At 52.3% G+C, this 56,124-nt stretch carries 58 protein-coding genes and 1 riboswitch (1 of these 59 only partly in view); of the genes, 12 read left to right on the plus strand and 46 right to left on the minus strand.

What is annotated here, in order from left to right:
• Positions 1-400: 400 nt before the first annotated feature.
• Positions 401-1,282, minus strand: coding sequence for a nucleotidyltransferase-like protein (locus tag ACTHPM_RS24610; RefSeq protein ID WP_440397815.1), 882 nt, complete (start codon positions 1,280-1,282; stop codon positions 401-403).
• A 120-nt stretch (positions 1,283-1,402) separates the two neighbouring features.
• Here ACTHPM_RS24610 and ACTHPM_RS24615 point away from each other — a divergent pair, with 120 nt between their 5' ends.
• Positions 1,403-1,807: a YgzB family protein gene (locus ACTHPM_RS24615; RefSeq protein ID WP_440397816.1), complete on the plus strand. Its 405-nt coding sequence runs from the start codon at positions 1,403-1,405 to the stop codon at positions 1,805-1,807.
• A 77-nt stretch (positions 1,808-1,884) separates the two neighbouring features.
• Here the strand turns inward: ACTHPM_RS24615 and ACTHPM_RS24620 are convergent, their stop codons facing one another.
• The 13 genes from ACTHPM_RS24620 to ACTHPM_RS24680 form a co-directional block, all read right to left on the minus strand.
• The gene (locus ACTHPM_RS24620; protein ID WP_440397817.1) at positions 1,885-3,606 is read right to left on the minus strand and encodes a glycosyl hydrolase family 18 protein; all 1,722 of its coding nucleotides are present in this window, start codon (positions 3,604-3,606) and stop codon (positions 1,885-1,887) included.
• A gap of 176 nt (positions 3,607-3,782) precedes the next feature.
• The gene (locus tag ACTHPM_RS24625) at positions 3,783-4,208 is read right to left on the minus strand and encodes a Fur family transcriptional regulator (protein ID WP_440397818.1); all 426 of its coding nucleotides are present in this window, start codon (positions 4,206-4,208) and stop codon (positions 3,783-3,785) included.
• Positions 4,209-4,328: 120 nt separating this feature from the next.
• Entirely contained in the window at positions 4,329-5,597 is a 1,269-nt protein-coding gene (locus tag ACTHPM_RS24630; protein ID WP_440397819.1) for a DUF4097 family beta strand repeat-containing protein, read from the minus strand.
• Between the two features lie 30 nt (positions 5,598-5,627).
• Positions 5,628-6,266 carry a hypothetical protein gene (locus tag ACTHPM_RS24635; RefSeq protein WP_440397820.1) on the minus strand — a complete coding sequence of 213 codons (639 nt, stop codon included), beginning with the start codon at positions 6,264-6,266 and terminating at the stop codon, positions 5,628-5,630.
• 246 nt (positions 6,267-6,512) lie between these two features.
• Entirely contained in the window at positions 6,513-7,226 is a 714-nt protein-coding gene (locus ACTHPM_RS24640; protein WP_440397821.1) for an MgtC/SapB family protein, read from the minus strand.
• 57 nt (positions 7,227-7,283) lie between these two features.
• Positions 7,284-7,754 carry a GNAT family N-acetyltransferase gene (locus ACTHPM_RS24645; RefSeq protein WP_440397822.1) on the minus strand — a complete coding sequence of 157 codons (471 nt, stop codon included), beginning with the start codon at positions 7,752-7,754 and terminating at the stop codon, positions 7,284-7,286.
• 139 nt (positions 7,755-7,893) lie between these two features.
• Positions 7,894-9,333, minus strand: coding sequence for an Asp-tRNA(Asn)/Glu-tRNA(Gln) amidotransferase subunit GatB (gene gatB, locus ACTHPM_RS24650; RefSeq protein WP_440397823.1), 1,440 nt, complete (start codon positions 9,331-9,333; stop codon positions 7,894-7,896).
• Between the two features lie 30 nt (positions 9,334-9,363).
• Positions 9,364-10,821, minus strand: coding sequence for an Asp-tRNA(Asn)/Glu-tRNA(Gln) amidotransferase subunit GatA (gatA, locus tag ACTHPM_RS24655; RefSeq protein WP_440397824.1), 1,458 nt, complete (start codon positions 10,819-10,821; stop codon positions 9,364-9,366).
• A gap of 30 nt (positions 10,822-10,851) precedes the next feature.
• On the minus strand, positions 10,852-11,139 hold the full coding sequence (gene gatC / locus ACTHPM_RS24660; protein ID WP_440397825.1) for an Asp-tRNA(Asn)/Glu-tRNA(Gln) amidotransferase subunit GatC: 288 nt from the start codon (positions 11,137-11,139) through the stop codon (positions 10,852-10,854).
• A gap of 147 nt (positions 11,140-11,286) precedes the next feature.
• Positions 11,287-11,667: an ATPase gene (locus ACTHPM_RS24665; protein ID WP_440397826.1), complete on the minus strand. Its 381-nt coding sequence runs from the start codon at positions 11,665-11,667 to the stop codon at positions 11,287-11,289.
• 304 nt (positions 11,668-11,971) lie between these two features.
• A complete protein-coding gene (locus tag ACTHPM_RS24670; protein WP_440397827.1) occupies positions 11,972-12,598 on the minus strand; it encodes an MBL fold metallo-hydrolase in 627 nt (208 codons plus the stop codon).
• Between the two features lie 4 nt (positions 12,599-12,602).
• Positions 12,603-13,169 (minus strand): thioredoxin family protein, encoded by a 567-nt coding sequence (locus tag ACTHPM_RS24675; protein WP_440397828.1) that lies wholly within the window; start codon positions 13,167-13,169, stop codon positions 12,603-12,605.
• Positions 13,170-13,784 (minus strand): DedA family protein, encoded by a 615-nt coding sequence (locus ACTHPM_RS24680; protein ID WP_440397829.1) that lies wholly within the window; start codon positions 13,782-13,784, stop codon positions 13,170-13,172. It abuts the gene before it with no gap.
• Positions 13,785-13,953: 169 nt separating this feature from the next.
• On the opposite strand from ACTHPM_RS24680, the gene ACTHPM_RS24685 reads away from it, so the two are divergent.
• Positions 13,954-14,265, plus strand: a complete 312-nt coding sequence (locus tag ACTHPM_RS24685) for a dehydrogenase (protein WP_440397830.1) — start codon at positions 13,954-13,956, stop codon at positions 14,263-14,265.
• 49 nt (positions 14,266-14,314) lie between these two features.
• On the opposite strand, the gene ACTHPM_RS24690 is transcribed toward ACTHPM_RS24685, so the two are convergent.
• The 5 genes from ACTHPM_RS24690 to yyaC form a co-directional block, all read right to left on the minus strand.
• Entirely contained in the window at positions 14,315-16,450 is a 2,136-nt protein-coding gene (locus ACTHPM_RS24690; RefSeq protein WP_440397831.1) for an O-antigen ligase family protein, read from the minus strand.
• Between the two features lie 21 nt (positions 16,451-16,471).
• The gene (locus tag ACTHPM_RS24695) at positions 16,472-17,656 is read right to left on the minus strand and encodes a class I SAM-dependent methyltransferase (RefSeq protein WP_440397832.1); all 1,185 of its coding nucleotides are present in this window, start codon (positions 17,654-17,656) and stop codon (positions 16,472-16,474) included.
• A 37-nt stretch (positions 17,657-17,693) separates the two neighbouring features.
• A complete protein-coding gene (locus tag ACTHPM_RS24700; protein ID WP_440397833.1) occupies positions 17,694-18,347 on the minus strand; it encodes a DUF6483 family protein in 654 nt (217 codons plus the stop codon).
• A gap of 244 nt (positions 18,348-18,591) precedes the next feature.
• Positions 18,592-19,377: an alpha/beta fold hydrolase gene (locus ACTHPM_RS24705; protein ID WP_440397834.1), complete on the minus strand. Its 786-nt coding sequence runs from the start codon at positions 19,375-19,377 to the stop codon at positions 18,592-18,594.
• Positions 19,378-19,473: 96 nt separating this feature from the next.
• The gene (gene yyaC, locus ACTHPM_RS24710; protein ID WP_440397835.1) at positions 19,474-20,055 is read right to left on the minus strand and encodes a spore protease YyaC; all 582 of its coding nucleotides are present in this window, start codon (positions 20,053-20,055) and stop codon (positions 19,474-19,476) included.
• A gap of 169 nt (positions 20,056-20,224) precedes the next feature.
• Here yyaC and ACTHPM_RS24715 point away from each other — a divergent pair, with 169 nt between their 5' ends.
• Complete coding sequence (locus ACTHPM_RS24715; protein WP_440397836.1) at positions 20,225-20,449, plus strand: DUF1128 domain-containing protein; 225 nt, start codon at positions 20,225-20,227, stop codon at positions 20,447-20,449.
• Between the two features lie 100 nt (positions 20,450-20,549).
• On the opposite strand, the gene ACTHPM_RS24720 is transcribed toward ACTHPM_RS24715, so the two are convergent.
• Both ACTHPM_RS24720 and ACTHPM_RS24725 read right to left on the minus strand, forming a co-directional pair.
• Positions 20,550-21,284, minus strand: a complete 735-nt coding sequence (locus ACTHPM_RS24720; protein WP_440397837.1) for a pirin family protein — start codon at positions 21,282-21,284, stop codon at positions 20,550-20,552.
• 231 nt (positions 21,285-21,515) lie between these two features.
• Complete coding sequence (locus ACTHPM_RS24725; RefSeq protein WP_440397838.1) at positions 21,516-22,532, minus strand: asparaginase; 1,017 nt, start codon at positions 22,530-22,532, stop codon at positions 21,516-21,518.
• 306 nt (positions 22,533-22,838) lie between these two features.
• Here ACTHPM_RS24725 and ACTHPM_RS24730 point away from each other — a divergent pair, with 306 nt between their 5' ends.
• The 3 genes from ACTHPM_RS24730 to ACTHPM_RS24740 all read left to right on the plus strand — a co-directional run bounded on the left by ACTHPM_RS24730 (position 22,839) and on the right by ACTHPM_RS24740 (position 24,014).
• Positions 22,839-23,096 (plus strand): GlsB/YeaQ/YmgE family stress response membrane protein, encoded by a 258-nt coding sequence (locus tag ACTHPM_RS24730; protein ID WP_440397839.1) that lies wholly within the window; start codon positions 22,839-22,841, stop codon positions 23,094-23,096.
• A gap of 36 nt (positions 23,097-23,132) precedes the next feature.
• Positions 23,133-23,540: a YtxH domain-containing protein gene (locus ACTHPM_RS24735; RefSeq protein ID WP_440397840.1), complete on the plus strand. Its 408-nt coding sequence runs from the start codon at positions 23,133-23,135 to the stop codon at positions 23,538-23,540.
• A 150-nt stretch (positions 23,541-23,690) separates the two neighbouring features.
• A complete protein-coding gene (locus ACTHPM_RS24740) occupies positions 23,691-24,014 on the plus strand; it encodes a DUF5665 domain-containing protein (protein WP_440397841.1) in 324 nt (107 codons plus the stop codon).
• A gap of 103 nt (positions 24,015-24,117) precedes the next feature.
• Here ACTHPM_RS24740 and ACTHPM_RS24745 read toward each other — a convergent pair whose 3' ends face one another.
• From ACTHPM_RS24745 to ACTHPM_RS24795, 11 genes are all read right to left on the minus strand, one after another.
• Positions 24,118-25,101: a magnesium transporter CorA family protein gene (locus ACTHPM_RS24745; RefSeq protein ID WP_440397842.1), complete on the minus strand. Its 984-nt coding sequence runs from the start codon at positions 25,099-25,101 to the stop codon at positions 24,118-24,120.
• A gap of 130 nt (positions 25,102-25,231) precedes the next feature.
• A complete protein-coding gene (locus tag ACTHPM_RS24750; protein ID WP_440397843.1) occupies positions 25,232-26,002 on the minus strand; it encodes a sigma-70 family RNA polymerase sigma factor in 771 nt (256 codons plus the stop codon).
• Positions 25,999-26,451, minus strand: coding sequence for an anti-sigma B factor RsbW (rsbW, locus tag ACTHPM_RS24755; protein ID WP_440397844.1), 453 nt, complete (start codon positions 26,449-26,451; stop codon positions 25,999-26,001). The genes ACTHPM_RS24750 and rsbW overlap by 4 nt, the downstream gene beginning before the upstream one ends.
• Before the next feature lie 18 nt (positions 26,452-26,469).
• Positions 26,470-26,808 carry an STAS domain-containing protein gene (locus tag ACTHPM_RS24760; protein WP_440421716.1) on the minus strand — a complete coding sequence of 113 codons (339 nt, stop codon included), beginning with the start codon at positions 26,806-26,808 and terminating at the stop codon, positions 26,470-26,472.
• A 112-nt stretch (positions 26,809-26,920) separates the two neighbouring features.
• Positions 26,921-28,618: a response regulator gene (locus ACTHPM_RS24765; protein ID WP_440397846.1), complete on the minus strand. Its 1,698-nt coding sequence runs from the start codon at positions 28,616-28,618 to the stop codon at positions 26,921-26,923.
• A 17-nt stretch (positions 28,619-28,635) separates the two neighbouring features.
• Positions 28,636-29,505 carry a CheR family methyltransferase gene (locus tag ACTHPM_RS24770; protein ID WP_440397847.1) on the minus strand — a complete coding sequence of 290 codons (870 nt, stop codon included), beginning with the start codon at positions 29,503-29,505 and terminating at the stop codon, positions 28,636-28,638.
• A gap of 144 nt (positions 29,506-29,649) precedes the next feature.
• The gene (locus ACTHPM_RS24775) at positions 29,650-33,309 is read right to left on the minus strand and encodes a response regulator (RefSeq protein ID WP_440397848.1); all 3,660 of its coding nucleotides are present in this window, start codon (positions 33,307-33,309) and stop codon (positions 29,650-29,652) included.
• Positions 33,306-34,478, minus strand: coding sequence for a PP2C family protein-serine/threonine phosphatase (locus ACTHPM_RS24780; protein ID WP_440397849.1), 1,173 nt, complete (start codon positions 34,476-34,478; stop codon positions 33,306-33,308). The genes ACTHPM_RS24775 and ACTHPM_RS24780 overlap by 4 nt, the downstream gene beginning before the upstream one ends.
• Positions 34,479-34,701: 223 nt before the next feature.
• Positions 34,702-35,046 carry a general stress protein gene (locus ACTHPM_RS24785; RefSeq protein WP_440397850.1) on the minus strand — a complete coding sequence of 115 codons (345 nt, stop codon included), beginning with the start codon at positions 35,044-35,046 and terminating at the stop codon, positions 34,702-34,704.
• A 91-nt stretch (positions 35,047-35,137) separates the two neighbouring features.
• Positions 35,138-35,671 carry a hypothetical protein gene (locus ACTHPM_RS24790; protein WP_440397851.1) on the minus strand — a complete coding sequence of 178 codons (534 nt, stop codon included), beginning with the start codon at positions 35,669-35,671 and terminating at the stop codon, positions 35,138-35,140.
• A gap of 50 nt (positions 35,672-35,721) precedes the next feature.
• Positions 35,722-36,231 (minus strand): DUF948 domain-containing protein, encoded by a 510-nt coding sequence (locus ACTHPM_RS24795; protein WP_440397852.1) that lies wholly within the window; start codon positions 36,229-36,231, stop codon positions 35,722-35,724.
• A gap of 300 nt (positions 36,232-36,531) precedes the next feature.
• Here ACTHPM_RS24795 and ACTHPM_RS24800 point away from each other — a divergent pair, with 300 nt between their 5' ends.
• Complete coding sequence (locus ACTHPM_RS24800) at positions 36,532-36,696, plus strand: DUF1328 domain-containing protein (protein WP_440397853.1); 165 nt, start codon at positions 36,532-36,534, stop codon at positions 36,694-36,696.
• Between the two features lie 118 nt (positions 36,697-36,814).
• Here the strand turns inward: ACTHPM_RS24800 and ACTHPM_RS24805 are convergent, their stop codons facing one another.
• Positions 36,815-37,387 (minus strand): hypothetical protein, encoded by a 573-nt coding sequence (locus ACTHPM_RS24805; protein ID WP_440397854.1) that lies wholly within the window; start codon positions 37,385-37,387, stop codon positions 36,815-36,817.
• 199 nt (positions 37,388-37,586) lie between these two features.
• Positions 37,587-38,231, minus strand: a complete 645-nt coding sequence (locus ACTHPM_RS24810; RefSeq protein WP_440397855.1) for an SGNH/GDSL hydrolase family protein — start codon at positions 38,229-38,231, stop codon at positions 37,587-37,589.
• Between the two features lie 253 nt (positions 38,232-38,484).
• On the opposite strand from ACTHPM_RS24810, the gene ACTHPM_RS24815 reads away from it, so the two are divergent.
• Entirely contained in the window at positions 38,485-38,868 is a 384-nt protein-coding gene (locus ACTHPM_RS24815; protein ID WP_440397856.1) for a hypothetical protein, read from the plus strand.
• Positions 38,869-39,033: 165 nt separating this feature from the next.
• Here ACTHPM_RS24815 and ACTHPM_RS24820 read toward each other — a convergent pair whose 3' ends face one another.
• Positions 39,034-39,939: a C40 family peptidase gene (locus tag ACTHPM_RS24820; RefSeq protein ID WP_440397857.1), complete on the minus strand. Its 906-nt coding sequence runs from the start codon at positions 39,937-39,939 to the stop codon at positions 39,034-39,036.
• Between the two features lie 196 nt (positions 39,940-40,135).
• Entirely contained in the window at positions 40,136-41,050 is a 915-nt protein-coding gene (locus ACTHPM_RS24825) for a cation diffusion facilitator family transporter (RefSeq protein WP_440397952.1), read from the minus strand.
• Between the two features lie 178 nt (positions 41,051-41,228).
• Here ACTHPM_RS24825 and ACTHPM_RS24830 point away from each other — a divergent pair, with 178 nt between their 5' ends.
• Positions 41,229-41,414 (plus strand): hypothetical protein, encoded by a 186-nt coding sequence (locus tag ACTHPM_RS24830; RefSeq protein ID WP_440397859.1) that lies wholly within the window; start codon positions 41,229-41,231, stop codon positions 41,412-41,414.
• Positions 41,415-41,482: 68 nt separating this feature from the next.
• Here ACTHPM_RS24830 and ACTHPM_RS24835 read toward each other — a convergent pair whose 3' ends face one another.
• From ACTHPM_RS24835 to ACTHPM_RS24855, 5 genes are all read right to left on the minus strand, one after another.
• Positions 41,483-43,108, minus strand: a complete 1,626-nt coding sequence (locus ACTHPM_RS24835) for an ABC-F family ATP-binding cassette domain-containing protein (RefSeq protein WP_440397860.1) — start codon at positions 43,106-43,108, stop codon at positions 41,483-41,485.
• Positions 43,109-43,326: 218 nt separating this feature from the next.
• Positions 43,327-44,322 carry an MBL fold metallo-hydrolase gene (locus ACTHPM_RS24840; RefSeq protein ID WP_440397861.1) on the minus strand — a complete coding sequence of 332 codons (996 nt, stop codon included), beginning with the start codon at positions 44,320-44,322 and terminating at the stop codon, positions 43,327-43,329.
• A gap of 109 nt (positions 44,323-44,431) precedes the next feature.
• Positions 44,432-44,536: a cytochrome bd oxidase small subunit CydS gene (locus ACTHPM_RS24845; RefSeq protein WP_411830538.1), complete on the minus strand. Its 105-nt coding sequence runs from the start codon at positions 44,534-44,536 to the stop codon at positions 44,432-44,434.
• A 6-nt stretch (positions 44,537-44,542) separates the two neighbouring features.
• Positions 44,543-45,574 (minus strand): cytochrome d ubiquinol oxidase subunit II, encoded by a 1,032-nt coding sequence (locus ACTHPM_RS24850; protein WP_440397862.1) that lies wholly within the window; start codon positions 45,572-45,574, stop codon positions 44,543-44,545.
• Positions 45,571-46,917 (minus strand): cytochrome ubiquinol oxidase subunit I, encoded by a 1,347-nt coding sequence (locus tag ACTHPM_RS24855; RefSeq protein WP_440397863.1) that lies wholly within the window; start codon positions 46,915-46,917, stop codon positions 45,571-45,573. Before ACTHPM_RS24855 ends, ACTHPM_RS24850 begins: the two co-directional genes overlap by 4 nt.
• A gap of 354 nt (positions 46,918-47,271) precedes the next feature.
• Here ACTHPM_RS24855 and ACTHPM_RS24860 point away from each other — a divergent pair, with 354 nt between their 5' ends.
• Together ACTHPM_RS24860 and ACTHPM_RS24865 are read left to right on the plus strand one after the other, a co-directional pair.
• On the plus strand, positions 47,272-48,408 hold the full coding sequence (locus ACTHPM_RS24860) for a virulence factor (RefSeq protein ID WP_440397864.1): 1,137 nt from the start codon (positions 47,272-47,274) through the stop codon (positions 48,406-48,408).
• Between the two features lie 116 nt (positions 48,409-48,524).
• Positions 48,525-48,721: riboswitch (Lysine riboswitch) on the plus strand.
• Between the two features lie 133 nt (positions 48,722-48,854).
• On the plus strand, positions 48,855-50,318 hold the full coding sequence (locus ACTHPM_RS24865; protein WP_440397865.1) for an amino acid permease: 1,464 nt from the start codon (positions 48,855-48,857) through the stop codon (positions 50,316-50,318).
• 111 nt (positions 50,319-50,429) lie between these two features.
• Here the strand turns inward: ACTHPM_RS24865 and ACTHPM_RS24870 are convergent, their stop codons facing one another.
• Positions 50,430-51,572, minus strand: coding sequence for a transglutaminase domain-containing protein (locus ACTHPM_RS24870; protein WP_440397866.1), 1,143 nt, complete (start codon positions 51,570-51,572; stop codon positions 50,430-50,432).
• Positions 51,573-51,681: 109 nt separating this feature from the next.
• Entirely contained in the window at positions 51,682-52,335 is a 654-nt protein-coding gene (locus ACTHPM_RS24875) for a bifunctional 4-hydroxy-2-oxoglutarate aldolase/2-dehydro-3-deoxy-phosphogluconate aldolase (protein WP_440397867.1), read from the minus strand.
• Positions 52,336-52,544: 209 nt separating this feature from the next.
• Between ACTHPM_RS24875 and ACTHPM_RS24880 the strand changes: the two genes are divergently transcribed.
• A complete protein-coding gene (locus tag ACTHPM_RS24880) occupies positions 52,545-52,745 on the plus strand; it encodes a hypothetical protein (protein WP_440397953.1) in 201 nt (66 codons plus the stop codon).
• 95 nt (positions 52,746-52,840) lie between these two features.
• Here ACTHPM_RS24880 and ACTHPM_RS24885 read toward each other — a convergent pair whose 3' ends face one another.
• The 3 genes from ACTHPM_RS24885 to ACTHPM_RS24895 form a co-directional block, all read right to left on the minus strand.
• A complete protein-coding gene (locus tag ACTHPM_RS24885; protein WP_127605030.1) occupies positions 52,841-53,077 on the minus strand; it encodes a glutaredoxin family protein in 237 nt (78 codons plus the stop codon).
• Between the two features lie 58 nt (positions 53,078-53,135).
• A complete protein-coding gene (gene trxB, locus ACTHPM_RS24890; protein ID WP_440397868.1) occupies positions 53,136-54,077 on the minus strand; it encodes a thioredoxin-disulfide reductase in 942 nt (313 codons plus the stop codon).
• A 309-nt stretch (positions 54,078-54,386) separates the two neighbouring features.
• Positions 54,387-56,124, minus strand: the 3' portion of a protein-coding gene (locus ACTHPM_RS24895) for a heavy metal translocating P-type ATPase (RefSeq protein ID WP_440397869.1). It continues 230 nt past the right edge of the window; the window shows 1,738 of its 1,968 coding nt (coding positions 231-1,968); its start codon lies beyond the right edge, outside the window; the stop codon is at positions 54,387-54,389.

Below are 56,124 nucleotides of genomic sequence, written 5' to 3' on the forward strand. Positions count from 1 at the left end.
GGATGATCTCGCGGTCGGTTTCGTTACCGAAACCTGTATCTCACTCGTTGTTCAGTTTTCAAAGATCAAATTCTTTCGATTCAAGCCTCTTTCGAAGCTCTCTTTCGTTCACCACCGCATCTCAGCGGCGACTTTTATAATATATCATGTTAGCCACCAATTCGTCAAGCACTTTTTTTCGATCTTTTTTTCAACTCGACTTGCGAGCTTGTCGAATCCTCAGTTTTGAAAGCCTCTGAGGTTTAATGGGGCGAGTTATAATTTAACACAGATAACATTCGACAGTCAACCTTATTTTAAAAAGTTTGCGCAGCCCCATTACGGTTCCCCGAAATGCGGCATCTATGCACCGTAAAGGAAGCCCCCTTCCCTCCCGGCGCATAATGCGCATAACAGTTCGTTACTCAGCACAATAACGGATGCCCTGGCTGCCATACCTTGAAAACTCCGACCAAACCACCGTTTCCTTCACCAGAGACCTGTTGACCAGTTTGCGTATGACTTGCGGCAACTCGTTCTTCAGCATCCTCAGCTCGGGATGCATAATAAGCTCTTCAATGCTCCATGGTTGGGGTCTGCTCTTCAGGATCTGGAGCAGCAGGACCGAGCACTCGGCCATTTTCGACATGACTGAAAATTCGCAAGCAAGCAGAACCAGCTCCACGCGCTGACGGATTGTCTCCGTGCTCTGCGTTAATTCCTCGTATAGCTTGTGAATCGCCGTGTTCAGCTCTTTTACCTGTTCCCATACCGCTTTGTCAGGCAGGACACCCCGCTCGATGAGTTCAATCCGTGCCCAGTGCTTAAGCGAATCCAGCACGCATTGATAGGCATCGATGACATAACCTTCCTGCATGTAACGCTTCGCATCGACATAAATGCACAGAAACCGCGAGAACTCGTACAGCATTTTACGGTCTCGAAGAGGCTTATCAAATTCTATATAATCCCGACGCAGCGCAAAGAGTCTATCGCCTTGATCCTGGACAAGTTCACCTTCCATAAAACAACTGACCAAATCCCCTTTCTCGCCCGCAATCAGCAAGCGTTCAAGCGATTCAATCGAAACATGCAGCACTTGGCAGGGCTGGTCACCAATACGCGTATGCTCAACGGCCAGTTCGGTATCCTGCTCTTCATGCACAATGAGAACGATGAGATCGAAGTCATGAAGCAGGGTTCCATCAAATTTATGGGCTTCCAGACGACGATAAATAAGGGTACCGATGGCATCGACATCAACCGACTCTCCATAAAAAAAAGACAAATTGGACAAATCCATGTCTCCCTCCATGCATTCCTTGGCGAAAAGCGGCCAATTCAGTTATAATATACTTCTACATGTCCATGTAAGTTCCTTCTTTTTCAAATACAACTAATTGATGATAGGAGCTAGTGATCCATGATCTTTAAAACAGCAAAAATCAATGCTTTCCGCACGTGGGGCCTGATGCTGACAATGATTGGCATGGGACTCATGGTCCTCGGAACAGCCGGGATCGTCTTCTGGGGACAAGCCGGGAAAATCGTGGCAGCCATCGGGCTCGTCATCGGACTGATCTCCATGATGGGCAGCCTCGGTATTTATTTTTGGGCCGGTATGCTCTCCACGAGCGTGAAGTCGATCGAATGCCCGGAATGTCATAAACCGACGAAAATGCTCGGTAAAACGGACCGCTGCATGTTCTGTCGAACGATTTTGACGACGGACATTCAGCAGGCGAACATCACGGACGATGAACTCGAAGAACGCCAAAAGCTTCAGGAATCGCAAGCCACGCCGCAGTCGGCAACCCATCATCACTAGGTAAATAAAAAAAGGAACCGGCCCTCCTATACATAGGAAGACCGGTTTTTTAATATCCCATATGAGTGCCTTCGTAATTAGCTGGTAATATCCTTTAGCACATTCCAAGCTTCCTGCGTGCCAAAACTCCGCGTCCAAGCGGCCACTCCGCCTAGCTTCAGCTCTTTGGCCAGCTTCACTCTTTCCTTCAGCGAAGCCTGATCTTCAATCCATATCTTTTTCAATACGCCATCTTCCTTGTACTCGACGTAATTTTGCTTCACGTCTTCCAGATACTTCGGCTTTAGCTTCTTCTCTGTCAAAATTTCATTGACAGTTTTCATCCCTACCGCCTTCGAAGAAACCTTCGTCTTGCCGTCCTTCACTTCCTCGGACCAGATACGGGTATATAAAGGCACCGCCAGAATAAGCTTTTCAGACGGGACTGCGTCCTCCTCCAATATTTTGCGGACAGCCGCCTCCGTCCACGGCAGTGACGATACGGATCCCGCTTTCGGACTGGATGCCCAATGTTCATCATAGGCCATCAGCACGATAAAGTCCGCCGTCTCGCCCAGGGAGCGACGATCCAGGAAACGGGACCACATTTCACTTCCCGATTTTGGCGTCACGTCTACCGACACGATCAGCCCCATCGCCCTGGCAAGCGGCTTCAGTTCACGGACAAACTGCGATACATTCTCCCCGTCCTTCGTCTTCACGTTCTCGAAATCCAGGTTGATGCCGTCCAAATGATACAACTTCGCAAATTGCAGCGTCTGGTCAATCGTGTTCAGTCTCGTTTCGTATGTCGCCATTGCGCTTGATGTAATCTCCGGATCGAAACTGTTGTTTAAGAGCCCCCATACTTCCATGCCGCGGGCATGCGCCTTCGTGACATAGGCTGTATCCGCATTGCTCCGCACATTGCCTTGCCCGTCGATGATGCTGAACCATGTCGGGCTGACCACGTTAACTCCCGTGAGCTGATCGATGACGGAAGGGTCCGGTTTTTTCTGATATACGGCCTCCCATGCCAGATTGACCGGCTTGCCCTTCCAGCTTCTTTCTGCCTGAGTAGGCTCTTCGGGGATGGCGTCTACCGTTTTCTTCTCCCCTAGAGTCAACTTGGACTTCGGTACGTACCCCGCATATCCGTTATCCATTTGTACGAAATACCATGTATCTTCCGCAGCCCAGACCCTTAGGGAGGTCCCGCCAGGCATATCCGCTAAAATAGGCTCGTGCTTGGATGGCCCCTTCCGCAAAGATGTCTTGTCGTCCGCCGTCCCGTTCACCGTGGCCATCTGGACCGTGTCGCCTGCCTTCATGAGCAATACCGCCCCCGTGTCCGGGTCTTCGTGAACGGCAATGCCGTAAAGCTCCTTCAGCGGCTGAACCGGCATGTAGAGCAGGCTGTTCTTTTCTTCCGGGGCAAACCGGAGTTGAATGGGCTTATTATTCAATTGAGCTTTCTTTTCACCGGTCTGCAAGTGCATGACCTGAACCGGAGTCGTAAGAATCAGAGACTGCGTTCCCTTCTCATAGCGAATATTCGGATCGATGGACTCCTGAAGCACCGGAAGAGGCAGTTTAAGTTTTTCTCCGGAGCCGTCTGCCGGTTCCTCCAGCAGTTTCCCTTTTACAAATATAGGCTTGTCCAGCCCTCTCCAATCCGGCTTCTCATGCAGGGGATTCGGAAGAAGCTCCGTTACCGTCACGTAAGCACCGGCTGCAATCAGGCATAATCCCAGGACAATGGCAAAGCGCCGTTTCGCGCTTGAGCGTCTCCTGAATCGTCTACTTCTAGTCAAAGGCAAATCCTCCGTTAATCGTTCGAATTTTATTCTTTCTGAATATTAAAATAAAAAAACGCGAGGAATCCATTGCAGGAATCCGCACGTTTTAGCTAAACAGACTGAATGAAACGAATGTTTTCCACTGGATCAGGAAAAACTTCCTCAAGCTCACCATTTTGAGTTGTGCAAGTACAGGTTTAATTCGATTTGCAGCCGCTGCAAATACCGTATAGCTCCATGCGCAGCCCCTGAATTTGGAACCCCGTGCTCTTCTCAGCAGTATGCTCCACATCCTCCAGGGATGGATAACTGAAATCCTCGATCTTGCCGCACTTTTGGCAAATGACATGGAAGTGATCCGACACATTCGCGTCAAAGCGGCTTGAATTATCTCCATATGTCAGCTCATGAACCATACCGGCTTCAATCAGCATCTTCAAATTATTGTATACCGTTGCTACACTCATGCTCGGAAACTTAGGCTCGAGCGCACGATAAATCTCATCCGCAGTCGGATGGCTCATGGAATCCATGAGGTAAGCCAATATCGCATGACGCTGGGGCGTAATCCGAACACCATTCGTTTTCAGTTGTTCCAATGCATGCTCGACTCGCGTAGCCATCTTACCCACCGCCTTATTTAGAGAAAAATCTTGTATACTTTATTTTACGTTCATCATTTCTACTTTGTCAACGAAAGGACGCGGGATGAAAAAACTTGGAATTCGCAAAACGGCCCAGTTTCAATATTTGTTCACACTGAGATCGCTGTTTCCTTCGATATGGATGGTGTAATCTCCCAGACCTATCGTACCAATGATATTCTTTTTGTCCACCGTAAATTCAGGGAATTGGTTGCGGATATCGCCGTAACTGATCGTGCCGTCCATTTCGTAGCTTCCCGTTTCCGGCAGACTGACGATTAATTCTCCGACCGCGCTATAGATATCCCAATTGCCGCCTACAACGCTTGAGCGGGCAGTAATTCCCCCATTCAAGGATTCCGCCTTGAAATCCGAACGGATCTCGTCGACGTAAACATTTCCGTTCTTGGTGCTTGCATCAATGGTCCCTAAAGCTCGGATGACGGACAAATTCCCGACCTGCGTCGTGAGCTTGACGGCGTCCGAAACATCGACCGCCTGCATGTTCCCCTGATTGGTGTTTAAGTCAATCGAACCGTTTATGTTAAACGCGCTGACCTTTCCGTTCAGCGTGCTGCCTTTAATATCCCCGGAAACGTGATCCAGCCTCAGCTCCCCGCTCGCGGTTTCCATGGATATCTGTTTGATGGCATCCACATGCTGCAGGATGATGCTGCCGTTCATAGTGCGAAGCGACAAGTCGAAACGGCGGTCCTCCGGCAGCGTAACCGTCAAATTCATCCGCGGCTGCCTTTTGCCGGATTGGCCGTAGCCTTTGCCCTTGGTTTGAATCGTAATGGTGCTGTCCCCGCTGATTTCCAAGGCCGATTCCCGTCCCACCACCTCAGCCTCAGGTCCGGTAATCTGGTCAACCCAAATCTCCGCCTGAACGCCGATGTCGTTCACGGGCCCGCGCTGCACGACGATGTCCCCGTTTATGTTGTCCACGTTAATGTTCTTCGTATCCATCGTGACCGGGTAGGCGAGCATGTCTTTCCCGACGCTTTCGCCTTCCTGCTCGCTGTAATCCACGCCAGCTGCCGTCAAATTCAAGCTTACCTTATTCCATAAATGCAGATAATGCTTCTGCTCCGTCACGATGAACACGGAAGCCGCCAGCACGACGGCCAGGGAAACTCCGCGCAGATCCAATTGAAACCGGCGGCCCTTCCCCCCAGATTTGCGTGACAGCAAGAACAGCAGCAAATACTCAAGGCCCCAAAGCACGGCGATGAGCGGCCACCATTGCAGCAGGAGCAGCAGATGTTCGGTACCATGCAGCGCATCGTCAAGAAGCAGCACGCCTGTCGTGATCAGCAGCAGGACGGCCGTGAATCTTCCTACCCGCATTCTCCGTTTGCGATTCATGATATCCCCCCGTTCATCATGCGAATACGATCATCTCACGTTACCCTTTTCGGAACGGCGCTGGCTCCAAAGGATCCATATTTCACGGGAGCCAGCCCAAAGACCTGCCGCAACCAGCAAAACGGCAACCGTAATTTTACCGTAATGCTCCATATAAAACTGCAGCCAGCGCGGCTTTTGATAAAAAGCAAACATCAGCACGCCGCCGGCTATCAGCATAATGCCAAAAAAGGCGCTGCGCTCCACCGTGAAAGGATTCCGGTATGCACCCGGTTCAAGCGCTTCAACCTGACCGGACGTTCTGACCCGGCGATAAATAACGAAGTCCGCTGCTTGAAGCACATCGTAAACGTTGTAAAAGTAGGCTACCGGTATTACCAACGCCAGCAAAATCAATAAAGGCACATTGATCTGAATGCCGATAGACGAAAAGTAAAGAAGGGCCGAGGCGTCCAGAAGAAGCGTGAAAATAAACGCAATGCCTTTCCGGTACAAGCCAAGATATATGTGGCCAAGTCCAGGGCATATCGCCGCCAGAAGTCCGGCCGTAAATTTCCGTTTGCGGGAAAATAGGCGCCGGGTGCGGACTCCAGCCTTCGTCTTCCCGCGTTTGACATGAACCTTGCCCTCTGCCGTTTTCTCCAATCCGCCCGTTTCCGTGCTGTGCATCCTTCCAGCTCCTTTCCGCTTGTATATGACTATCACTGTTGAATGAGCGATGGAACTTCATGCGTTTAAGATCGTCGCTTAATCGTTTTCTATCACACGTGCTACCGATACCTATTACCGAGGTTAAGCAGTTTCGTTTTATTTGATAGTACCCTATATGGCAGGGTCAATAACAGGTAAATATCTGGATGATCCTCGTGCAAGCATTAAAAAACTCCCGGTTTCCGGGAGTTTTCAATGAGTGCTTTAATCAATGGAAACCATCGAAATCCCCTCGAGATTCCGGATGCGGGAAGCGAGCGCCAGCGGGTCGAAGGCCCTTTTGCTTAGCACGTTCAATGAGATTTCCAATGTGGTTGAAGGCGGCTGCAGCTCGCCATAGGGTACACTGCTGCGCTCGTTGACGACTGCTTTTTTGACAGCGATCCCTTCTCCCTCCAGTAAACTGGATATCGATTCCAGCAGCAAAGGGGCAGAGATGGCGTAAACCGTTACCAGGTGTAGCTTGCTGCCGCGGATATACCGCTGTTCCAGCTTGTTAAATACGACGAGCGTCAGCAAAATCAGCAGCGTCGCGGCAATCGAAGCAAAATAAAAGCCAGCGCCGATGGAGAGCCCGACAGCCGCGATGACCCATACGGAAGCTGCCGTGGTCAGGCCGGTGATCGATTTGCCCGTAAAAAGGATCGTACCGGCACCCAAAAAACCGACGCCCGTAATGACAGCCGATGCCAGCCTTGCGGGGTCAATTCGAATATTAACCTCATGAACAAACTCCGAAAAACCATAGATGGACAGCATGATAATCAGCGTCGAGCCCATGCAGACCAGAATATGCGTCCGAAGACCGGCTGCATGATTGGAACGTTCCCGCTCCAATCCGACGAGTCCACCCAAAAGAACGGACAACAGCAAGCGCAGCAATATATGCGTATTATCTATATACCATGGATCCGCCAAAAGCATATCTCTCCCTATTATGCAATCCGCAGCTTTAAGGCTGGGTTATGATCGTGATCAAACCTCTTTATTCTTGCGTCTGTGAAATGTCGTCAGTTCCACTCCCGGTGCGACTTCGAACGTATCGAAGGGCTCAAACCCGAATTTACGGTACAAGGCCACGGCCGGTTCATTCTTGGCGCCTGTAGACACGATAAACAGCGGAGTACCCGCATGGGCATCCAGCACATACCGGATGAGATTCCCGGCGATGCCTTTGCGGAAATGATCCGGATGAACCATCATGCGCATCAGCGTCAACGATCCTGGCGCTTCGGCTTTCGTCGCGACCGCTCCGAGCAGTTCGCCATCGTCTCCCAGGCATCCGTAAAACACCTCGCCGCAGTTTTTGAGCGTTTCGTGCGTATCCAGCAGCGGAGGAATATCATAAAAACCGATTTTTTCGGCCTCCAGCCGGTAGGCGATATGCTGCAGCCGCCAGATTTGATCCACCATGTCGTCATCCTGCAAGGAAAGCTTGGTGATCATAGGTCTCCCCCTTTTCAGGCTATACGCCTAAAATCCAAAAAAGAACAATAAAAGAAAAATGCCAATCGGACTAGGCCTGCATATCTTCATGAAAAAGGGGCCTGTCCTGTGGACAAGCCCCATGACCCGTTCCTATCGTTTACTTCATCAGTACTTCTTCGAGCAGCTTGTTCACGATCGCCGGATTGGCCTTGCCGCGGCTTTCCTTCATGACCTGGCCGACCAGGAAGCCGATCGCCTTCTGCTTGCCCGCTTTGTAATCCTCTACGGACTGCGGATTGGCCGCCACGACCTGCTCGACGATGGATTTGATTGCTCCTTCGTCGCTGATCTGAACCAGTCCCTTTTCCTCGACGATCTGCTGCGGAAGCTTGCCGCTCTCGAGCATCTCTTTGAAGACGGTTTTGGCGATCTTCGTGCTGATCGTCCCTTTCTCGATCAGGCCGATCATTTCACCGAGCCCTTGACCCGTAAGCTTCACCTCGGAAAACTCCAGGTTGCTGCTGTTCAGGTAGCCGAGAAGCTCGCCCATAATCCAGTTGGATACGGATTTGGCATCCTTCGTATACTTCAGGCTATCCTCGAACAGATCCGCCACGGGCTTGGAGGAAGTAATGACTTCCGCATCATAGCTTGGCAGGCCGTACTCGGAGGTATAGCGCTGTTTGCGCGCGTCCGGCAGTTCGGGAATCGTTGCTTGGATGCGGTCCTTCCACTCTTGGTCGATATACACTTTCACGAGGTCCGGGTCCGGGAAGTAGCGGTAATCATGCGCCTCTTCCTTGCCGCGCATCGACAAGGTCTTGCCCTGGGCTTCATCCCAGCGGCGGGTTTCCTGCACGACGACGCCGCCGTCATCCAGAATCTCGGCCTGACGGAATTCCTCGTACTCAAGCCCCTTCTGCACGCCGCGGAAGGAGTTCATGTTCTTCAGCTCGGCACGGATGCCGAATTCCTGCTGTCCGAAAGGACGGATGCTGATGTTCGCGTCGCAGCGCATCGAGCCTTCTTCCATTTTCACATCGGATACTTCGCAGTACTGCATAATCGCACGCAGCTTCTCCAGGTAAGCACGAGCTTCCTCCGGTGACGAAATATCCGGTTCCGAGACGATTTCCACGAGCGGCGTTCCGACGCGGTTAAAGTCCACGAGCGATGCATATCCACCGTCAACATGCGTCAGCTTGCCCGCATCTTCCTCCAGGTGCAGACGCGTGATGCCGATGCGCTTGGTTTTGCCGTCTACTTCGATGTCGATCCAGCCGTTCTGACCGATCGGCTGATCGAATTGGGAAATTTGATACGCTTTGGGCGAATCGGGATAGAAATAGTTTTTGCGGTCGAATTTGCTTACATCCGCGATTTCGCAGTTGATCGCCATCGCCGCCTTGACCGCGTATTCCACCGCCTGTTTGTTGAGCACCGGCAGAACACCGGGATGACCCAGGCAGATCGGACAGGTATGTGTATTGGGCGGAGCGCCGAACTCCGTCGAACAGCCGCAAAAGATTTTGGAATGGGTGCGCAGCTCAACGTGGACTTCGAGTCCGATGACTGTTTCGTATTTTGAAGATGACATGTCTTGCATTCCCTCCTTTTCCAGCCGATCCTACAGGTTTGGCCGCTGCTTATGGTATTCGGTATTCTGCTCGAAGGCTCCCGCCACCCGCAGCACCGTCGATTCGTCAAAAGCTTTCCCGATAATTTGCAGACCGACAGGCAGACCGTCCGCGAAGCCGCAAGGCACGCTGATGGCCGGCACGCCGGCAAGGCTCACCGGAATCGTCAAAATATCGTTCAAATACATCGTAAGCGGATCATCCACCTGGGCGCCCAGCTTAAACGCCGTCGTCGGAGCCGTTGGTCCGATAATGACGTCATAGCTCTCGAACACCTGATCAAAATCACGCTTGATCAATGTGCGGGCCTTTTGGGCTTTCAGGTAAAATGCATCGTAATAACCGGAGCTCAGGGCATACGTACCCAGCATAATCCGGCGCTTCACTTCAGGCCCGAAGCCTTGGCTGCGGGACTCATGGTACAGGTCCAGCAGATTGCCGGATTGTCCCGCACGCACGCCATACCGTACTCCATCGAAACGGGCAAGGTTCGAAGATGCTTCCGAGGAAGCCAGCAAATAGTAAGCGGCCACCGCATATTCGGTATTCGGCAGCGACACTTCTTCGACGACCGCCCCCATGCCCTCCAGCACCTTGAGGGCTGCCTGCACCTTCTCTTTGACGGCAGCATCGACGCCTTCTCCCATATACTCCATAGGTACTGCCACGCGCAGTCCCTTAATATCCCCGGTCAGCGCGCTTAAGTAGTCTGGAATCTCAACATTGGCAGAAGTCGAATCCATGGAATCATAACCGGCAATGGCCTGCAGGACATACGCGGAATCCTCCACGTTTTTCGTGACCGGTCCGATTTGGTCGAGTGAAGAGGCAAAGGCGACCAGACCGAAACGGGATACGAGGCCGTAGGTTGGTTTCAGGCCGACCACTCCGCAGTACGAAGCAGGCTGGCGAATGGAACCGCCGGTGTCCGAACCAAGGGCAAAATAAGCCTCGCCCGCTGCCACGGAAGCCGCGGAGCCGCCGCTTGAGCCGCCGGGAACGCGCTCAAGATCCCACGGATTATGCACCGGATGGAAGCTCGAATTCTCGTTCGAGCCGCCCATTGCGAACTCGTCCATGTTCAGCTTGCCGAGGGTCAACGCATCCGCTTCGCGGAGTTTGCGCATTACGGTCGCATCATACACGGGTTCGAAATTGGACAGGAACTGGCTGGCGCAGGTCGTGCGGATGCCCTCCGTCACGATGTTATCTTTAATTCCTGCCGGCAGGCCGAACAATAGTCCGCGCTGCTCGCCCGCAGCCAGCTTGTCGTCCAGGCGTCTGGCGGCGTTCTTGGCGCCCTCTTCATTCAACGTCAGGTAAGCGCCGATGCGTTCATCACGCTCAGAAATGACGCGAAACGCGTCTTCAACAAGCTCCAGGACGGACAGCTCCTTGCCGTGAAGCTTGCTATGTATTTCTTTCAGGTTTTGATTTAACAGGCTCAATTGCCGTTCCTCCTTTCAAATGGAAACTACCTATTCCAGCACCGCCGGAACCTTGAATTGTCCGTCTTCTTCTTCCGGAGCGTTCAGCATCACTTTCTCGATCGGAAGACTTTCACGCTCCACATCTTCGCGCATCACGTTGCTCACAGGCAGGACATGGGTCGTCGGTTCAACGCCCTCGGTGTCCAGTTCATTCAACTTTTCGGCATATTGTAAAATAGCGTTCAGCTGCTCCGTGAACATCTGCTCTTCATCCGCGCTCAAATTGAGCCGGGCAAGCTTGGCCACATGCTGAACGTCTTTATTGGTAATGCTCATCATTCATTTCCTCCTTATTCCTTCTTATGTTTAAAGGATTAAAGCCTCAGGATAACGTTTCTAATTATATTGTAGAACCTGTGACAATTCAATCCATCGATTTCGCTTCGATGACAGCAAAAAAGAGCCGGCACCAGGCCGACTCTTCTAAATCCAGGCTCGCAAATTCACTTGCTTGATAAATTCCGCCTGTGAAAGCACCTCAGGTGCTGTCTCTTCTTCTTCTTCCTGCTCGAGCTCGCCGTTCATAACTTGATGAAACAGCTTCTCGTTATATGTCGCAAGGGCGTAATCGATCAGCGCTTCCCGCGTGGTTATCTCCACTTCATGCTGAATGAGCAGTTCTTCAGGCTGAACGTCACCCGCTGGCACGAAAAAGTTCCGGTTTATCTTCGGTATCCGGATCACATAGTCAAACGCATTGTCCGGATTCCGGTCATAAGCAATCAGATAACCGTACTCCCCTATAGGAAGGTTCTGCTCAAAGGCGTCCGCGACGATTACTATCTTTTCCCCTAGTTGCAGCATCGTCTACCTCCTAGATGTCTGTCATTGTCTGTATAGTCTACTAAAAAAAAATAGGCCTGTCTACGGAAACACATAGAAAACAAAGCAAAAAGACACAATTCCTCGAAACGTCTCAAAATCCTTCCGTCCCGATCAATCAGCGCCAAAGGAATAAAAAGAACGCAAACCGGGATTAATCCACAGCTTGCGTGCTTCGCGAATGTAAATGTTACATTAAATTAACAACATTGTATCAGGGCCGTCACCGGTTGTCCAGCTTTTTTCCTCGATTTCTGTCGAGAAATCGGTTTAACGGGTCATCCGCTCAGGATACATAAGGATTATGGATCCGCTCGTACCCGATCGTCGTCTTCGGTCCGTGGCCCGGATACACCTTGACCTCATCCTTGAAGGCAAACAGCTTGTTCTGAATCGAATCAAGCAAGTCGCGTTCCCGTCCTCCGTACAGATCCGTTCTTCCGACGCCGAGCTTGAAGAGCACGTCACCCGAGAACAAATCCTCTCCACAGAGGAAGCTGACGCTCCCCGGCGAATGGCCGGGTGTGTGATATACCGTGAAGGTATGTCCGATCAACTCGAGCTTCTGTCCTTCGCCCAGACTGTATTCAGCCGGATCCGTCAGGAGCGGCGGCGTCACCTGCGGCCAGTTCAGCGATCCGTTCATTTTCGGATTTTCGAGCCATTCGGCTTCGAGATCATGCAGATAAACGGGGCAGTTTTTCAGCTTCCGGATTTCATCCACGCCGCCCATATGATCGAAATGAGCATGGGTCAACAGAATAGCCTCAATCTCAAGCGGCTGGATTTTCTTGATCAGGGCACCCGGATTCATCCCGGGGTCAATGATAACCGCGCGGCCGGGATCGTCGCCTGTCAGGAGATACGCATTCGTTTGCAGGGGTCCGAGGCAGAAGGTTTGAACGTTCAGCATTTGTCTAAAATCCCGAAATCAGTTCACGCAGTTCCTTGATGATGACTGCATGATGATCGGTTCCTTCCCCATAAGCTGCGATGAGCTCCTTGCGGCACTCCGCCATTTTCTCCTGATAGTCGGCCGCCTCGCGGTCCGGGTTCTCCTGCTTGAAGCGGACCATGATTTGCTGCACATGCTCGGGACGCGGACCCCACTTGCCAAGCACATAACCGCCGGTATCCGTAAAAATTACAACGGGAACGCTGCGTCCGCCCATCGTCAGGAACTGGTCCATCACGTCAAAGTTCTCTTCGAGGATCAACACCTCGGTAGGAATTTCAGCCGTTTCAAGCGCATGAAAAACGACAGGCACATTGCGGACCACATCGCCGCACCAATCCGCTGCCAATATGAGCACGCGCAGATCGTCCCTGAACTTCAGGCTGTCGAAAAATTCGCGGTCGCTTTCACTCTCCCAGCTGAACCGCTCGTAACCGGACTTGAACTCGTCCTGATTTTGGGTCATCCCTTCCATAAACTGCTGCGGGGAAATCCCCGTATCCAGTTTGTCCGCCAAATTTACGGCCATTTATTTCTTCCCCTTTCTGGACTTGGCTTTCACCATTTTGATCACAAAATACACAATTAACAGCGCAAGCGCAACGAGCAAAATCGGCGTAATGTACGGAGCTGCCTTCTCGTCGACATGCTCCCACTGGTCCCCCAGGACATAACCCAGGTAAACGAACAGCACCGACCATGGAATAATCGCCAGCGTCGTGAGCAGCGTAAAGCGCCACACATTCATCTTGGAGATGCCGGCCGGGATCGAAATGGCATGACGGACGACCGGAATGAAGCGCGCCGTAAAAATGACGCCCGTTCCATACTTGTTGAACCATTCTTCCGCGTAATCGATATGCTTTTTATGAATAAAGATATATTTTCCGTATTTCTCCAGCACCGGTCTGCCGCCGTAGCGACCAATCCAGTACACGAACAGCTGCGCGATCACGCCGCCGATAACGCCGAACAGCACCGCTCCCACAAAGTTGATATGCCCGGAGGATACCAGGAAGCCTCCGAAAGCCAGCACAATTTCGCTGGGAATAACCTCAATCATCAAGCCCAGCATGATTCCGAAATAACCCAGACTTTGAATCCATTGAAACAATTGACTGATGATATCCGATATAAAATGCACTCTGGCCCCTCTTTCTGTATGTACTTTTTCGTTCCTCATTCATCCTATACATCAAAATCTATTCTAGCACACGTGCGGACATGACTTCTACTTGAGCCCATTTGCTCCGGGCGGGTGTCTTCATAAGCTTCGCGAGCATATGGTGTGGAATAAAAAGGAGGTAGGTCATATGCCGCCGATTCCCCAGAAAAAAGACGCCCCGCTGCCATCGGCCCGAGGCATCCGCAGAGCCTGCAGCAAGGAGCTGTACCGCACGGTCAAGCGCCTGAAAGTATATATTCCGGATGACGCCGTTCAAGAGGGGGAGACGCTCTATTACCGCAAGGTCATCGGGAACCTCATCTGGATTCATGAGAACCGGAGCAACCGCAAGCTGCTCTGCGACTGGTGGGACGAAGCCGTACGCGCCGAGCTTGCCGAGCTGTGGAAGGTGGACGAAGCCCATCTGGGCAGGGCGTTCCGCGAAGCTTTCGGAGGGTAACACGCCGAGGATGAACCCTCGGGCCTGAGGCCCCTACGTTAAAAGAGCATTACTTCGGCGAAGCGGGCAGCGATTTCTCCAGCAGCGACAACCGGCTGCCCCACTCCTTCGCTTCAACCGTCAGTCCGAATTCGCGGTCGTTGCGGACCGCCGCTCTGCGTCGATCCGCGGCCCGTTGAGCGTAATCGTGATAAAGAACAAGACCGGCCTGGACGATGCTGCGCGCTTCTTGGACATGGCCGGCCGACAGCTTGCTTCTCGCGAGCTTGAACAGCCGTTCCAGACTCTTGGTCTGCTCGCCTGCATTGTATTTATCATGCCGGATGCCTGCTTTCGTCCAATAGGCCGCAGCCAGGGCATCCCCGCGCTTGACCGCATTATCCGCTAGCGCAAACATCAGGTCGGGATGCCCCGGCGAATAGGACAAGCTCCGCGACAGAACGGACTCGGCATCCTTTGGGTCCAGCTTCGCCGCCAAATCGAGGGCCGTCCGCGCGTCCGCAGGATTCCAGCGGAGCGAGGACTGCAAAAGCACGATCGCTTTGCTGGGCGCGGATTCGTGCATCGCCGCCTGATGCAGCCGAATCCCGCTCTCGCCCCGAACAGCCAGACAAATCCCCGCCCCCGCAATTCCGAGCCAAAGAAACAGCAGCGGAGAAGGCAAGCGAAAAGCACTTGTAGATCCCTTGGTTGATACAGACCAAGAATTATCCGCCCCTGTTATAGACGGAACTGCCCCCTTGCGAACGGCCGCCGCCGGCTCGTACGATGCTCCCCAGGCTACGACCAGGAGCATGAGCAGCCACACCAGCCCGAAGCTCCAGTCGATATCCGCGGCGCTGTGAAGGACAAATACGCCGAATACCGGCAGAAGTTGGCGCCGGGTACGGTACAGGAGCCAGCCTCCCGTTCCGATCAGCAAAAGGATCAGAAGGATACCAATGATGCCCGTGTTCAGCAGGATGTCCAGATAGCCGCTGTGCACCTGGCTGCCGACATAGGGGTTCGACTGCACGGCGCGATAGGAAAGCCGCCAGGTATCCCCGCCCTGGCCGAACCATGGCGCCTGACCGTATAGGCGCCACGCGTCACGGTAGATGGCGCCGCGAGCCGAGACGGTGCTGAAATTTCTGACGATGCGCTCCTGCGCCGTCAGAAACACCGCGGCCGCAGCACCGGCCGCGAGCAGGCCGCTGAGCGCCCACGCCACGCGGCGCAGGCCCGCCGCCCCGCTTCGCGCGAGGCGGCAAAGCGCCAGGCCGGCCAGCATGCTGCCGGCCCAGATCCCGGCCAGCGCGAGCAGGCCGGGCCAAGGCGCTGCCGCCAGCGTCGCCGCTGCGAGCTGGCGGTACAGCAGCGCCGCGCCGGCCAGTGGCGCGGCGGCCGCAAGCAGCGGCGCGAGCATGCGGCGCCGCTCGAGGGCCAGGCCGGCGGCTGTAGCCATGCCGGCCGCGAGCCAGGCGCCGCGCGACTCGCTGAGGAGGAGCGCGGCGGCGTACGGCAGCAGCGGGAGGATCGCCCGCAGCAGGCGGCCGGCACTGGCCGCCGGTGTGCGCTGCAGCAAGGCAGGCAGCGCGAATAGCCGCTCCAGAAGGAAAGCGGCCATCAGCAGGCCGAACGTGTTCGGATATTCGAGAAGCCCCGCCAGCCTCGCTCCCGTAGCGCTGATCCCCGGGTTAGCGGAATGCGCAATGGCATACGGCAGTGGAAGCAGCCCATAAACGGCCAGCACCGCGGAACCGCACAGCAGGCCTCCGGCCATATGCCAAGCCACCCCGAGGACCTTCTTCCCTTCAGGCTGCCGGGCTACCGTAAAAGCATACACGGCAAATAGACCGTAAAACCCCCATCTGAGCAGCTGGTTCACGCTTCCCTGAACGGACAAGCATGTACCCAGCAGCCAGTGGGCTGCATATACGGTCATCATCATAAACGGAACGGCAAGCAACAACCATTGAGGCGTCGTGAAGGAGATCTCAAGCAGAGCCTCGGAAGAGCCATAGCCCTGCCGGGCGGCCATCATGCGCCGCTTCAGGACATAAGCGCCCGCAAGAAAGAAAAGGAGGCCGTAACCGGTCCATGCCGGATACATATCCGCCGTAAAATAAAAGCCGGATTTCAGACAAGAAACCAATACCACTGTCACCAGCGCGGCCTCTCCGGTTCTCTGAACCCAACGTTTCACGCATGATGCCTCCATCCCTTGTTAGGATCCTGCCGAATCCGTGCTTTCAGGCAGCAGGTCAGCGCAGGCTTTTTCCAAATAAGGCTTCGCGTTCAGGAAATCGCGAAATGCCGTGTATTCCTGCCACAGCTGTTCTTTGCGTCCGCTTTGCCCTTTAACAGCGCGTATCAGGATGTTTTTGGGCGTGTGCTCCAAATCGATGAATTCAAGCAGCTGCGTTTTGTATCCGAGGATGTCCAGCAGCTTGGCGCGGATGCCGTCCGTGGCCAGTGCGGAGAAGCGTTCCTTCAGGATGCCGTGGGACAGAAGCGGCTCCATGACCGGGCTTTCGACCTGTCCGAACAGCTCGTGCTGGCAGCAGGGAACCGATAGAATGACCGAAGCATTCCAGCGAACCGCCTTTTCCAGCGCAGCGTCTGTCGCCGTATCGCAGGCATGGAGGGTAACCACCATATCGACCTGCTCCAGCTCATCGTATTCGGCAATATCGCCCACCAAAAAGCGCAGGTTGCCGTAATTCAGCCTTTCAGCCAATTGATTGCAGTGTTCGATGACATCCGCTTTGAGATCCAGCCCTACGACATTCAGGGTTCTGCGTTCCTGAATGGTCAGGTAGTGGTACAGCGCGAAGGTGAGGTAGGATTTGCCGCAGCCGAAGTCCACGATCGTGATCGGACGGCCTTCCGGCAGCGAGGGGAGGACATCCTCCACCATTTCAAGGAAACGGTTGATCTGTTTGAACTTGTCGTATTTGCGGGCGAGCACCTTGCCCTGTTCATTCATGATCCCGAGTTCAACGAGGAACGAGACCGGATGCCCTTCCTCCAGTACGTACTGCTTTTTGCGGTTATGGGCCAGATCCGCCCCCGATTTGGAAGGAGACTTGGTCAGGATCGATACTTTATATTTTTTGCTGATCAATACCTGGTAATCCGCATCCGGCGTACAGATCATTCCCTGGCGGAACGTCTGCTCGAACAGCTGCATGATGGCTTCTTCGGCTTCCTCGGCCGGGATGTTCTGGTGAACCACTTTGTTCGGGTGCACATAAGCCATTTGATAATGTATTTTTTTCTTCAGCTCCACCGGTTTGATCTGAACCTTGGTGTAAGGAACGCCTTCCCGCTTGCGAAGCTGGCTAAGGGTTGCCGTAATCAGCGTGGTGTCTTCCATGATGTCGTGAATGAGTTTGCGTAAAGATTCCAAGAGAGTACATCTCACTTTCTATATTTTCAGTGCGGAGCTAACCTTCCACTTTGCGTCGCAGCCCGTCTGCGCCCTCTTCCACCTCGGCGCGCGGGAGGCCGCCTGCAGCCAGCTCGGCATCGCTCCGCTCCATAAGTCTTTGATAGAAGGACAAGCCTTCCTCTTCCGTAATTTCATGCTGGTCGAGGAGACGATACAGGGCGTTTTCCGCTTCGTCATAGCGTCCCTGCTCCTCTTCGTAACCAAGCAAAAGCTTGTCCGTTTTGGCAGGCAGCCTGTAGCCTCGTGTCTGTGCCTTGAGTTCCTCGACCCTTTCCGGCAGCTTCAGCATCGTATGGTCTGCACCATGAAGGTCGGCAATGAGATACAGGTGAAGGGATTTCATGAGCCGCGTCAGACCTTCATCCTTTTGCTCCATATCAAGATAAATATCCCCTTCTTCCTGGAGAAGCCTGGCGATACCCTGCAGCTTGTCGGCCTCGATTGCGCCGCCCAGGCGAAACATCTCTATCATATCCTCCGTGGACAGGGAATTCAAAAGCTTCGAGTTCAACCGGAAGTTTTTGCTCAGCAGGTCATCGACTTCCCATAGAGCCTCGGCATATTTCTTCTGCTGCTTGAGGCCAAAAACCTTGCCGACCATTTCGACCATATCTTCAACCATCTGCAGCAAATAGTCTTTCCTGAACATGATGCTTTTCAGTCCTCCCCCATGCCATTGGCGGCAATTTTTCCGACTTGAGCCGGTGTTCTAACTGATTGTAAGCCATTCAGGTGACCAATGCCAGCGCAGGAGCCAGGAAGGGGGCTATAAAAGCACAAGTTATTCGCAGGAATGTTAAAAACCGGAAACCCCGCTAAGGGGTCTCCGGCTGTTCATTAATATCATGAAGTTTTCACTTGCTGAAGTGTAAGGAGCAGGAACCGCCTCCGGGTTAGGCCTGATCCATGAACGTTTTGATAACCTTTGCCAGTTCCTCCGGCGCTTCCATCAAGCTCATATGTCCGGCACCCGGAATCGTCGCCTGGGTGACATTCGGATGATCTGCTGTAAATACCTTTTCAGCCGGAATGATCTGATCCTTCTCCCCTGCCACCAGCAGTACTGGCAGCGTTGAGGCCGAGATCACATCACGGCGATCCGGGCGTTCACGCATAGCCAGCGAGACGCCTGCTGCGCCTTGCGGAGGCGTCATGTAACCGATTTCTTTTGCTTTCGAAATCAATGCCTCGCCCGCTTCGGAGCTGTCCGGAGCGAACAGGCCCGGTACCATGCCGTCGATAAAGGCCGTAATGCCTTCAGACTGGATGGTGCTAACCGCCTTCAGACGTTTTTCTTTGCCTGCCTCGTCATCCGGATAACCCGTGGAATGGATCAGACCAAATCCGTTCAGCCGGGAGGCATGGCGCTGAGCGAAGGATAGCGTGACATAACCGCCCAGCGAGTGGCCAAGCATCGTCACCTTCGGCAGGTCCAGTTCATCCAGCAGGTTCAGGACATCATCCGCCATCTGCTCGATGGTATAAGCACCGAGCGGAGCATCGGAACGTCCGTGTCCGCGCAGATCAGGCACAATGCAGCGGTAGCTGCCAGACAAGAGCGGCACGACTTTATCCCAATATTCGGAGCTGCCGCAAAAACCGTGAAGAAGCACGATCGGATCTCCCTGTCCCTGTTCGGCATAGCAAAGCGTGTATCCGTCGCAAAGTACTTTTTCCATGGTGATATCCTTCTTTCTTTATATCGAATTAATATTTCAGATCGCCTTGATACCATTTCGGAGTTCATCAGAATCTTGAAGTTTATTATGTATATATTAAGCCAAAGGCCACCCGTTGAAACGGAAACCCTGAACTTGGGAACCAAGTCCGAATGCACCCGCTGCCGAGGATGCGATTTGGCCGGCCATGCTCATGACATGAAAGAGCGATGTCATTTGAAGCGTTGCATAAGGCTTCGGACCTTTGACATTCACGACAGCGGCGATGCTGTAATGACCGACGGCCGGAAGCGCATGTCCAACGGATTGGGCTGGAAAAATCGGTTCATCCGATACCAGAAAGCTTCCGACGGAATGGGATTGCCCGAGGCAGGCATCCACAGCGATGACAATATGACCTTCGGGTATGGCCGCGATGCAGGCCTCTAAAGAAGAAGCATCACAGGGGGCTGACAGGGTGCCAATAACGCTCGGGAAACCGTACGCCTGCAGCTCGCTGCCCGTCAGCGGGCCCAGCGCATCTCCGCTCGAACGGTCCGTGCCGATACACAGAAAGGTTATTTGATCCAGCCTGTAGCGGCTTCCGATGTCCGCAAAGAAATCGCGGAGTCCATCAGCCTGAATTTTTTTGGAGCTTCCTCCTATTCCCCGAACCAGATGGGGGTCTTGAAACGTCATGGCTAACGGCCCTCCCACGCTGCTTTCGCAGCCGTTTTCTTTTGATTTTACTGCAAAACGGCCTGTAAGAAAAATCATTTTCCTGTATTACGGGAAAAGTCGTGCTACAATATATAAAATAGACGAACTGCTTTAAGAGAATAGAATCTGGAAAGGATGAATGGTCCCCATGGACTTGACTCAAAAAACCGCTGAAAATATTGAATATATGATTGAACAGATTAAAACCAGATTGAGAATGGCCAGCGGCGCTGCCATGAACGCATCCGCATTCTCCGTTGATCAATATGAGGACATCCGCGACGTGTATGAGCTGGTGGTCAGCAAGTCCAATTTGAGCATTTCCGAAGTGGAGGCTCTGGTGTCGGAACTCGGAAGACTCCGCAGCAAGTAATTCCCGCTTCTGTACACCAAAAAAGCCCCCTGGCGTCCCTTTCGTTCGTACTTGTACGAATGATGGCGCATCAGGGGGCTTTTTCTTACGGCAGCCCATTCTAGGGGATATCCACGAGCACGAATTCCGCGTCGCCTTCGCTGCTTGTCCCCTTGATTTGAAGGTCGCAGCTGTTGCGAATCCGCGCAGCGTCTCCCGGTTCAAGCTGGAACGTTCCGTCATTGCAGGCAATTTCAAGATGACCCGAAATGAGAAACAGATAAGTTCTTCTCTCCTCTTTTTGCTCAAAGACAATCTCTTGGCCGGTCTCCAAAATGGGGATATAGAGCGTAACGTCCGACTGAATTTCCAGCTGCTCCCCGGCTGCTTCGGGTGCTCCGCCGCTTCCGGTTACCACAGGCTGCAGCTTGTTTAAGCGTTCCTCTCTCGAGAGCGGACGGGATTTCCAAGATGGCTGTACACCAGGGCGCGAGGGCAAAAACCACATCTGCATAAAGCGTACCGGCTCGTCTTCGGACGGGTTCGTCTCTGAATGGTTGATTCCCGTGCCCGCACTCATCACCTGTGCCGTTCCTGCTGGAATTCGGGTGACGTTTCCAAGGTCATCATTATGCTCAAGTGTTCCGGATATGACATAGCTGACGATTTCCAAATCATGATGAGGATGTTTCTTAAAGCCTTGTTTCGGACTTAACTGGTTATCATTATGAGCGAGCAGACATCCAAAATGCGCATTGCTTGGATCATCGTAGTCGGCAAAAGAGAAGCTGAATTCGCTATGGATCCACTCCTTCTCCGATGTATGACGTTCTGCTGAAGTCACTACTTTAATCATTTTACATCCACCTCCATGAGCAACTTTATATTGTAAAACTTGATCTTGAATACGTAATTCTTACCCCCAACCTATAAGGCTTAATCATTTGGTAGCGGCTGGAACACAGCAAAAATCCCCCCAGTCTTGCATGGGGGGATTGCTTTTCTTCCATATATGGGCCGGACTCCAAATCCGCATATTCTTGCCAGCCTGTTTGACCTGATACTCTGTTACCTGGTCCTTCTGCTTTTAGACCGCCGCAGAGCCTTCATGCAATTGAAATACGGCCTCGGCATGTCCGACATGCTTGCCCGCGTCGTTATAAATATGGTGAGTAAAAGCTTTATTCATTTGTTCCATGAGCTCTTTGTTGCCATAGCCAATCTGGTTCAAAATCGATTCCACGATCCAGCCCCACTCCTCTTCCGATCCGTCCAGCACCTTAAGAGCAACGCCGAGGCGTTCCTTTTTAAGCCCAAAACAGTATACGCCTTTGAAGCCGCCTTTGGCCACGATATTCGGATCCCGCAGAATCAGGGAGTCGACACGGCCGCTGCCCCCCACCATTTGCGGATAGGTGTTCATAGCCCGGGTGATGATCTCGACCGCCTCCCGTGTCGCTTCATCCGCGATCAGCTCCGGACAGGCCAGCTTGAGGTACGCAGCAGCCATAGCGGACAGCGGAAGCCCGAAGACGGGAAAGCCGCAGCCATCCGTGCCGAGGTGGATCTGCTGGGGCTCCATTCCGCACATCATCGCCACCGTCCCGATAATCTCCTGCTGCACCGGATGCTCCGGTTCTTCGTATCCTTCGAGGGGGTAACCTTTCATTTTGCAGTATGCCAGAACGCCCAGATGCTTGCCAGAGCAATTATGATATACACGCCGCTTGCTGCCTTCATGGCGCAGCACCCTTTCCCTGTTCTCATCGTCAAGCGGGTAGCTCGGCGCGCAAACCAGTTCCTTTTCCGTCAGGCCTGTCTTTAACATGATGCTCTCCAGCACTTCCACATGATCCGGCTGAGCCAGATGGGAAGCGGTCATAATTGCAATTTCCTTCTCGGTGAGCCCGTAGTAAGACACGATGCCTCCGCGAATCGCAGGAATGGCTTGAAGCGGTTTGGCCGCCGAGCGGGTAAACGTCACGAAATCGGGATCCCCGGCTGATGCCTCAACTTGCCCTTGATCATTGATGATGCTTATATGTCCATGATGCGCGCATTCCATAATGCCCGCGCGGTATTCCTTGATTAGCAGCGAATCCATTGAACCATCTCTCCTTATAGCTTATCGCTTTTTTATCATACAACTTATTGGGATGAGTATAAAGGCTACTTTATGGAAGATTGCATGAATTCGCAGCCAGAAAGTATAACAGTACACTTTTGTAAAGTTCCGAATATAGACGTTATATCAATAAATACTAGCGTATTATTCGTTATTCTTTGATTATCTTTATTTTACTCTCATTCTCGTTTAAATTGATTCAGGCGTTTCTCTCTCGTTTAAATACGAAGTAAGCAAGAGCGAGTACAACTCATCTTCATCCTAAAAGAAAGGGAGGCGATCCACATGTGGGCAATTATCATCACCATCGTTATGGCCGTCATCATTGGGATTATCGGTGATGCACTCGTTGGGCATAACATGCCAGGAGGTATCCTAGGTGCCATGGTCGCTGGCTTTGTAGGTGCTTGGGTAGGCGCTTGGTTGTTCGGAGACTGGGGTCCTCATCTCGGAAACTTCGCTGTCATCCCGGCAATTCTAGGGACCGCAATCTTCGTATTTCTTCTTGGTCTCATCAGCAGATTGTTTACACGTTCCACCTAATTATAAATATGAACTAAGAATAAGGAGTGATTTCAGATGAATAAAGCAGAAACTGAATATCCGGTACAAAGTGGCAGCACATTTTTTAAAGGAGCACTCATCGGCGGTTTGATCGGTGCGGCAGCAGCCTTGCTCTTCGCTCCGAAGCCTGGTCATGAACTGCGCGGCGATTTGTCTGAGAAACTCAGCACCATGACGGACAAATCCAAAGAAGTTGCCTCTGTCGTCGGCGAAAAAGCTACCGATCTGGCTAAATCCGTAACTTCCAAAACGACAGAGCTGGCCAAGTCGGTATCCGAAGGCAAGAGCAGCATTATGGAAAGCGTCAAACAGGCTTCCGCAGATGTAGCGGATGACGCGAAGGATGCTTCCAAGGACATCAAGGAGGCTTCGGAAGATGCTTCCCGTGATGTTCGCAAAGAAATGAATAAGACATCTTTCTAGGAACTAAAGGGGTACTGGCAAGCCAAACTTTAATTCCGTCAAACCAAGATGGACTATTCCCGTAAACAGCCAGCTGTCCAAGCTGGCTGTTTTTGCGCCAAGACTACTACATCGGCTGCCTTGAACGCCGAAAGAAAGCAGGGATGAACCGTGAGCAAAGCAAACCCCTATAATGTCGATGAACATCCGTTCGAACTGCGGCATGAGGTCAAGAGATTGAATAAACGCTTGGACCAGATTGCCGATTCACTTGAAAAGTCCCAGGTTAAGGACATTATCGAGAACTATTCGAGTACTAAAAAAAGACTGGTCTCCAACTTCACTTCCGGCCTGGCACGCGGGCTCGGCCTGTCTGTTGGAACATTCGTGGTGCTGGGGCTTCTGGGCTACATTCTGAGTTTGTTCGTCAGCATGCCGGTCATTGGCGATTACATAGCCCAGCTTCAGCAATACATTGATGCTTACAAAGAGTAAACTGCGCGGAATCCGTATGAGGTCCTGCCAGACGAAGCAAGATTAAAGCCGGAAGAATTCTGAACGTTCAGAATCCTTCCGGCTTTGTTTGCGCAGAAACGCCTCATATTTTTGAATTTTTTTTGGATCTGACCCGAAGCAAGTCCCCCGTCCAACCTTTGCGGTGCATCCACCAATACATGCCGCCGCTGAACATAAAGGTTCCCACCATGACTCCTATAAATCCCCAAGGTGTTTTGATGGCAGGCAAATTATCAAAATTCATGCCCCATATCGCGCCTACCACCGTCGCCGGCGTAAAGATAGCCGTCAAAATCGTCAAGGTTTTCATAATCTCATTGCCTCGGAATGCGGATACCGCATCATCAATTGCGATCAGCGTATCGATCTCGTCTTCATAATGCCGGAAAGCCCGGTCCATGCGCTCCATCCGGTGCACGAGCTGCATGAAGGGCCGGCTTTTCTCCAGCTTATCGAGATACCCTTCCTTGGCCGCAGCTAAAAACTCCTCGAACGGGGTGAACATGTTGCTCCAGTACAGCAGCACGAAACGCGAGCTGAGGATCCTATCCATTAAATTGCGCTGATTGTCCAGTTCCATCGCTCGTTCAATTTCCCGCAGGTTGGCTTCAAACAAATCGAGGCCCCTATGGAAATAATGTAAAAGGGTCCGGGCCAGTACAAACATGCCGTCCGCGGCATGCTGACACTGATGCAGCATCGCGGTGCGCTCGGGCGTGGCCATAATCTCCCTCGTGTTCTGATCCAGATTGATCGTCACCAGAAGGTCGCGCTGAACGAAAAAGTGAACCCTGTCTACATGGCCGCTGTCCGTGACTTCGTCTTTGATGGAATACGGCAGCGTACCAAAAATAACGGCATCCACCCCATTCGGAAAGCGAACCGATATATAGTTTTCCCCGACCTTCGGAATCACGTTGATCCACTCTTTCATGATCGGAAACTGTTCCTCCAGATCTCGCAGCACTTCGCAGGTATCACCTTCAAAACAAATATCATACCACTGCCAGTGGCCGGCAAAAGACAATATATTGTTCACGTATGCGGGTGAATTCTCCTTTGTCATCGGCTCTGCTCCTTCCATTTCAAATGGTATATTCCATGATAAAAGGACACGCAGCATATTCTCGACGAGAACATGGCGTGTCCTTACGAACTTCCGGTCATGAGCACATTGCATACAGGAAGCTTGTCCTTCATATAGATGAGTTAGACATGATTTCTTTCAGTTTTTCGGTGGCTCTCTTCTGAATTCTTGATACGCTCATCTGCGAAACGCCCAGTTTCTGGGCAATGGAACGCTGGGATTCCCCATCCTGGAAAGCAAGCAGAAGCACTTTTTGCTCCTGTTCCTTCAACTGGCTGAGAGCCTGCTGCAGATCCATTCTTTTCTCGACAGAATCGTAATCATTCACATCAGAACTGATGAGTTCACCGAGAGTGGCTCCGGTCTCTTCCTGTGAAAGGGGAGAATCCAGAGAAACGTAGTGATAGCATTCGCGTCCGGCGAGCACTTCTACCGTTTCTTCCGCTGACAGATCAAGGTATTCGGCAATTTCATCCACATTCGGAGAACGCTCCAGCTTGACCGTCAATTCATCGATCGCATGCTGAACGAGCGCTCCTTTTTCCTTGATACGCCGCGGCACCTGGATGTACCAGGATTTATCGCGGAGGAAATTTTTCATATGGCCGATCATGCTTTTCATGGCATAGGGCTCAAAAGGAATTCCCAGGCTGATATCGTATTGCTGAAGCAAACGAATCAGCGCCATCTGGCCGACCTGATACAAATCCTCATATAAATCCGGACGGTTGCGGGCAATTTTGCCTGCAGCCATTTTCACCATGGGTTCATATTTCTTGATTAGAACGGTAGCGATTTCGTTGTCTTTGGTCTGCTGGTATTCCCAGATCAGGCCGACAGCCTCGCTCATGGACTCAGGGGGAGTCACGTGATCGTTCATACCTTCTCCTCACTTCTCATGAGGCGTTTGGACATGACGACCTTGGTTCCACGCCCAGCTTCATTCTCTATGCTAACCTCATCCATGAGAGCTTCCATCAGATAGAAGCCAAGCCCGCCGATCTCCACGTCATGCAAGTCTTTGTTATGAAGCGTGGCGCCGCTCGTGCTTGGAGTGACACGTTCAAAACTTTCCCCTTCGTCCTTTACCGTGATGGACAACAAATCCCGATTGACTTCAAACGCCACTTCAACCATACCGTCCTGCTGGCTGTAAGCGTAAAGCACCGAGTTGTTGCAAGCTTCCGACACGGCAACTTTCATATCTTCAATATCCTCATAGGAAAAGCCCATTTTAGAAGCAATTCCATATAAATTCAGTCTGACAATATCTACATAATCAGCTTGGGCTGGTAGAGAGATAACGACTCTTTGCACTTCAGCATTCATACTTTCTTCGATCCTTTCCTATTGGGAATTCTGATTAGGGCTGAAAAACTTGGCGATACCCGTCATATCGAACAGCTTTTGGATTTGGGAAAGCACCTCGTCCACCACGAAGCGGGCGTCCATTCCGTGTCTCGCCTTCAGAATCGACAGCAGGATACCGATACCGGTGCTATCGATATATTTCAAATCCCTCATGTTGATAATCAAATCAAGTTCAGAATCCCCTACGAGCGGTTCCATGACAAGCCTGAAGTCGGGAGCAACGGATAAATCCAGCTCTCCACTCAGGTACACGGTGCAAGATCCTTCATTTCGTTCTGTTGTTGCAACGAATTTCTCGTTTTTATTTGTATTCATAGACATTCTCTCCCGATAAATAAATTGAACTTCGAAAGGTTCAGTTTATATATTTGTTTTCTTTATCAAATAACCCTAAACGCATGCGCTTGAATCACGCGCCGCCTTATATTTACGAGGTAATGTTTTCCTCCGCCTGATGGCTCGGTATATTCGCTGTCTGCATGGTTTCGCGGGATAAGGGTGCGGGATAGCGGGTGAGCACCTGTTTAACACTGCTCATTTTGACAGGTTTACTGATGTAGTCGTCCATTCCCGCCTCCCTGCAGCGGGTTTGGATGCCTTCCATGACGTTGGCTGTCATTGCAATAATGACCGGCTTGCGATTAGACGTCTGCTGCTGCCGAATGATTTCCGTGGCCTCCAGCCCGTCCATGACCGGCATTTGCAGATCCATGAAAATAAAATGGTAGCCCGGACCGGCCTTCGCCTTCTCGACGGCTTGTTTCCCGTCTTCAGCCACATCGGCTTTGAGGCCCAGCTTACCCAGCATGCTGACCATCAGCTTCTGGTTGACCGGATGGTCATCCACAACGAGAATATCCGGCGGGGCATCCTTGTCCCGTTTGACCTGAAGGCGGAGTTCGTCGCATCGGCCGCTCATGCACTCATCCTGCTCCGGCTCCTTTACGACAATATTAAAGACGAAGGTAGCTCCCTTTTCTTCGGAGGAGTCGACCCGGATATCCCCGCCCATCATTTCGACGAGGGATTTGCAGATGGCGAGGCCAAGACCTGTACCGCCGTATTTCCGAGTCATGGAGGAATCCAGCTGGGAGAAGGGCTGAAAGAGGCGATCTATCTTATCCGCAGAGATGCCGATGCCGGTATCCTTGACGGCAAATTCGATATCAATGGCTTCACCGGACAGCCCTTTCGGAGAAACCATCAGATACACGCCACCCTGATGCGTGAACTTGACGGCATTGGCGATCAGATTGATCAGCACCTGGCGCAGTCTGGCCATATCGCCGAAGACGACATGCGGAATATGCTCATCGATGAAATATACCAGCTCCAGATTCTTTTTGCCGGCCTCGACGGAGAACAGGCTGAAAACTTCCTGAATGCAGTTCTGCAGATCAAAAGGATGCTCCTCCAGCTCCATTTTTCCCGATTCCATCTTGGTGAAATCCAGAATGTCATTGATTACCGTCACGAGTGCATCGGCACTTCTGCGGATAATCTCCGAGTATTCCTTCTGCTCTTCCTTCAGGTCAGTCTCCATCAGCAGATCCACCATCCCGATGACGCCGTTCATCGGCGTACGGATCTCGTGACTCATCATCGCAAGAAACTCCGTCTTTGCTTTGGCTGCGATTTCTGCCGCTTCCTTGGCCTTCACCAGCTCATGGTTAATCTTCTCCAGCTCCTGCGTCTTCTGCTGAAGCAGCATGGACTGCGTTTTATGCTTTTTGTTCGTCAGGTACATTTCCACGAAGCCTTCGATCTTCGACTTCAGAATCTGCGGAATAAAAGGCTTCACCATGTAATCGATGGCACCCGCGGAGTAGCCTGCGAACAGATGCTCCGCTTCCTTGCTGTTTGCCGAAATAAAAATAATCGGAATGTCCTTCGTCTTGTCCCTCGCCTTAATAAGCTTTGCTGTTTCGATCCCGTCCATTCCCGGCATTTGGACATCCAGGACGATCACGGCAAACTCATCTTTCAAAAGACAGCGCAGCGCCTCCTCACCTGACGTTGCCTTCACCAGAATGTACTGCTCGCTCTCCAGCACGGCTTCCAGGGCAAGCAAGTTCTCGGGACGGTCATCTACCAACAATATATGAATCGGTTCTTGAACCCCCATGGAATCCTCCCATTACTCTATTTAATCTTTCGGTATATTTTCTCCACTCGGTCCAGCGGTTCATAGCAATCACTATATTCCGTAAATTGAATGGACTCTTTCGATCCGAGAACCAGAATACCGAAACGGCTTAAACTTTCATGAAACAGCCCATGAACTTGGTCTCGAAGCGTATCGTTAAAATATATCATCACGTTCCGGCAGAAAATAACGTTGAATTCGTTAAAAGAACGATCGGTTGCCAGATTATGCTCCGCGAAAATGATGTTTTTTTGCAAAAACGGCTTAAAGATTACCGAATTGTATTTCGCCGTGTAATATTCTGAAAAGGACCGGGTCCCCCCCGCCTCGATGTAGTTTTTCGTGTACAGCTTCATTTTCTCGATGCCGAATATCCCCTGCTTGGCCGTTTCCAGTGAGCGGTCATTCATGTCCGTTGCATAAATCCTCGCCTTGTCGTAAAGGCCTTCTTCGTGCAGCAGAATCGCCATGGAATACACCTCTTCGCCTGTCGAGCAGCCTGCATGCCATATCCGGATATACGGATAGGTGCGGAGCAGCGGTACGATTTTCTTCCTGAACGTCAGGAAGAGTCCAGGATCTCTAAACATTTCCGTCACCGGAATTGATAAATTATGAACCATTCGTTCAAATACCGGCCTTTGATGGAGCACCCTTTCCTGCAGGGCGGAGATCGTCTTTAAATTCTCCGAATGGATGAAATGCCATATTCGCCGCCGCAGCGAAGGAAGCGCGTAATTTCGGAAATCGTAACCGTAAAGCCGGTGTACTCCTTCCAGCAGCAGCTCAAGTTCAATATACTCGCGCTCCCGATCGCCGGTCTCCGGCAAGCTGTCATCATAATCATCTGATTTGCAAAAATCCATTCACGTTCCTCCCGGTTTCTTTCCTGTTACGGTCATAACAACACTTACAATCTATTTCGTAAATACAGTCTTTAATTATTAAGATGGTTCGTCTTAGCATGTGTGCAACGTTCCTAATTATAATCTATTACCCAAATATGAAGTTTACGAATACAACCAAACCCGCATTAAGGAGAGAAGCTGCTCGGTTTGAATCGGTTTTTTGACATAATCCGATGCGCCGGCTTCAATACACTTGGAACGGTCCTCTTTCATGGCTTTGGCCGTCAGCGCGATAATCGGAAGCTTATGGAACTCCGGCTGCTGGCGGATCAGGCGCATCGCCTCGTAACCGTCCATTTCCGGCATCATCATATCCATCAGGACGAGGTCAAACGGCTTCCCGCTATTCAAAATGTCGATGGCCTCACGGCCGTTCTCGGCAAATGTAACGTCCATTTCATAGCCTTCCAGCACGCTGGACAGGGCAAAGACGTTACGGATGTCGTCATCGACCAGCAAAATTCGTTTGCCTTCAAACAGGACTTCCTTGTTGTGAAGCTTCTGCAGAATTTTACGCTTATCCTCCGGCAGATTCGCCTCCACCCGGTGCAGGAACAGCGTCGTCTCATCGAGCAGGCGTTCCGGTGATTTCACGTCCTTGATGATGATGGATTCGGCATATTTGCGCAGTCTCATTTCCTCTTTACTGTCCAGATCCTTGCCCGTGTAAATGATGATCGGCAGATCCTCCAGCTCCTCGTCCTGCTGGATTTGATCCAGCAGCTCGAATCCGGTCATGTCGCTTAGCATCAGGTCCAGCACCATGCTGTCATAACGCTGCTTCCGGAGCTCGTTCAGCGCCTCCTTGCCAGTGGATACGGCCGTAATCGCCACGTCATCATGATCGATTAATTCGATGATTGAGCGGCGCTGGATGTCATCATCCTCGACAATCAGCAGATGCTTCACCGAATGATCCGTATAAGACTCCATATGGGAGAACGCTCTTTCCAGGGCTGACTTGGAGGAAGGCTTCTTCAGATAAGCGATCGCGCCCATCTTCAGCCCCTGCTTTACCTCATCCACGACCGATACGATGTGTACCGGGATGTGGCGGGTGGCCGAGTCGCTCTTCAATTCGCCGAGGATGGACCATCCGTCCATTACCGGCAGCTGAATATCCAGAATAATGGCATCCGGCAGGTAGGACTGCGCCATTTTGAGGCCGACATCCCCCTGCAGCGCGACTAATCCCTTGAAGCCGCGGCCTCTGGCCATATCCAGCAAAATATTCGCAAAATTGACGTCATCCTCGATAATAAGGAGCACTTTATCCTTATCGCCAATATGGTTCCGGTCATCTTCCATCGGAACGGCCGCGATCGTCTCGCTGCTGTTCTCCGGCTGCTGCTTCTTGCTTGAGACCGTTTGTTCAGGCAATATCAGCTCGGCCGATACCGCCGCCTCCGCTTGAGCGCCGGCTGACGCATCGGGAGAGATGAGCGGCAGGTACAGGGTAAAGCAGCTGCCTTCTCCTTCGACCGACTGAAGCTCGATGCCGCCGCCAAGCAATCTCGACAGTTCACGGCTGATGGATAAGCCCAGCCCCGTGCCGCCATACTTGCGGCTTGTCGTGCCGTCGACCTGTTGGAACGCTTCGAATATAAGCTCGGTCTTATCCTTCGGAATGCCGATTCCGGTATCCTTCACGGCCAAAGCCAGATATGGCTTCGAACGGTTCAAATATGGAGGCAGCTTGCCGGAATCCGCCCGTTTGACATGAAAGGATATAGATCCTTGGGTCGTAAATTTAAACGCATTGGACAGCAAGTTGCGGATGATCTGCTTCACGCGGTATCCGTCCGTAACGATCGACTCCGGCAGATCCGCCTCATAGCTGACCTTCAGCGCTAACTGCTTCTTGTTCGCCATCGGCATGAAGTTCTGATTCACGAAGCCTTTCCAATCCTTGATCGGAACCTCTTCACGGTTGATCTCCATCTTACCGGCATCTACCTTGGACAAGTCCAGAATTTCATCGATCATCTTGAGCAGGTCCGCCCCCGACATGTAAATCGTATGGGCGTATTCGGTCTGCTTGTCATTCAGGTTGCCGTCCTTATTCTCGGCCAGAAGCTGCGACAGGATCAGCAAGCTGTTAAGCGGCGTGCGCAGCTCATGCGACATGTTGGCCAAAAATTCCGACTTGTATTTGCTGGTCACCGCAAGCTGCATCGCCTGCTGCTCCAGCTTGGACTTGGCGTCCTCGACTTCGATATTCTTTTCTTCGAGCTGCTGCATTTGCTCTTCGAGCGCACGTGTCTTGGCGATCAGCTCGGTATTGAAATGCTCGAGCTCCTCCTGCTGGCGCTGCAGCAGATCCTCGGAATTCTTCAGTGCCTCGGTCTGTTCCTCGAGGTTCTCGTTCGAGCGTCTCAGCTCCTCCTGCTGCGTCTGGAGCTCTTCCGACTGGCATTGGAGCTCTTCAGTCAGAGCCTGGGATTCGCGCAGAAGCTCCTCGACCCGCAATCTGCGGTTGATGTTGTTAATCACGATGCCGAGATTCATTCCCAGCTGGGAGAACAGCTGCTGCTGCAGCTCCGTGAACGGCTCGAATGCGGCTATTTCAATCACGCCGAGCAGTTCCTCTTCAAACACCACGGGTTGAATCATGAGATGGGCGGGCTTTGCTTGGCCGAAAGCGGAGGAAACTGCAAGGTAATTCTCGGGAACCTCCATCATAATCGTCTTACGGTCCATTGCGCTCTGGCCGATGAGGCCTTCGCCTACTTCCAGTTTCTCCTCCACGCTGACCCCCTCACCGGCGTAGGTCCCGTTCAGGACCAGCTTGTTCGGCTCCTTGTCTTCGTCATGGATATAGATTGCCCCATAAGAAGCACCCAATACAGGAGTGAATTCGCTGATGAACGCCTGGGAAACCTGCTGCCTGGAATTCAGGCCGCGCAGCAGCTCGGTAATCTGGCTTACGTTCGAGTTCAGCCAGTTCTGGTCTTTCTGAGCCTGCAAATAGCTGAGCTCCAGCTGCTGCTTCTCGTCCAGATCCTCGGCCATTTCCTTGAACACATTGGCGATCTGCCCGATTTCGTCCTTCGAGGTTACCTTGATGCGGCGGATCGTCTTGATCCGGCCCTTGCCAAAGCTGCTGATCATCATCGATACGACATTGAGTCCCTTGGTGATGCTCGGGATTACCCACATAATGACGGCAAGTCCCAGCAGAAGCCCTGCGATCATGATCGCCGTCGTGATTTGGATCGAACGGTTATAGCTTGCTTTGACATTTTTGATTTCACTGTCGATCTGCAAGTCCTGGAACGAAGCCAGCTCATTCATGCTGTCCAGAGCTTCCATCTGAAGGGACAAGCCGCTCGTATTCCGATAGAGGTTCGCCTGATCCCACAGTCCTTGATCAACAAAGGCCATTTGCTTCTCTTCATACGTCTTATAGCCTTCCCAGGCACTTTGAACCCGGTTCAGCATTTGTTTCTCCTCCGGCGAGTCGGTGCTCGCGATCAGCTTGGCCAAATTCTGATCTCCGTTTGCAATCATGGCCTTGATCTGGTCCTTTGCCTCGCCCAGGTTATTCGATTGGTTGAGCATGGAATTGACAAGCAGCCGCGAAATGTTGTTTACTTCTCCGCGTACACCGCTGGAATATCTAACCTTTAAGTACCGTTCCTGGTAAACCTGGTCCAGCTGTTTGTTCATATAATTTAAACGGTCATAACCGACCATGGTCAGCACGATCAAAATAGCCATGAGCGCGCCGAATCCGATGATCAGCTTGGATTTTAACTTCATTCAGCAGGCTCCCCCTCTTTTAATGAAATCCACACCAGGCATTTATCGTCTTCACGCTCCTGCGTTCCGTTGTCCTCGAAAAACGCCTTGAACATTTTATCCTCATCCCACTGATGGGAATCTTTCAGATGATTCACCAGGAAATTCACCTGATCCTCATGCTCGCCCTGCACAAGCTCGAGCAGGCCGTCCGTATAGAGCGCGATATGCCCTTCGCCTTCGTAATACAGCGTCTGGGGCTCGATCTCCATTTTGTCAAACAGCCCGACCGGGCAGCAGGCCTTATCCAGCATGACAACGCGTTCTTCTCCCTGGAAAAACAGCGCAGGCGGATGCCCCGCATTCACGTAGTCGATTCGCTTTACCACGGTGTCCACCACCAGATAGATCGCGGTAAAATAATACTGGACGAGCTGGTTTTCGATATAAAGCTGGTTAAACCGGCGGTTGAGCTCCTGGATGACCTTTTCGGGCTCGACGTATGTCGTGACTGTATCCTTCAGCACTGATGCAATGAACATCGTAAACAGCGAGGAAGAAATGCCATGACCCATCATATCCAGCAAAATCACGCCGTATCTTCCGCCCCCGAGCGGATACCAGGCATACAAGTCGCCGGCAAGTTCAGCGGAGGGCTGGTAGATGGCGTGAACTTCAAACGTATCGTCCTCGATCGCAGGGCTGAGCACGGCATTCTGAACAAGCGCAGCCAGCTTCAGCTCATCCTGAATGCGCTGGTCCCGCTCCTTATGCCAATCATTCTCTTGCTTCAGCCGCAGGGCGAGCCGGATTCTGGCCATCAGCTCCACCTTGTTGATCGGCTTCGTGACATAATCGACCGCCCCGGCATCGAGCGCCTCGGCCAGTTTTTTGGAATCCCCCACCGCCGTTACCATGATGATCGGAATATCCTTCAGATGCTCATAATGCTGAATAAGGCGGCAAGCCTCGATTCCGTCCATCTCCGGCATCATCATGTCGAGCAGAATCAAATCAATATTCACATGCTTGGCCTGCTTCGGTTCGGTGGCATAGCCTTCTACGCCCAAGTGTTCAAACATTCCTCTGGCAGACGAAGCGGTTTCTATATCTCGGTAATTTTCTTTTTTCAAAATTTCCCGAATAATAATGACATTCGTCGGATTGTCGTCAACGATTAATATTCTCATAACACTCTCCTTACGATCTATGAATTTGAGTTTTATGAAATCTCTCTATATACACTATATAACATATACTATAGATTTTTCAGCCTCAAACTCCAATTAGTAGTTGGAATGAAGGGCAGTAAAACCCACCTGTTCCAAAAACATAGATAAGGAATGGGACATACGGGTCCCATTCCTTATCTATATTTTTGCATCCTATCCAACTGTTATTGGCAGCGGAATTCTATGCTTTTTTCGCGATGACAAGCACTTTGCCAAGGTCAAGCTCTTTCTCATAAAACTGGGCTTCCGCTTCCGTAAAGCCCAGGGAAGTTATTTTGGCGCGAAGCTCGTCGCCTCGTGAACGGAACAAATTAGCAAGAGCATCAAACATGCCTTCTTCCTTCATGCCAATCTGATCTGCATTAGCCGTTTCGGCGATCCGTTCTGAACGGTCTCCGTCGTGGGCCAGAACGAATATATCCTCATAAACATATCCGTTGCTGCGGAGCTGGTTCACTTCCTCGACGGCCTGAACTCCGTTCTCCACGACTTTCGCATAAGATTTTGCATTGGTTGATGAATTCATGCTTCTCACTCTCCTCATCTATTTGTAATCTCGCTCATGTACTTTTAACCTAGGAAGCTGGCACTGAAACGCGGTACCATGAACTTCCAATTCATTCCGTGGTGCTGTTAAAGAAATCCACAGCTACCAGTGCTCCAGTATTCGGATGGGTATATACCTTAATGGCATGATAACCTCTGATAAAGACCTTTCCGTCCTCTGCAACAAACTGAGGCTTGCCGAGCATACGCTCGAGCTCCGTCTGCTTCAGTGGTATCCAGGCCCCGTTAACCTGCATTTTCCCGGAAACCGCGGCGATATGAACGTAATCCACGATACCTTCGCATACACCAATAACGGCATCTTTATAATGATACTCATTACAGCCCGTCAAGCGATCCTCCGTGACCTTAAGAGGCTTTCCCTTTTTGGCGAGCACGTCTTTCTTCGTGTCATTCAGGGAAATGCCGTTCATCGTATCAAATCGGTTCAACACCGCCTTAGGCAATGGAGCGCTCTCGGTGCGGACGACCGCCTGCTGAACCGCAGGCTCCGCGACATGGAGCTGGGCAGATTCAGGCTGAACGACGGACATGGGGGACAAGGGAGAAAGCACACCTAACAGTATAGCGACAATTTTCAACATATTTTCTCACCCTTTCTCAGTCTTTCAATCAGCCTGATTACCTGCTCAGATTAATGGCGGACTTTGTGCCAGACGGTAGCGGCAATATCCACGTATTTCATCCAGTTGGAGCCGGATTTCGCTTTGCCTGTGCCTCCGTATGTAGAGGCGTATGACTGGAACGTACGCTCTTCCGCCGTGGATGCGGATGGCAGGGCAGCCTGCTGGTTCGCATTCCCTCTCGGACTCGGACTTGTCTGCTTGAATTTCTGAATCATGGTCGTCGACGCCTGCTTGGCCGCAAGCGTGACTTCGCTGAGCACCTCGCCCAGATTTTTAACCGAGCTCATCACCGGATCGATTTGTTTCATCTTGTGCTGGACGTCCACGGTAATATCGCTGGCATGTCTAACGATTTGCTTGACCTCATATCCGAGCTCGTCAATGGTCTGCTGAACCTCTTGAAGCGTCTGGGTCGTTTTCTCCAGAGAATCTTTTGCAGCCAGAAGGGTTTTGATCAAATAAACGACCAATACGGCAAAAGCAACAGCAATGATGGCAACACTAATTCCTACGAGCATTGCAAAACCTCTCTTTCTATATAGATTGAAACGGCTGTTTCCTACGCCTTGCGAAACGGGTCCGTTCCAGTCCATATGTCTCATTTTATGTCCTGATATGCCATAGTTACCCTCTCCAAGAATGCCCGAAACAAGCCTGAATTTACCGATTGCATGACTTGTTTCATTTCATTTTCGCAAGGTTAAAGAAACATACAGGATGGGGCGGACAAGTTGCCGCCGGGTATATGATTGCATGATCCGACAGGTTCATAAACATACCTCAACACATCCAAATCATAAGAAAGCAAGGTGATTCTGATGTTAAAATGGTCCATTATCTTTTTAGTCATTGCGATTGTCGCTGGCATCTTCGGCTTCTTTAATATCGTGGCAGCGGCAGCAACCATCGCTAAAGTGCTGTTCTTTATCTTCCTGGTGCTCTTTATTATTTCTCTCTTTACCGGCCGCAGCCGAACGCTTTAACGAGGCGGACATGAACGCAGGCATTTTATAAAAAGAGATATCCAAAAAGGTTAGAATTCCAAAAAAACCAAGCGCGAAACATCGCGCTTGGCTTTTTAGTGTCTGCTTGATCCCATCGTTATTTCATCAAGATGGAAGGCAGGGAAAGCCAGTCGAGCTTAAAGGCCAGCTTCACCCCGTCTTGCAGGAATTCGATATGATCCACCGTCAGCATTTCCGGCAAATGGTCTTTAAGCGGGACGGAAATGGTGCCAAGGCCCAGCTTCTCTGCCGGAATACGAACGGATTTAATGCTCGTGGATTCATGTTGCAGCTCCAGAATGCTGCCGCTGGCTTCCATATAGAATTTCAGCTCCGCTCCAAAGGGAATCAGCCCGCCCCATTTGCCGTTGATATCGGCCGTTACCTCTTGCCCGTTAAAATGGAACTGCGCTCCGGTGACGGTTACCTGCTGCGGAAGCTCCCCCATATGCTTGACCAGCTCTTTCTTCGCCAGCTCGTTCAGTTCGTTTCCGTTCAGTGTGATTTCGGGCTTTCGTGTTTTGAGCATCTGCACGGCCTTGGCCTTGACGTCAATGCTTTGATAGCTCAGGTCCAGCTTCTGATCCGGCGAAATATACCAGATGATCAATCCGCATCCGATGACGATGAGCACCAGCAGTGTGATGACGATCCGAAGCAGTATTTTCATATTCCGCCTCCTCTTTCTTTGGGTGAACTCTCTCACCCCATCATCTCTCTATTATACTGAAAACGGCAGCGAATAACGAATTTCGGCTTGAACGCAAAGTTTTAGTTTCTTAAAATTTCCGCAAAAAAAGGCAACCCCGTAAAGTCGTCTGACCCGGGCTGCCTCTTCTTGCAAAACACCTCTAGATAAAAGCTTTAGTTCATTTTATATCGTTAAGACCCTGCTGTGAGACGACTTCAAGCCAGCGCTTGGCAATCACGTCATGGCCTGCCCCCGTCGGATGTACACCGTCATGCAGCCAATAAGCAGGCTCGGCTCTTGTTGCCGCCTCGTCAAAAGCATCCTGCAGCGGGACGAAAATCGTGTGAAACTCCTCCGCCAGCTGGCGGACGATTCCTTGATAGACTCCCACCCGCGCCTGCCAGCCGTCCCATTTCTCTTCGGTGGCGGATCCTTTCAGTACAAAAGGCTCGCACAGAATCAGACGCGCATCCGGAAGGACCTCTCTCGTCTCTTCCAACAGATGTCTGTAAGCTCTTTCAAAACGGTCCGTCACGCCGCTGGGCTCGCCGGACATCGTGCGCCATGCATCATTGACACCGATCAGAATACTGATTACATCCGGCTGTAAGCTGAATGCATCCTCATTCCAGCGTGCGTAAAGATCGGAAACCCGGTTTCCGCTGATCCCGCGGTTAATGAACGTCGGATTCTTCTCCGCGTTTTCGTTCGCGAGCCGGGAGGAGATCAGATAGACATAGCTTTGGCCGATAAAATGTTTCTGATTTGCCCCCCTGTCCCGGTTCGCATCCGTGATCGAATCCCCCTGGAACAAAATAACCATGTTTTCTTTTGCCAGCATCTGCATCACTCGACTTTCAGGCTTGGATTATGAAGAAATTTACTATCATTATACCTGATATTCCCATTGTTTTGAGACTGCCGCGAAAACTTTTCCGCCGAGGTTTGGTATCGCATCCGGAAGGCATCTAGGAGCATCCTCCTAATTTTTGCTTACTCAATTGGTTCAATTTACCACGCGGGGGTTATTTGTAGTGTAGAAACAACACCACATTATACCAAGGAGGAACACGCGAATGAAAAAAATCATTACTTTTGCAGCAGCTTTCGGAATTATGGCTTCCATGGGAACCGCAGTTTTTGCCGACGATACAACGACGACAGGTACGACCGTCACTCCGGTATCCGGATCTTCCACAACCGTAGCAGAACCCGTCAAACTCGTGGATGAGCCGATCATTAAGCCGTCCGACCTGAATAGACTGGAAAACATGCCGCTGGTTCTCACCGAGGATACACCTTTCTATTTCGAGCCTGGCGGTAAAATTGCCAGCATGCTGGCGCCTCAGACCGTCTTCGGCACAGGCAACCGCGTATCGGACATCATCGGCACCGGGGAATGGATCGAAATTTACACTTGGCTCGGCAAAGCGTGGGTGCATGTAACACCAGCCATGTAAGCAAGAATGATTAGCTTGGGAAAGAGAAATAGAACGGACTAAAGCCCGCGGTCCTGAAGCTGATGACTTTAGTTCCTTCTATACATAAATAAATGCCAGGTTATGACAGTGTCTGGCATCATAAAAAAGGGATCGGAGCTTCGGCTTCCGGTCCCTTTTCTCATGCTATTGAATCACGCTGCCTCCATACAAGAAGCGAAGCTTCCAGAAGCTGCTGAAATCCGTGACCACAACCCCGCCCGCTTTCACCGAGTAGGTATGCAGCAATTTTCCGTCTCCCAAATATAAAGCCACATGCGTAATGCGCTCCTGATCCGGATTTATGCCCGTATAAGAAGCGGCGCCGGTACCCTGATAATCCATAAAAAACACCAGATCCCCGCGCTTCAGTTGATCGATTTCATACACTGTCTCGCTGTTGTCCTTCACCCACGTTCCCTGCTGGCGGGAATCCATCGGCAGGGATACACCGGCCGCTTCTTTAAATATTTGGCGGGTGAACGCCGAACAGTCGAACGTTTTCGTCTGGTTCCGGTTCGATCCGTACTCATAAGGCGTGCCCAAATACTTCATCCCGGTTTGGATCACCTGTTCAATTCCATTGCCCGGGCTGCTTGAGGAAGGCAAGACGGGTGCCGTTGAACCGGCATTGCTATCTGAACGGGATGCGGTATTCGATTGGGCATTCGAGCTGGTATTCGAATGAGAGGCGGCGGCTTCATTCGCCGGCTTGGCTGCCGGTTTTGCTCCGTTCCCGGCTTTGACCACGATGTATTGCGCGGAAGTACTGGTGTAACCCACTTTGCCGGACGACGTTTTGACTTTATAAAAATAGGCCGAACTCTTTTCCAGAATAGAGACTTGCTCACCGTTCTGCAGGTAGGCCACAACCTGGCTTGACATGGACGGCTTGTCCCTTAATTTGACGCTGGCCTGGATGATGCCGGTTTGCGATACCGTAATCTTGGGGGCTGCTGCCGCCTCGGTCTTGGAGCCTGCCGGCATTATGGCTGCAGTCGATACCGTAGCGGAAAGGAGAAGGCATAAGAGCAGGCTTTTCCGGATGTTCATCATGTAATTCCTCCCTGTGATGACTGGCTGTGAATGCTTCTGTCCCCATTATAGTCAAAAGGCAGGATATGCCACATGCTCCTTTCCTCACAAAAAGATTGTCTAAATCCAGAAATAAGAGGTTCTAAAGTCCTAGTAATAACATCAAGCTTGATTAAGTATGAAAAGAAAAAAGAGGCGTCCCTGAGGACACCCCTTATTTCTTCAAAGCATTTCGATGCCTTCCCGGCTCCAAGAGCTCGAGATCCTTTGGCTCCACATGAACATGGACGTTCATGATATTATGCATATCCGTGAGGCGATCCTCGATTTCATCGCTGATCTGATGGCCTTCGATAATGCTTAAATGCGGATCGACTTCGATGACGACGTCCACCAGGACGTGGTTTCCATGAACCCTGGCTTTAACGTCTTTGATGCCTTCCACGCCAGGCGTACCTCCGATCGCACTGCGCAAATCCTTCAGTTCAGCCTGGTCGAATCCGTCCGTCAGGCGGTAGGTGCAGTCCCGGAAAATGTCCCATGCCGTCTTGCAGATCAGCACTCCGACAGCAAAAGCCGCGACCACGTCAAGCCATGGCAGGCCGAACTGCGCTCCGGCAATGCCTACCGCTGCCCCGATGCTGACCAGGGCATCGGAGAGATTATCTTTGGCCGCCGCCATAAGCGCCTGGTTGTTGATTTGCTTCGCCAGCCTTTTGTTGTATTGATACACCGCGAACATGCTGACGGAGCACACGACCGCTACCCCGGCAGCCCATAGATTAGGCTGTACCTCGCGACCGGCAAATAGAGAGCGTACCGCTTCGACCAATACCTGAATGCCGACCATCGCCATAATGAAGGATGCGATGAGCGCCGCCACCGTCTCCGCCCGGAAATGCCCGTAAGCATGATCGGAATCCGGAGGCTTTTGGGAAATCCGAAGCCCGATCAGAACGGCGACCGACGCCACGATATCCGTCACGTTATTAAAGCCGTCGGCCAGCAGCGCGCTGGATGCAAACACATAGCCGCTGACCAGCTTAAAGGCAGAGAGAATCAGGTAAGCTGAAATGCTGACCCAGGCTCCACGCTCGCCTCTTCTTATATCATCATAAATATCCACGATCCTGAAGCCACCTTTTCCGCAGGGTTCCTAAAAGCACTTTCCTATCCTAGCAAATGCAGACCATGTGGGTCTAGAGAAACATAGTTGCCGCAGGCAAAGAGGTTTTGTCCCCCACATCTCTTGTGGGGATCCGCAAAAACGGATAAAATAAGGACACAACCTTAAGGGAGGGCCGCCCATGTCCGAAAATAATGAATCAAAAAAGGTCAACCTCGCCGATGCCATCAAGGCAAAGCTCGAACAAAAGAAGCAGCAGAACAATGCGTTCAAGCCCGGCGGATTTCAGGGGAATGCCCCGCATGCGATGAAAAGCCAAAACAATAAAAAGCCCAACAATCAGCGCCGCCGCACCGGAGGATCCTAATCCGCCAGCCGTGCAGGGCACAAAAAAGCTGCTTCCCTTTTACGGGAATGCAGCTTTTTTCAATACATTTACAGGCCGTTTGGATACATTTTCTCGCGCAGACCCTTCACTTCATCGCTCTCAAGATACTCGTCATAAGTCATCGACTTATCGATGATGCCTGTTGGCGTAATCTCGATAATGCGGTTCGCGATCGTCTGGATGAACTGATGGTCATGCGATGTGAACAGAATGGTTCCGTCGAAATCGATGAGTCCATTGTTCAGCGCCGTAATCGATTCGAGGTCGAGGTGGTTCGTCGGCTCGTCGAGCAGCAGCACGTTCGCCCCGTTCAGCATCATCTTCGCAAGCATGCAGCGCACTTTCTCTCCCCCGGAGAGGACGCTCGCTTTCTTCAGGGCTTCTTCCCCGGAGAAGAGCATCCGGCCCAGGAATCCGCGCAGGAAGGTTTCATCCTGATCCTTGGAGTACTGGCGCAGCCACTCGACCAGGTTCAGATCAACCCCGTCGAAATACTCGGAGTTGTCTTTCGGGAAATAAGCCTGAGAGGTGGTAACGCCCCAAGCATATTCGCCGGCGTCAGCCTCCGTGCGTCCCATCAATACTTCAAACAGGGTCGATTTCGGCAGGCCGTTAGGACCAACCAGAGCAATCTTATCGCCCTTGTTGACGATGAAGCTCAGTTCATCCAGAACCTTCTCGCCTTCAAGCGACTTGGTAAGGCGGTCAACGGTCAGCAGCTGCTTACCCGCTTCGCGCTCAGGTTTGAAGTGTAGGAACGGGTATTTCCGGTTCGAAGGGCGAAGATCGTCCAGCGTAATTTTATCGAGCTGCTTTTTACGGGAAGTCGCCTGCTTCGATTTGGAAGCGTTCGCCGAGAAGCGCTGGATGAATGCCTGCAGCTCCTTGATCTTCTCTTCCTTCTTCTTGTTGGCATCGCGCTGAAGCTCAAGAGCCAGTTTACTGGATTCGTACCAGAAATCGTAGTTGCCGACGTACATTTGAATTTTGCCAAAATCGATATCCGCGATGTGCGTACATACCTTGTTCAGGAAGTGACGGTCATGGGATACGACGATAACAGTGCCTTCATAATCCATCAAGAAGTTTTCAAGCCACTGAATCGATTCGAGGTCCAAGTGGTTGGTAGGTTCGTCAAGCAGCAGGTTGTTCGGGCGTCCGAACAGGGCCTGCGCCAGGAGTACGCGGACCTTCTCGTTGCCGCTCAGCTCTACCATTTTCTTGTCGTGCAGCTCGCGCGGAATCCCCAGACCGATCAGGAGTGCAGCCGCATCCGGCTCCGCATCCCATCCGTTCAGTTCGGCAAATTCGCCTTCCAGCTCGCCTGCGCGAAGTCCGTCTTCTTCGGAGAAATCGGATTTCGCATAGAGGGCATCCTTCTCTTTCATGATGTCATACAGACGGCTGTGTCCCATAATAACGGTTTCGAGAACCGGATATTCGTCATATTCAAAATGGTTCTGCTTCAGGACGGCCATCCGTTCGCCCGGTGTCATATGAACTTCGCCCATGTTGGCTTCGATTTCACCGGAGAGAATTTTGAGGAAGGTCGATTTACCGGCGCCGTTGGCACCGATCAGACCGTAGCAGTTGCCCGGTGTAAACTTTATATTAACATCTTCAAAAAGTGCGCGCTTTCCGTAACGGAGCGTCACGCCGCTTGTACTGATCATTAAGCATTACCATCCCTTTCACAATAGGCTTCAGCACATTATAGCACAAAAAAAACGTTCTATCGACGTATCTCTAAGAAGACAGAGCGCATTCACAAGTTGTTATTGTTGCGATCCGCAGGTCCGCGATGACTTCACCGTCCCGTGCACGTCAAAAACACCGGATAGGACGCCGCTGGCACACCGCCAAGGCTTCCATCCAGTGTCATTTACGGTTGCTATTGGCCGGCTCTGCGGCGCTCGGGATGAATTCGCAGCGTCTCTCCGTACCTCAGCACTTTCATACGTTCTTCCTCGATACCGAGCCGTATGCGCTCGGCTTCCATCCGGTCCAGCGCCTCCCGCGCCGTGTCGTCGGCCAGGCGGAACGTGCCGTAATGCATCGGAATCATCGTGTCGGCCTTCACGTCCAGAAAAGCCTGCAGCGCCTCCTCCGGATTGACATGCTGCGAGGTCATGAACCATTCCGGCTCATAAGCTCCGATCGGCATCATCGCAACATGAATGCGGTACCGTTTGCCAATGTCCTTGAAGCCTGGAAAATAACCGCTGTCCCCTGCAAAATAGAGGTTCGGTGGAAGCAGCTGCGCCTCTTCCACACCCTCGCCTCCCGCAGGCTTATCGGTATTCGCCGGTTCCAGAATATACCCGCCCCAGTGCGAGGTATTCGTGTCGAACGGCGTCCTCCGCGTCCAATGCTGCGTTGGCACAAAAGATATTTTCACGTTCCGGATCACCGTATGTTCCCACCACTTCAGCTCCAGGCAGTTGTGGAAGCCTTTGCGGATCATCTTTTTGCGAAGACCGACCGGCACGATGAGCGTCGTTCCCGCGCCGTACAGCCTGCGGATCGAAGCCATGTGCATATGATCGTAATGGGAATGCGAGATCAGAATAACGTCGACAGGGGGCACCTCCGCAATCTCGATTCCCGGCTCGCCGAGCCTGCGCTCGAACCCCATCCGTTTCGCCCAGACCGGGTCCGTCAGCATGTTTAAACCTTCATACTGTATAAAAAACGTTGAATGTCCAATCCATGTAATCGACGTATCCAGCCGGTTCGCATGCAAATAATCAAGCTCCGGGGGCACGTTCGGCACCTGGAAGGAATAGTCCTTTTTCTTCTGCTTGCGCTCTTGGCGCCATTGCTTGAACTGCTTCAGGGTATGGTCCGTACTGACGTTATCCATATTGTCGTAGCGAATTTTGGGCACCGTCTCCCCCTCCTTCTCATACAAGCCGTTAGTTCCATTTTACCCTGAATGAAACCGGGTGTACCAGCAGGAGAACAATCCTCGCACATGCCTCTTCGCCAAGAGGAATTCACTCATCTTTCGGATCTTTATATTTGACGATATAAACAGCAAGAAACAGAATAGATACCACGACAATGCCCATAGGCGCAACGAATATGGAGAAATCCTCCACGCATTCTCATCCTTTCTTGGCAGAGCTGCCTCGAATGTATTTGGCATCGAACAGGAACAGACGCATGATCAGAATCAGCGACGGGACCAGGACGATCAGCCCGAGGACAAAAGCTGCAATGAGCGCGATCGCCATCGTATCGTTCGTGAAGTTTTCATAGATGTTGATCTGTTTATACAGCACGTAAGGCAGGTGGGAACGGCCGTATCCGAACCAGGCAAAGGCAAACTGCAGCATGACGAGGATAAAGGACCAGCCCAGATGCTTCCTGCTCCAAACGAAATACACGGCAAGCAGAAAGCAGACGAACGAAGTCACGAACATCCATGCATGATTCAGCATGTGCTGAAAGTGCTCCGGGTTCTGGCGGTCGATCTGGGCGAAAGCCAGCAGCGAAGCCGCGATCGTCGGTCCGCTCCAGGCCAGGGCATATCTGCGCAAAATCTCGAACGCGCCTTCGTCCCTGCTCTTTTTGGCATAAAAGCTGAGGAACATCGCGGATATGTACAATACGCTGACGAGCGCCAGCAGAACGACGGACCAGGTATATGGATTCGTGAAGAAATCCACCCAGCCGATCACGACCTTTCCTCCCTGTACCGAGATGATGCCCCCTTCCGAGATCGCCAGAATCGTCGACAGCGCAGCCGGAATCAGGATGCCTGTCGCACCATACAGAGCCATGTAGACCTTGTTGTTCTCCTTGCTGCTGCCATAGGTGTTAAAAGCATAATAGACGCCGCGCACAGCCAGCAGAACGATGACCAGACTGCCTGGAACCAGCAGCGCCGTACCGTAATAAAAGGCCGCATCCGGAAAAAATCCGATCAAACCGACGTAAAAGAAAACCAGAAAAACGTTCGTGACCTCCCAGACCGGAGAAAGGTAGCGCTGAATGATATTGTGCACCTTGTTCTCATGCCCGAGGACCACGCTGTAAAAGCTGAAGAACCCGGCGCCGAAATCGATGGACGCCACGATCATGTAGCCGAACAAAAAGATCCACAGCACGGTAATACCGACAATCTCATAGCTCACTTGCGGCTTCCTCCTTCGATTCCGAGCGCTCTCATTTCTTCTATCGCATCCTTGTTGCGGAATAGCTTGCTCAGTACCTTCACGCAGGAAAAGCATAGGACGAAATACAGCAGAATAAACAGCACCAGCATCCAGCCCACGTAATTCGCCGTCGTCGCCGCTTCCGCCACCTTCATGTACCCGCGCATGATCCACGGCTGCCGCCCGATCTCCGCATACATCCAGCCGACCTCAATCGCCGTAAAAGAAAGCGGCCCAAGCGCCATGATGCCGATCAGCAACCATTTCGGATATGGCTTGTGGCCGGGCAGCCGTTTGCGGAGCATATACAGCAGCGGAATCACGACGAGCAAGCCGCCCAGCGTCACCATCGTGTCGAAATAATAATGGATGGACAGCGGCGGGCGCTCATCTTCCGGAAACTCGTTTAGGCCGATGACCTCCGTATTTGGAGCGTTGCCGGCGAGGATGCTTAGTGCATAAGGAATTTTGAGGCCGTAGCGCACTTCGTTGTTCGCATCAAGCACGCCTCCGTACACCAGCGTTGCATAGGCCTGGGTTTCAAAATGCCATTCACCCGCGGCGAGCTTCTCCGGTTGGTATTTGGCAAGGTATTTCCCCGAAAAGTCACCGATAATGGCCGTAGCCACGGCAAACACGAACGTGGAGACGACGGTCAGCTTCAGCGCTTTCTTGAAGTAGATATGCTTTCTCCCCCGCAGGATGCTGAAGGCGGCTATGCCTCCCAGAACACCTGCACACAGCGTATAGGACGATACGAGCACATGCGACACCTTGGTCGGGGCAGCCGTATTCAGCATCGCGGCAATCGGATTGATATCTGTCAATACGCCATCTACAAGCGTAAAGCCCTGCGGCGCGTTCATGAAGGAATTGACCGTCGTAATGAACACGGCCGAAGCGGATGAGCCGAGCGCCACCGGGATGAGCAGCAGCAGGTGCGTCATCTTGCTTCTGAACCGGTCCCATGTATATAAATAAATGCCAAGGAAAATCGCCTCGACAAAAAAGGCGAAGGTCTCCATAAACAGCGGCAGTGCAATCGCCTGCCCGGCCACCCGCATGAAGGTCGGCCACAGTAGGCTGAGCTGAAGACCGATCGAGGTGCCTGTCACGACGCCGACCGCAACCGTAATGACGAATCCCCGTGCCCAGCGCCGGGCAAGCAGCGTATAATGCGGATCCTGCGTGCGGATGCCCCTCCACTCCGCCAGGGCGATCATGACCGGAATGCCGACGCCGAGCGACGCAAAAATAATATGTACGAACAGTGTAAGGCCTGTCAAAATCCGGCTCAGCAGCACGGGATCAAGGGATGACATGCGTTTCGATCAGCTCCTTTTGCTTTTATATACGCTGCAACTCTATCCAAAGTAGTCCATATATCGCATAAAGCCTTTGACGGCGCCGTAAAGGCATATCGCGGCTACGATGACACAAATGACAATCAATACCCTTTCCTGCTTCTTGAACATCCTGCGCTCCTCTCGCCTTCTCTGCTGTTTCGCTTCACCTTTCGCCTCACTCACACACAGTTTGTCTCAAAAGACCCTTTCATATCCAAATCGTTTTTTTGTTTGGATGCAAAAGTAAGGTACACTATAATGAAGTGAGATATTCGGTGCGCTATCCAAGTGAGGGCAGTCCGCCGGACGTATTGATAAGGAGGTTTTTTCATGAAAATCAAATTCATTGAACCAACGCCGAGTCCCAATTCCATGAAGCTTCATCTCGATGAAAGCCTGGAGCCGGGAATCCGGAGAACATATACCCTCGATAACGAGCGTTCCGCCCCATCCTGGATTCGGGAAATGCTCCATATCGATGGCGTCAAAAGCGTGTTCCACACGCTCGATTTCGTCGCCTTGGAACGCAAAGGCAATGCGGACTGGTCCGTCATCCTGGGCGAAGTGCAGGATCGGTTCGGCCAGGAAGGCATGCAAAATGCCATGCTTAAGGATGAAGCCGGCACTGCCGAGCACTTCGGTGAGGCGGAGGTGCTGGTTCAGTTCTTCCGGGGCATCCCGATGCAGATTCGCGTGAAATCCGGCGCGCAGGAGGAGCGGTTGGCGCTGTCCGAGCGCTTCACGAAAGCCGTCATGGAGGTTGCCGCTGCAACCATGATCAAGGAGCGCAAGCTCAAGGATTATGGCGTCCGCTATGGCGAGCTGCCGGACATTGCCAAGGAAGTGGAGCAGGAACTGGAGGCGGCTTTTCCCGAAGAACGCCTGAAGCAGGTGATCGCCCAGGCGATTGCCCATGGAGCCAGCAGCGAGGAATTCGAGGAGGAACGCCGCGAACTGAGCCTCGAGGAAATGCAGGAGGCAATGAACAGCACGGACTGGCGCGTTCGTTATGCCGCGATGGACAACATGACCCCGGCCGAAGAGCATCTGCCCGTGATCAGCAAGGCGCTGCATGACGAGAAAATGCAGACCCGCCGCCTCGCCGTGGTTTATCTCGGCGACCTGCGTACACCGGAAGCGATGGAGCTGCTGTACGAGGCGCTGAAGGACAGCTCCCCTACTGTTCGGCGGACGGCCGGTGATACGCTGTCCGATATCGGGGACCCTGCCGCCACGCCGGCCATGCAGGCCCTGCTTCAGGACAGCAGCAAAATCGTCCGCTGGCGCGCGGCCCGGTTCCTCTATGAGGTCGGAACCGAGGAAGCAAGGGACGCTCTGGAGGCAGCGGTCAACGATCCGGAGTTCGAGGTGAGCCTTCAGGCAAGAATGGCTCTCGAACGGATCGAATCGGGCGAGCAGGCTGCCGGAACGGTGTGGCAGCAGATGGCCAAGCGCGAGCGTTCCTGATCTCTCGCGCCTTCCATTTCTAGAAATCCCCTTCCAAATTTATCTATTGTCAGACGAGCGGCATTGCTTTACGATATAGGAACGAATTTAATACCGAAGATAACCTCATCCTGCAAAGGTGAGGTAGAGGTTGCGAAAGCGATGAGTAGCTGCAAGGAGGCGTATGGCCGCCTGTGACTTGCAGCGAAGGGCGCTTTCGCCGAAGCGGACGGATCGGCCCATAAGATCCGCCTGCTGGGGCTGTACCCGAAAGGGACAGAACTGTCGCGGCCTCAGGCTTCATGCCTGAGTGCCGTGTTGAGCTATCTTTCATGGATGCACGGATGCGGAAGCCAGAGGATAAATATAAGGCCCGCAGGTACTCCATACCTGCGGGCCTTTATGCTGGTAATCCCCTTCCATGATATGAAATCATTTGAAATCATTCAGAAGGGAAGTTTATGTTTATGAGCAGCAAAGCACCTGCAACCTCGCTGCGGCAGAGCTTGAAAGCCCGTCATATGACGATGATCGCCCTTGGGGGCTCCATCGGAACCGGGCTTTTCCTTGCCAGCGGGAGCGCGATATCCTCATCGGGTCCGGGCGGAGCCATACTGGCTTATGCCGCCATCGGGCTGATGGTATATTTCTTGATGACAAGCCTCGGGGAAATGGCGACCTACATGCCGGATTCCGGCTCCTTCAGTACCTACGGCAGCCGGTTTGTAAGCCCGGCCTTCGGCTTTGCGGTCGGCTGGAACTTCTGGTACAACTGGGCGGTGACGATCGCGGCTGAGCTTTCGGCCGCGACCGTCATCATTAAATATTGGCTGCCTGATTCTCCTTCTCTCTTGTGGAGCTTTTTGTTCCTTGCGCTGATGTTTGCGCTGAACGTTCTTTCCGCCAAAGGGTACGGGGAATCGGAGTACTGGTTCGCCATCATCAAAATCGTCACGGTCATCGTCTTTCTGGTCCTTGGCGTCATGATGATTTTCGGGATTTTGGGTGGCAAGCCCGTCGGATTCAGCAATTTCAATCTTGGCGGCAGTTCCTTCCACGGCGGCTTCTTCGCCTTTATCGGCGTCTTTATGGCAGCCGGCTTCTCTTTCCAAGGAACCGAGCTGATCGGCGTTGCCGCCGGCGAAAGCGAGAATCCGCGGAAAAACGTGCCGCGTGCCATTCGCCAGGTTTTCTGGCGGATTCTGATCTTTTATATACTGGCGATTGTCGTGATCGGGTTCCTGATTCCGTATACCAACCCGAATCTGCTCAAAACCGATCTGAACAACATCGGCGTCAGCCCCTTCACGCTCGTCTTCGAAAAAGCGGGCCTGGCCTTCGCCGCTTCCGTTATGAATGCGGTCATCCTGAGCTCGGTACTCTCGGCCGGCAACTCCGGCATGTATTCCTCTACCCGCGTGCTGTATGCGATGGCCAAGGATGGACTGGCTCCGAAAATACTCGGCAAGCTGAACAGCCGCGGCGTTCCGGTGAACGCTTTGATCATCACGACGCTGGTCGGCATGCTTGCTTTCCTGGCCTCCTTGTTCGGGGACGGAGTCGTATACAATTGGCTGCTGAACGCTTCAGGGATGTGCGGCTTCATCAACTGGCTGGGCATCGCGGTGTGCCATTACCGATTCCGCCGCGCTTTTGTCGCCCAGGGCCACTCGCTGAACGAGCTTCCGTACCGGGCCAAATGGTTCCCGTTCGGGCCGATCTTTGCTTTTATATTGTGCATTATCGCCATTGCCGGACAAAACACCGGGGCCTTCACCGGCTCCAGCATCGACTGGTACGGCATTCTGGTCTCGTATGTCAGCGTCCCGCTGTTCATTATCATCTGGCTTGGTTACAAGTGGATCAAAGGCAGCAAGCTGATTCCGCTGGAGAAGTGCGATTTGGCAACACATGATCGAGAAAACCGCTAATGACTTGCAGTGGACTCGCTAGCATCCAGCTGAATCCGTACATGATAGCTTCAACTCAAAAAGGTACCGCCCCCCGCTCGATGCAGCAGGGACGGTACCTTTCTTTTGCGTTTATTTCCAGGTTACGTATACCCGGAGATCGTCCGTCTCGTCCAGCCCGCTTTCCACATAGGAAATCGAATTCACGCCCAGACGGTACAAATCCTGCAGGTCGCCCATCAAATCCTCATGACCGCCGTGGTAACGAAGCAGCAGGGAATGCCCTCCCTGCTTGATCACCTCACGCACTTTGGTCCGGAGCGCAGAGCTTGAGCTTACGATTTCCGCCGGGTCATACAGCTGGTATTCCAGTTCCCGTTCGAGCTTCTGATAGTATTCTTGGCGGCTGTCATTCCCGCTGATCAGTTTATGCAGGGTATCCCTATAGAGCGTATTCGCTGCAGGATAACTCTTCGTCCAGCTGTGATCCTTCTTCATCTGTTCGTCCGTTCGGAGGTAGTAGCCGATTCCGATCTCGCCCGCCTTATCCGGAGCCGGGTCATCCCACGTCGTATCGAGATGGTACCATTTGCCGTCCAGCAGCACCAGGTTCCACGCGTGAAGTTGGCTCACTCCCGTATCGCGCGGGGCTGCGGTACCTTCCACAATTCGGTTCGTAATTCCGGCGTCTGTCAGCATTTTATAAGCCAAAAGGGAATATCCCTGGCATACGGTGCTGCCGGAGCTCAAACCGTCATAGGCTGTGTATTTCCGCAGAGTTTCGTCATATTTCAGATTAAGGACGATCCAGTCGTGGATGACTTTGACCTTCTCATGGTCATTCATGCCCGGCCGGAGAATGCTGCCAAGTATGCTCTGAACCCGCTTGGCCACGAATGCCGTCTGGGCGGCCGATTCCCTGTAGCTCAGCTGCACGCTTACGTTGGCGGATTTCGAGCTGCCGCTGTACGAATATCCGTAGCTTTCAATGGTGTAATTCATATACGGATCGCTCTCAAGCGCCTGCTCCAACGCATTTTTCAGCTGCCCCTTCAGCTGGCTGGTCTTCCCCTGAAACACAAACTGAACCTGGCTCAAACGCTGATTCATGGCGCCGAGCAGCATGTTTTGAAGCTCGATGTCAGACCGGACCACCTTGGCGCCGGATGTCGAGGAAGCGTACACCATTTCCCAATCAATGCTCGGGGGTAACACGGCTGCGAGGAGCGTGCCGGTTAACACGATTTTGGCTACCGACCTGCGCTTCCATCTCATACTGGACCCTCCCTTCTCTCCCTATGGCAGCGTTTGTTCGCTAATCCGCTATCCCGCTTCTTAGCCCTTCGAAATGACTCTATTCCTGCATAAAGACATATATGACTTATTACGTGAATTTCGGCGCTTCAAGATCCTGCCTTCCCGAGGCCTGCACGAAGCGCGAAGTGCACCGGGCAATGGCTTCCACATCTCCCGCAGCCAAGGCATCCTTCGGCAGCAGCGAGCTGCCAATCCCTACCGCGCAGGCACCCGCTTCAAAGTACTCCGCAATGTTCCCGAGCGTAACGCCTCCGGTGGCAACCAGCGGGATATGGTTTAGAGGTCCTCTGATTTCCCGCAAATAGCCGAGCCCGAGGCTTGCCATCGGGAACAGCTTGACTGCCTCTGCACCGGCATGAAATGCTGCGGCAATCTCGGTCGGCGTCATGGCCCCGGGCCATATATCAATGTCCTGCTCCAATGCATAAGCGATGACGTTCAGATCCAGGTTCGGGGAAATCAAAAACTGGGCACCGGCCGCAACAGCCTCCCGGGCCATCTTCACGTTCAATACCGTGCCTGCGCCCACATAGGCCTGTCCGTCGTATGCCGAGCGCCAATCCTGCATGATATCCAGCGCTCCCGCCGTATTCATCGTCACTTCCATCAGCCGGACCCCGCCAGCGGCGAGACCGGCCCCTGCAGCCTGGGATTCTGTCCGTGAAATCCCTCTGACAATGGCAACCAGCCGTGACGACATCAATTCGTCTGTTAGTTTCATATGATCAGCCCCCTATCTGTCTATTAGATTAATTCGGAGGCACGCGTCCGTTTCCCTTCTGAAGCATGCGAAAAACACGAAGAAGCCGGACGTAAAATCGCAACATTTTTCCACCGATTTTTACGGAAATTTCCGATGCATTTCGGTATAATAGGTATGTTGCTTATGATTTTAGTCATATCCATACCTATGAAATGGAGCGATTGTCCGTGACTTACGTGGATACTACCAATATATCTCCAGAAGTGTTCATCACCGTATTGTTATTTCTGATTGTCATCGCGCCCCTCGTCAGTCTGGCGATTCTTCGTTTTTTTCAAGGCAAGAAAAAGGCCGGGCTGCTGCTCATCGTCTCCGGCGTCGCTGTTTACCTGGTGTTTCAGGTGATCATGAAATTGTTTTTTGATTAGCCTCCTATGGCAGGACGGCTTCTCTATAAGATGGGAATAGAAAAAGGCAGTGTCCGCGGACACTGCCTTTTCTGTGTTCATTGGGTCATTTAAACTTACGCCTGCTCGCCCAAGTATTTCTCGAACTGCAGCTTGTTCATGCCGAGGATCCGGTGCTCGCCGATGACGGTTACCGGAACCGCGCGCATGCCCATATCCCATACCTGCTGCGCGAATTCATCGCTTTGCTCGATATTGCGCTCTTCATACTCAACGCCTTTGTCGGCCAGATATCCTTTGACCTGGCGGCAGTGCGGGCAGTTCGTGCTTGTATATACGATCACTTTTTCCATGTGTTTATTCACCTCATTGTTCAATATGCCTTAATAAGCTACGTTTGATGATATATGCTTACAGAACGGCTGCGTGATGCTCCAGGCTTTCGATGTATTTCTCGCAGTCCATCGCAGCCATACATCCGCTGCCAGCCGCCGTAATAGCTTGTCTGTAACGGGTATCCTGCACGTCGCCGCAAGCGAATACGCCCGGAATGTTCGTTTCGGAAGTTCCTGGTTGAACCATGATATATCCGTTCGCGTCCGTCGTGATTTGTCCGCCCAGGAAGCCGGTGTTCGGATGATGTCCAATCGCCACGAACACGCCGCTCGCTTCGATGAATTCCTCTTCCCCGGTTTCGTTGTTCAGTACTTTCAAACCTTTCACGCCACGCTCGTCTGCAACAACCTCAACCGGTGTGCGGTTGAGCGCCCACTCGACCTTCTCGTTGCTGCGTACGCGGTCCTGCATGATTTTCGAGCCGCGAAGCTCGGTACGGCGGTGAACCAAAGTCACCTTTGATGCGAAACGCGTCAAGAAGCTTGCTTCTTCAAGCGCCGAGTCGCCGCCGCCAACGACCACGATCTCTTTGCCGCGGAAGAAGAACCCGTCACAGGTTGCGCAGGTGCTGACACCGCGTCCCACATTATCCTGTTCGCCGGGAATGCCAAGGTATTTCGCAGTTGCACCGGTCGAAATGATCAGAGTTTCCGTTTCGAATTGTCCCATGCCTTCTACGTCAAGCTTGAATGGACGTCCGTTCAATTCCACGCTGTTTACCCAGCCTGTACGGAATTCGGCGCCAAAGCGTTCAGCCTGCTTGCGCATATTATCCATAAGTTCGGGTCCCATAATCCCTTCAGGAAAACCAGGGAAATTCTCCACTTCCGTGGTGGTTGTAAGCTGCCCACCAGGCTGCGGTCCTTCAATGATGAGCGGGTTCAGGTTGGCGCGCGCCAAGTAGATGGCAGCGGTCAATCCCGCAGGTCCTGTACCGATAATGACGGATTTATACATAATATTTTCCCTCCAAGCTCCCAGTGCCCGGAAAGTAGCCCGGATAAGCCGGACGTAACCAGGTCAACTAATATTTTATAATTATTATTATCTGATAATTATTATCATATAAACGGACGCTTATGTCAATAGCTCAAGTATACATGGGATCAAGTCAATTGTTAACAATTAAATTTATACAGATAGGGGTATTCCAGACAGTCGTTCACGAGATCGTCATTGCTTGCCTCTGCCCGTCTCTTTCTTATAAAAAGGAGCTTTCGGGACAACCGCCCGCAAGCTCCTTGCTTCAAAGAAATAAAGTACCCGTTATCTCAATAAACGCAGCGCATTCAAAATGACCAGGATGGTGCTTCCTTCATGTCCCACAACGCCGAACGGCAGAGCAATGCCCGTCAGGAAATTGCTTGCCATCAGCAGCACGATCACCGCAATGGCAAACACCATGTTTTGCTTCACGATCCGGCGTGCACGGCGGGCCAGCTTGATCGTTCCGGCAATTTCTTCGATGTTATCGTTCATCAGCACGACGTCCGCAACTTCGAGCGCCGTCCCGCTGCCGCTCATCCCCATGCCCATGCCGACGGTTGCCGTGGCGAGGGCTGGCGCATCGTTCACACCGTCGCCCACCATGACCACATGCCCATATTCTTCACGAAGCTTTTTGACATGCTGCACCTTTTCCTCCGGAAGCAAATCGGAATAGATCAGATCGACGCCGATCTGTCTGCCGATGACCTGGGCCGTTTCGCTGCGGTCGCCCGTCAGCATCGCGACCTTCACGCCGATGGCTTGAAGCATCCGGACGGCCGCAGCTGCCTGAGGACGAACCACATCCTGCAGCGCGACGAGCCCCGCGATACGCTCCCCGTCCAGGATGACGGATACCGTTTTGCCTTCCCTGCCAAGCATACTGCGCTGTTCCTTCCAATAAGCCGATGATTCCGGAGCGTCCATCCGGTCCAGTATATCGGTTTTGCCGATTCGCCATTGCTTGCCTTGGACCGTCCCTTCCATTCCCCAGCCGGTTATCGAGGATACCGCTTCGGCAGGCAGCAGCGGAAGCGAATCTTCTTCCGCCCTGCGCACGATCGCTTTGGCCAGAGGATGCTCCGACATCTGTTCCACGGAAGCCATCGCGGCAAGCAGCTCCCTCCGATCATACCCATCCGCTGTAATGAGGTCCGTTACCTGCGGCTCGCCAGCTGTCAGGGTGCCTGTTTTATCAAAGGCAACGACCGAGGTGAGCGCCATGTTCTCCATATGCGCCCCGCCCTTAAACAGGATCCCGCGGCGGGCGCGGTTCGAGATGGCGGACAGCAATGCCGGCATAATGGAAGCAACCAGCGCGCATGGCGAGGCTACCACGAGAAAGACCATCGCTTTATAGAAGGAATCGCCAAAGCTCCAGCCAAGCACGAACGGAACCGCGAAGATGATGACCAGGGTGACCGCAACCACGATGCGGGCGTAGATTGCTTCGAAGCGCTTCATGAACCGTTCCGACTGAGGGACTTCCGACTCGGCCTCCTCCACCAAACGGATGATCTTCGCGAAGACCGTCGCATCCGACGTCTGCGTCACTTCGATATAAAGCACACCTTCCCCGTTCAGCGTACCGGCAAAAACCTCGTCTCCCTCAGCTTTCTCCACGGGAAACGATTCGCCTGTAATGGACGACTGGTTCACGGCCGAATAACCCTTCTGAATCAAACCATCGGCCGGAATCAGCTCTCCCGGTTTGACTAAGATCAGATCCTGTACCTTCAGCTCATCGATGGAAACAAGCGACATCCGGCCATCCATGATCCGGAGTGCAAGCTCGGGCTTGAGAGCCATGAGCGAGGAAATATCCTTTCTGCTCCGCTCCATCGTATAGCTTTCAAGCGCACCGCTGAGCGCAAAGATAAAAATCAGCATGGCTCCTTCATTCCAGTATCCGATGCTGGCGGCTCCCAGCGCCGCAGCTACCATGAGCAGGTTAACATCGAGCTCCCGCTCCTTGATCAGCGTCTCCACGCCTTCCTTCGCCTTGAGCCAGCCTCCT

This window comes from Paenibacillus sp. SAFN-054, from assembly GCF_051966755.1.
Classification (GTDB): domain Bacteria; phylum Bacillota; class Bacilli; order Paenibacillales; family Paenibacillaceae; genus Paenibacillus_AQ.

Excerpts from the sequence above, each read along its gene's own strand:
- ACTHPM_RS24775 (WP_440397848.1), bottom strand. The coding sequence starts at position 33,309 with ATGAAGTTAAAATCCAAGCTGATCATCGGATTCGGCGCGCTCATGGCT.
- ACTHPM_RS24735 (WP_440397840.1), top strand. The coding sequence starts at position 23,133 with ATGAATAAAGCAGAAACTGAATATCCGGTACAAAGTGGCAGCACATTT.
- ACTHPM_RS24630 (WP_440397819.1), bottom strand. The coding sequence starts at position 5,597 with ATGAATCGCAAACGGAGAATGCGGGTAGGAAGATTCACGGCCGTCCTG.
- ACTHPM_RS24870 (WP_440397866.1), bottom strand. The coding sequence starts at position 51,572 with ATGAGATGGAAGCGCAGGTCGGTAGCCAAAATCGTGTTAACCGGCACG.
- ACTHPM_RS24720 (WP_440397837.1), bottom strand. The coding sequence starts at position 21,284 with ATGATTAAAGTAGTGACTTCAGCAGAACGTCATACATCGGAGAAGGAG.
- ACTHPM_RS24815 (WP_440397856.1), top strand. The coding sequence starts at position 38,485 with ATGAAAAAAATCATTACTTTTGCAGCAGCTTTCGGAATTATGGCTTCC.
- ACTHPM_RS24795 (WP_440397852.1), bottom strand. The coding sequence starts at position 36,231 with ATGCTCGTAGGAATTAGTGTTGCCATCATTGCTGTTGCTTTTGCCGTA.
- ACTHPM_RS24865 (WP_440397865.1), top strand. The coding sequence starts at position 48,855 with ATGAGCAGCAAAGCACCTGCAACCTCGCTGCGGCAGAGCTTGAAAGCC.
- rsbW (WP_440397844.1), bottom strand. The coding sequence starts at position 26,451 with ATGAATGCTGAAGTGCAAAGAGTCGTTATCTCTCTACCAGCCCAAGCT.
- ACTHPM_RS24855 (WP_440397863.1), bottom strand. The coding sequence starts at position 46,917 with ATGTCATCCCTTGATCCCGTGCTGCTGAGCCGGATTTTGACAGGCCTT.
- ACTHPM_RS24715 (WP_440397836.1), top strand. The coding sequence starts at position 20,225 with ATGGACTTGACTCAAAAAACCGCTGAAAATATTGAATATATGATTGAA.
- ACTHPM_RS24765 (WP_440397846.1), bottom strand. The coding sequence starts at position 28,618 with ATGGGGGTTCAAGAACCGATTCATATATTGTTGGTAGATGACCGTCCC.
- ACTHPM_RS24785 (WP_440397850.1), bottom strand. The coding sequence starts at position 35,046 with ATGAATTCATCAACCAATGCAAAATCTTATGCGAAAGTCGTGGAGAAC.
- ACTHPM_RS24700 (WP_440397833.1), bottom strand. The coding sequence starts at position 18,347 with ATGTTCAGGAAAGACTATTTGCTGCAGATGGTTGAAGATATGGTCGAA.
- ACTHPM_RS24800 (WP_440397853.1), top strand. The coding sequence starts at position 36,532 with ATGTTAAAATGGTCCATTATCTTTTTAGTCATTGCGATTGTCGCTGGC.
- yyaC (WP_440397835.1), bottom strand. The coding sequence starts at position 20,055 with ATGACGTTTCAAGACCCCCATCTGGTTCGGGGAATAGGAGGAAGCTCC.
- ACTHPM_RS24750 (WP_440397843.1), bottom strand. The coding sequence starts at position 26,002 with ATGAACGATCACGTGACTCCCCCTGAGTCCATGAGCGAGGCTGTCGGC.
- ACTHPM_RS24670 (WP_440397827.1), bottom strand. The coding sequence starts at position 12,598 with ATGCTGAACGTTCAAACCTTCTGCCTCGGACCCCTGCAAACGAATGCG.
- ACTHPM_RS24635 (WP_440397820.1), bottom strand. The coding sequence starts at position 6,266 with ATGCACAGCACGGAAACGGGCGGATTGGAGAAAACGGCAGAGGGCAAG.
- ACTHPM_RS24830 (WP_440397859.1), top strand. The coding sequence starts at position 41,229 with ATGTCCGAAAATAATGAATCAAAAAAGGTCAACCTCGCCGATGCCATC.
- ACTHPM_RS24725 (WP_440397838.1), bottom strand. The coding sequence starts at position 22,532 with ATGGATTCGCTGCTAATCAAGGAATACCGCGCGGGCATTATGGAATGC.
- gatB (WP_440397823.1), bottom strand. The coding sequence starts at position 9,333 with ATGTCATCTTCAAAATACGAAACAGTCATCGGACTCGAAGTCCACGTT.
- ACTHPM_RS24665 (WP_440397826.1), bottom strand. The coding sequence starts at position 11,667 with ATGCTGCAACTAGGGGAAAAGATAGTAATCGTCGCGGACGCCTTTGAG.
- ACTHPM_RS24835 (WP_440397860.1), bottom strand. The coding sequence starts at position 43,108 with ATGATCAGTACAAGCGGCGTGACGCTCCGTTACGGAAAGCGCGCACTT.
- ACTHPM_RS24675 (WP_440397828.1), bottom strand. The coding sequence starts at position 13,169 with ATGGCCGTAAATTTGGCGGACAAACTGGATACGGGGATTTCCCCGCAG.
- ACTHPM_RS24875 (WP_440397867.1), bottom strand. The coding sequence starts at position 52,335 with ATGAAACTAACAGACGAATTGATGTCGTCACGGCTGGTTGCCATTGTC.
- ACTHPM_RS24885 (WP_127605030.1), bottom strand. The coding sequence starts at position 53,077 with ATGGAAAAAGTGATCGTATATACAAGCACGAACTGCCCGCACTGCCGC.
- ACTHPM_RS24790 (WP_440397851.1), bottom strand. The coding sequence starts at position 35,671 with ATGTTGAAAATTGTCGCTATACTGTTAGGTGTGCTTTCTCCCTTGTCC.
- ACTHPM_RS24820 (WP_440397857.1), bottom strand. The coding sequence starts at position 39,939 with ATGAACATCCGGAAAAGCCTGCTCTTATGCCTTCTCCTTTCCGCTACG.
- ACTHPM_RS24760 (WP_440421716.1), bottom strand. The coding sequence starts at position 26,808 with ATGAATACAAATAAAAACGAGAAATTCGTTGCAACAACAGAACGAAAT.
- ACTHPM_RS24780 (WP_440397849.1), bottom strand. The coding sequence starts at position 34,478 with ATGAGAATATTAATCGTTGACGACAATCCGACGAATGTCATTATTATT.
- ACTHPM_RS24615 (WP_440397816.1), top strand. The coding sequence starts at position 1,403 with ATGATCTTTAAAACAGCAAAAATCAATGCTTTCCGCACGTGGGGCCTG.
- ACTHPM_RS24810 (WP_440397855.1), bottom strand. The coding sequence starts at position 38,231 with ATGGTTATTTTGTTCCAGGGGGATTCGATCACGGATGCGAACCGGGAC.
- ACTHPM_RS24745 (WP_440397842.1), bottom strand. The coding sequence starts at position 25,101 with ATGACAAAGGAGAATTCACCCGCATACGTGAACAATATATTGTCTTTT.
- gatC (WP_440397825.1), bottom strand. The coding sequence starts at position 11,139 with ATGAGCATTACCAATAAAGACGTTCAGCATGTGGCCAAGCTTGCCCGG.
- ACTHPM_RS24860 (WP_440397864.1), top strand. The coding sequence starts at position 47,272 with ATGAAAATCAAATTCATTGAACCAACGCCGAGTCCCAATTCCATGAAG.
- ACTHPM_RS24685 (WP_440397830.1), top strand. The coding sequence starts at position 13,954 with ATGCCGCCGATTCCCCAGAAAAAAGACGCCCCGCTGCCATCGGCCCGA.
- ACTHPM_RS24625 (WP_440397818.1), bottom strand. The coding sequence starts at position 4,208 with ATGGCTACGCGAGTCGAGCATGCATTGGAACAACTGAAAACGAATGGT.
- ACTHPM_RS24770 (WP_440397847.1), bottom strand. The coding sequence starts at position 29,505 with ATGGATTTTTGCAAATCAGATGATTATGATGACAGCTTGCCGGAGACC.
- ACTHPM_RS24730 (WP_440397839.1), top strand. The coding sequence starts at position 22,839 with ATGTGGGCAATTATCATCACCATCGTTATGGCCGTCATCATTGGGATT.
- ACTHPM_RS24610 (WP_440397815.1), bottom strand. The coding sequence starts at position 1,282 with ATGGATTTGTCCAATTTGTCTTTTTTTTATGGAGAGTCGGTTGATGTC.
- ACTHPM_RS24805 (WP_440397854.1), bottom strand. The coding sequence starts at position 37,387 with ATGAAAATACTGCTTCGGATCGTCATCACACTGCTGGTGCTCATCGTC.
- trxB (WP_440397868.1), bottom strand. The coding sequence starts at position 54,077 with ATGTATAAATCCGTCATTATCGGTACAGGACCTGCGGGATTGACCGCT.
- ACTHPM_RS24645 (WP_440397822.1), bottom strand. The coding sequence starts at position 7,754 with ATGATCACCAAGCTTTCCTTGCAGGATGACGACATGGTGGATCAAATC.
- ACTHPM_RS24705 (WP_440397834.1), bottom strand. The coding sequence starts at position 19,377 with ATGGAAAAAGTACTTTGCGACGGATACACGCTTTGCTATGCCGAACAG.